At 64.4% G+C, this 54,554-nt stretch carries 60 protein-coding genes (2 of these 60 running past the window's edge); 21 read left to right on the forward strand and 39 right to left on the reverse strand.

Going from position 1 to position 54,554, the window contains the following annotated elements; genetic code table 11:
- The 7 genes from CSQ91_RS20340 to CSQ91_RS20370 form a co-directional block, all read right to left on the reverse strand.
- Positions 1-66 carry the start of an amidohydrolase family protein gene (locus tag CSQ91_RS20340; RefSeq protein ID WP_218963767.1) on the reverse strand. Its footprint begins 777 nt before the window's first position, so 66 of the gene's 843 nt are visible here — the first part of the coding sequence; it begins with the start codon at positions 64-66; the stop codon falls past the left edge of the window.
- Complete coding sequence (locus CSQ91_RS20345; RefSeq protein WP_257217423.1) at positions 63-1,082, reverse strand: aldo/keto reductase; 1,020 nt, start codon at positions 1,080-1,082, stop codon at positions 63-65. The genes CSQ91_RS20340 and CSQ91_RS20345 overlap by 4 nt, the downstream gene beginning before the upstream one ends.
- 20 nt (positions 1,083-1,102) lie before the next feature.
- Complete coding sequence (locus CSQ91_RS20350; protein ID WP_099389438.1) at positions 1,103-2,326, reverse strand: UxaA family hydrolase; 1,224 nt, start codon at positions 2,324-2,326, stop codon at positions 1,103-1,105.
- Positions 2,323-2,658, reverse strand: a complete 336-nt coding sequence (locus CSQ91_RS20355; RefSeq protein WP_034781958.1) for a UxaA family hydrolase — start codon at positions 2,656-2,658, stop codon at positions 2,323-2,325. Before CSQ91_RS20355 ends, CSQ91_RS20350 begins: the two co-directional genes overlap by 4 nt.
- Before the next feature lie 25 nt (positions 2,659-2,683).
- A complete protein-coding gene (locus tag CSQ91_RS20360) occupies positions 2,684-3,601 on the reverse strand; it encodes a GntR family transcriptional regulator (RefSeq protein ID WP_034781954.1) in 918 nt (305 codons plus the stop codon).
- 114 nt (positions 3,602-3,715) lie between these two features.
- On the reverse strand, positions 3,716-4,852 hold the full coding sequence (locus CSQ91_RS20365) for a D-mannonate oxidoreductase (RefSeq protein ID WP_099389439.1): 1,137 nt from the start codon (positions 4,850-4,852) through the stop codon (positions 3,716-3,718).
- A gap of 1 nt (position 4,853) precedes the next feature.
- Positions 4,854-5,864, reverse strand: coding sequence for a zinc-binding alcohol dehydrogenase family protein (locus CSQ91_RS20370; RefSeq protein ID WP_099389623.1), 1,011 nt, complete (start codon positions 5,862-5,864; stop codon positions 4,854-4,856).
- Between the two features lie 339 nt (positions 5,865-6,203).
- On the opposite strand from CSQ91_RS20370, the gene CSQ91_RS20375 reads away from it, so the two are divergent.
- Both CSQ91_RS20375 and CSQ91_RS20380 read left to right on the forward strand, forming a co-directional pair.
- Positions 6,204-7,238, forward strand: a complete 1,035-nt coding sequence (locus tag CSQ91_RS20375) for a MerR family transcriptional regulator (protein ID WP_099389440.1) — start codon at positions 6,204-6,206, stop codon at positions 7,236-7,238.
- A gap of 67 nt (positions 7,239-7,305) precedes the next feature.
- Positions 7,306-8,385 (forward strand): hypothetical protein, encoded by a 1,080-nt coding sequence (locus tag CSQ91_RS20380; RefSeq protein WP_099389441.1) that lies wholly within the window; start codon positions 7,306-7,308, stop codon positions 8,383-8,385.
- On the opposite strand, the gene CSQ91_RS20385 is transcribed toward CSQ91_RS20380, so the two are convergent.
- The 4 genes from CSQ91_RS20385 to CSQ91_RS20400 form a co-directional block, all read right to left on the reverse strand.
- Positions 8,382-9,071, reverse strand: a complete 690-nt coding sequence (locus CSQ91_RS20385; protein WP_034781944.1) for a M24 family metallopeptidase — start codon at positions 9,069-9,071, stop codon at positions 8,382-8,384. The two genes, CSQ91_RS20380 and CSQ91_RS20385, sit on opposite strands and share 4 nt — an antisense overlap.
- A gap of 169 nt (positions 9,072-9,240) precedes the next feature.
- Positions 9,241-10,182, reverse strand: a complete 942-nt coding sequence (locus CSQ91_RS20390) for a GlxA family transcriptional regulator (RefSeq protein WP_099389442.1) — start codon at positions 10,180-10,182, stop codon at positions 9,241-9,243.
- 3 nt (positions 10,183-10,185) lie between these two features.
- A complete protein-coding gene (locus CSQ91_RS20395) occupies positions 10,186-11,409 on the reverse strand; it encodes a D-amino acid dehydrogenase (protein WP_099389443.1) in 1,224 nt (407 codons plus the stop codon).
- The gene (locus CSQ91_RS20400) at positions 11,406-11,858 is read right to left on the reverse strand and encodes a winged helix-turn-helix transcriptional regulator (protein WP_099389624.1); all 453 of its coding nucleotides are present in this window, start codon (positions 11,856-11,858) and stop codon (positions 11,406-11,408) included. Before CSQ91_RS20400 ends, CSQ91_RS20395 begins: the two co-directional genes overlap by 4 nt.
- Positions 11,859-11,949: 91 nt before the next feature.
- Between CSQ91_RS20400 and CSQ91_RS20405 the strand changes: the two genes are divergently transcribed.
- Positions 11,950-13,140 (forward strand): MFS transporter, encoded by a 1,191-nt coding sequence (locus CSQ91_RS20405; RefSeq protein WP_099389444.1) that lies wholly within the window; start codon positions 11,950-11,952, stop codon positions 13,138-13,140.
- Positions 13,141-13,144: 4 nt separating this feature from the next.
- On the opposite strand, the gene CSQ91_RS20410 is transcribed toward CSQ91_RS20405, so the two are convergent.
- The 4 genes from CSQ91_RS20410 to CSQ91_RS20425 form a co-directional block, all read right to left on the reverse strand.
- Positions 13,145-13,840: a Crp/Fnr family transcriptional regulator gene (locus tag CSQ91_RS20410; protein ID WP_034781930.1), complete on the reverse strand. Its 696-nt coding sequence runs from the start codon at positions 13,838-13,840 to the stop codon at positions 13,145-13,147.
- A gap of 155 nt (positions 13,841-13,995) precedes the next feature.
- The gene (locus CSQ91_RS20415) at positions 13,996-14,673 is read right to left on the reverse strand and encodes a response regulator (protein ID WP_176382155.1); all 678 of its coding nucleotides are present in this window, start codon (positions 14,671-14,673) and stop codon (positions 13,996-13,998) included.
- A gap of 3 nt (positions 14,674-14,676) precedes the next feature.
- The gene (locus CSQ91_RS20420) at positions 14,677-15,909 is read right to left on the reverse strand and encodes a GAF domain-containing sensor histidine kinase (protein ID WP_099389445.1); all 1,233 of its coding nucleotides are present in this window, start codon (positions 15,907-15,909) and stop codon (positions 14,677-14,679) included.
- A gap of 64 nt (positions 15,910-15,973) precedes the next feature.
- Positions 15,974-16,555 carry a DJ-1/PfpI family protein gene (locus tag CSQ91_RS20425; protein WP_099389446.1) on the reverse strand — a complete coding sequence of 194 codons (582 nt, stop codon included), beginning with the start codon at positions 16,553-16,555 and terminating at the stop codon, positions 15,974-15,976.
- 195 nt (positions 16,556-16,750) lie between these two features.
- On the opposite strand from CSQ91_RS20425, the gene CSQ91_RS20430 reads away from it, so the two are divergent.
- Positions 16,751-17,089: a hypothetical protein gene (locus CSQ91_RS20430; protein ID WP_099389447.1), complete on the forward strand. Its 339-nt coding sequence runs from the start codon at positions 16,751-16,753 to the stop codon at positions 17,087-17,089.
- A gap of 67 nt (positions 17,090-17,156) precedes the next feature.
- Entirely contained in the window at positions 17,157-17,456 is a 300-nt protein-coding gene (locus CSQ91_RS20435) for an antibiotic biosynthesis monooxygenase family protein (RefSeq protein WP_034781921.1), read from the forward strand.
- Positions 17,457-17,464: 8 nt separating this feature from the next.
- Here the strand turns inward: CSQ91_RS20435 and pncB are convergent, their stop codons facing one another.
- From pncB to CSQ91_RS20450, 3 genes are all read right to left on the reverse strand, one after another.
- On the reverse strand, positions 17,465-18,655 hold the full coding sequence (gene pncB, locus CSQ91_RS20440) for a nicotinate phosphoribosyltransferase (RefSeq protein WP_034781917.1): 1,191 nt from the start codon (positions 18,653-18,655) through the stop codon (positions 17,465-17,467).
- A gap of 77 nt (positions 18,656-18,732) precedes the next feature.
- Positions 18,733-19,596, reverse strand: a complete 864-nt coding sequence (locus CSQ91_RS20445) for a cysteine hydrolase (protein WP_099389448.1) — start codon at positions 19,594-19,596, stop codon at positions 18,733-18,735.
- 123 nt (positions 19,597-19,719) lie between these two features.
- Complete coding sequence (locus CSQ91_RS20450; RefSeq protein WP_034781908.1) at positions 19,720-19,974, reverse strand: hypothetical protein; 255 nt, start codon at positions 19,972-19,974, stop codon at positions 19,720-19,722.
- Positions 19,975-20,110: 136 nt separating this feature from the next.
- On the opposite strand from CSQ91_RS20450, the gene CSQ91_RS20455 reads away from it, so the two are divergent.
- A complete protein-coding gene (locus CSQ91_RS20455) occupies positions 20,111-20,410 on the forward strand; it encodes a hypothetical protein (protein WP_070257532.1) in 300 nt (99 codons plus the stop codon).
- 17 nt (positions 20,411-20,427) lie between these two features.
- Here the strand turns inward: CSQ91_RS20455 and CSQ91_RS20460 are convergent, their stop codons facing one another.
- A complete protein-coding gene (locus CSQ91_RS20460; protein WP_167468637.1) occupies positions 20,428-20,934 on the reverse strand; it encodes a nuclear transport factor 2 family protein in 507 nt (168 codons plus the stop codon).
- 153 nt (positions 20,935-21,087) lie between these two features.
- On the reverse strand, positions 21,088-21,693 hold the full coding sequence (locus CSQ91_RS20465) for an FMN-dependent NADH-azoreductase (protein ID WP_099389449.1): 606 nt from the start codon (positions 21,691-21,693) through the stop codon (positions 21,088-21,090).
- 133 nt (positions 21,694-21,826) lie between these two features.
- Here CSQ91_RS20465 and CSQ91_RS20470 point away from each other — a divergent pair, with 133 nt between their 5' ends.
- Both CSQ91_RS20470 and CSQ91_RS20475 read left to right on the forward strand, forming a co-directional pair.
- The gene (locus CSQ91_RS20470) at positions 21,827-22,741 is read left to right on the forward strand and encodes a LysR family transcriptional regulator (protein WP_099389450.1); all 915 of its coding nucleotides are present in this window, start codon (positions 21,827-21,829) and stop codon (positions 22,739-22,741) included.
- 174 nt (positions 22,742-22,915) lie between these two features.
- Positions 22,916-23,143, forward strand: coding sequence for a hypothetical protein (locus CSQ91_RS20475; RefSeq protein ID WP_034781896.1), 228 nt, complete (start codon positions 22,916-22,918; stop codon positions 23,141-23,143).
- Between the two features lie 3 nt (positions 23,144-23,146).
- Here CSQ91_RS20475 and CSQ91_RS20480 read toward each other — a convergent pair whose 3' ends face one another.
- The 6 genes from CSQ91_RS20480 to CSQ91_RS20505 all read right to left on the reverse strand — a co-directional run bounded on the left by CSQ91_RS20480 (position 23,147) and on the right by CSQ91_RS20505 (position 28,183).
- Entirely contained in the window at positions 23,147-23,458 is a 312-nt protein-coding gene (locus CSQ91_RS20480) for a MerR family transcriptional regulator (protein ID WP_046685292.1), read from the reverse strand.
- A gap of 3 nt (positions 23,459-23,461) precedes the next feature.
- Positions 23,462-24,382, reverse strand: a complete 921-nt coding sequence (locus tag CSQ91_RS20485; protein WP_034781891.1) for a DnaJ C-terminal domain-containing protein — start codon at positions 24,380-24,382, stop codon at positions 23,462-23,464.
- Between the two features lie 132 nt (positions 24,383-24,514).
- Positions 24,515-25,204 carry a beta/gamma crystallin-related protein gene (locus CSQ91_RS20490; RefSeq protein ID WP_099389451.1) on the reverse strand — a complete coding sequence of 230 codons (690 nt, stop codon included), beginning with the start codon at positions 25,202-25,204 and terminating at the stop codon, positions 24,515-24,517.
- Between the two features lie 159 nt (positions 25,205-25,363).
- The gene (locus CSQ91_RS20495) at positions 25,364-26,332 is read right to left on the reverse strand and encodes a beta/gamma crystallin-related protein (protein WP_099389452.1); all 969 of its coding nucleotides are present in this window, start codon (positions 26,330-26,332) and stop codon (positions 25,364-25,366) included.
- A 50-nt stretch (positions 26,333-26,382) separates the two neighbouring features.
- Positions 26,383-27,333 carry a beta/gamma crystallin-related protein gene (locus tag CSQ91_RS20500; RefSeq protein ID WP_099389453.1) on the reverse strand — a complete coding sequence of 317 codons (951 nt, stop codon included), beginning with the start codon at positions 27,331-27,333 and terminating at the stop codon, positions 26,383-26,385.
- A 172-nt stretch (positions 27,334-27,505) separates the two neighbouring features.
- Positions 27,506-28,183, reverse strand: a complete 678-nt coding sequence (locus CSQ91_RS20505; RefSeq protein WP_099389454.1) for a beta/gamma crystallin family protein — start codon at positions 28,181-28,183, stop codon at positions 27,506-27,508.
- A 201-nt stretch (positions 28,184-28,384) separates the two neighbouring features.
- Between CSQ91_RS20505 and CSQ91_RS20510 the strand changes: the two genes are divergently transcribed.
- Both CSQ91_RS20510 and CSQ91_RS20515 read left to right on the forward strand, forming a co-directional pair.
- Positions 28,385-29,779, forward strand: coding sequence for an MATE family efflux transporter (locus tag CSQ91_RS20510; RefSeq protein ID WP_099389455.1), 1,395 nt, complete (start codon positions 28,385-28,387; stop codon positions 29,777-29,779).
- Positions 29,780-29,995: 216 nt separating this feature from the next.
- Positions 29,996-32,203 (forward strand): S9 family peptidase, encoded by a 2,208-nt coding sequence (locus CSQ91_RS20515; RefSeq protein ID WP_099389456.1) that lies wholly within the window; start codon positions 29,996-29,998, stop codon positions 32,201-32,203.
- 72 nt (positions 32,204-32,275) lie between these two features.
- Here the strand turns inward: CSQ91_RS20515 and CSQ91_RS20520 are convergent, their stop codons facing one another.
- The 3 genes from CSQ91_RS20520 to CSQ91_RS20530 all read right to left on the reverse strand — a co-directional run bounded on the left by CSQ91_RS20520 (position 32,276) and on the right by CSQ91_RS20530 (position 35,433).
- On the reverse strand, positions 32,276-32,461 hold the full coding sequence (locus CSQ91_RS20520) for a CsbD family protein (protein ID WP_034759763.1): 186 nt from the start codon (positions 32,459-32,461) through the stop codon (positions 32,276-32,278).
- 174 nt (positions 32,462-32,635) lie between these two features.
- Positions 32,636-33,280, reverse strand: coding sequence for a class I SAM-dependent methyltransferase (locus CSQ91_RS20525; RefSeq protein ID WP_099389457.1), 645 nt, complete (start codon positions 33,278-33,280; stop codon positions 32,636-32,638).
- Between the two features lie 68 nt (positions 33,281-33,348).
- On the reverse strand, positions 33,349-35,433 hold the full coding sequence (locus tag CSQ91_RS20530) for a M13 family metallopeptidase (protein WP_180278477.1): 2,085 nt from the start codon (positions 35,431-35,433) through the stop codon (positions 33,349-33,351).
- Positions 35,434-35,720: 287 nt separating this feature from the next.
- On the opposite strand from CSQ91_RS20530, the gene CSQ91_RS20535 reads away from it, so the two are divergent.
- Positions 35,721-35,972 (forward strand): flagellar protein FliT, encoded by a 252-nt coding sequence (locus tag CSQ91_RS20535; protein ID WP_306508864.1) that lies wholly within the window; start codon positions 35,721-35,723, stop codon positions 35,970-35,972.
- Positions 35,973-36,385: 413 nt separating this feature from the next.
- On the opposite strand, the gene CSQ91_RS20540 is transcribed toward CSQ91_RS20535, so the two are convergent.
- Positions 36,386-37,507, reverse strand: coding sequence for a type IV pilus assembly protein FimV (locus tag CSQ91_RS20540; RefSeq protein WP_099389459.1), 1,122 nt, complete (start codon positions 37,505-37,507; stop codon positions 36,386-36,388).
- A gap of 172 nt (positions 37,508-37,679) precedes the next feature.
- Between CSQ91_RS20540 and fumC the strand changes: the two genes are divergently transcribed.
- The 3 genes from fumC to CSQ91_RS20555 all read left to right on the forward strand — a co-directional run bounded on the left by fumC (position 37,680) and on the right by CSQ91_RS20555 (position 39,801).
- A complete protein-coding gene (gene fumC / locus CSQ91_RS20545; protein ID WP_070257518.1) occupies positions 37,680-39,074 on the forward strand; it encodes a class II fumarate hydratase in 1,395 nt (464 codons plus the stop codon).
- A 96-nt stretch (positions 39,075-39,170) separates the two neighbouring features.
- A complete protein-coding gene (locus CSQ91_RS20550; protein WP_034781865.1) occupies positions 39,171-39,392 on the forward strand; it encodes an RNA-binding S4 domain-containing protein in 222 nt (73 codons plus the stop codon).
- A gap of 124 nt (positions 39,393-39,516) precedes the next feature.
- Positions 39,517-39,801, forward strand: a complete 285-nt coding sequence (locus CSQ91_RS20555) for a hypothetical protein (protein WP_034781863.1) — start codon at positions 39,517-39,519, stop codon at positions 39,799-39,801.
- Between the two features lie 129 nt (positions 39,802-39,930).
- On the opposite strand, the gene bufB is transcribed toward CSQ91_RS20555, so the two are convergent.
- The 8 genes from bufB to CSQ91_RS20595 form a co-directional block, all read right to left on the reverse strand.
- Positions 39,931-41,553: an MNIO family bufferin maturase gene (gene bufB / locus CSQ91_RS20560; RefSeq protein ID WP_099389460.1), complete on the reverse strand. Its 1,623-nt coding sequence runs from the start codon at positions 41,551-41,553 to the stop codon at positions 39,931-39,933.
- A 17-nt stretch (positions 41,554-41,570) separates the two neighbouring features.
- Positions 41,571-41,873, reverse strand: a complete 303-nt coding sequence (locus CSQ91_RS20565) for a BufA1 family periplasmic bufferin-type metallophore (protein ID WP_099389461.1) — start codon at positions 41,871-41,873, stop codon at positions 41,571-41,573.
- 241 nt (positions 41,874-42,114) lie between these two features.
- The gene (locus CSQ91_RS20570) at positions 42,115-42,315 is read right to left on the reverse strand and encodes a YjfB family protein (RefSeq protein WP_034781856.1); all 201 of its coding nucleotides are present in this window, start codon (positions 42,313-42,315) and stop codon (positions 42,115-42,117) included.
- Positions 42,316-42,372: 57 nt separating this feature from the next.
- Complete coding sequence (gene mobB / locus CSQ91_RS20575) at positions 42,373-42,897, reverse strand: molybdopterin-guanine dinucleotide biosynthesis protein B (RefSeq protein ID WP_099389462.1); 525 nt, start codon at positions 42,895-42,897, stop codon at positions 42,373-42,375.
- A 95-nt stretch (positions 42,898-42,992) separates the two neighbouring features.
- Positions 42,993-44,453 (reverse strand): alkaline phosphatase family protein, encoded by a 1,461-nt coding sequence (locus tag CSQ91_RS20580; protein WP_099389463.1) that lies wholly within the window; start codon positions 44,451-44,453, stop codon positions 42,993-42,995.
- 101 nt (positions 44,454-44,554) lie between these two features.
- Positions 44,555-45,262: a general secretion pathway protein GspB gene (locus CSQ91_RS20585; protein ID WP_099389464.1), complete on the reverse strand. Its 708-nt coding sequence runs from the start codon at positions 45,260-45,262 to the stop codon at positions 44,555-44,557.
- A 1-nt stretch (position 45,263) separates the two neighbouring features.
- Positions 45,264-46,904, reverse strand: a complete 1,641-nt coding sequence (locus CSQ91_RS20590; RefSeq protein WP_099389465.1) for an ExeA family protein — start codon at positions 46,902-46,904, stop codon at positions 45,264-45,266.
- A 51-nt stretch (positions 46,905-46,955) separates the two neighbouring features.
- Positions 46,956-47,480: a hypothetical protein gene (locus CSQ91_RS20595; RefSeq protein ID WP_099389466.1), complete on the reverse strand. Its 525-nt coding sequence runs from the start codon at positions 47,478-47,480 to the stop codon at positions 46,956-46,958.
- A 413-nt stretch (positions 47,481-47,893) separates the two neighbouring features.
- Between CSQ91_RS20595 and CSQ91_RS20600 the strand changes: the two genes are divergently transcribed.
- A complete protein-coding gene (locus CSQ91_RS20600) occupies positions 47,894-48,166 on the forward strand; it encodes a hypothetical protein (protein WP_143451070.1) in 273 nt (90 codons plus the stop codon).
- Positions 48,167-48,217: 51 nt separating this feature from the next.
- Here CSQ91_RS20600 and CSQ91_RS20605 read toward each other — a convergent pair whose 3' ends face one another.
- Positions 48,218-48,505, reverse strand: a complete 288-nt coding sequence (locus CSQ91_RS20605) for a hypothetical protein (protein ID WP_034759823.1) — start codon at positions 48,503-48,505, stop codon at positions 48,218-48,220.
- A 336-nt stretch (positions 48,506-48,841) separates the two neighbouring features.
- Between CSQ91_RS20605 and CSQ91_RS20610 the strand changes: the two genes are divergently transcribed.
- The 6 genes from CSQ91_RS20610 to CSQ91_RS20635 form a co-directional block, all read left to right on the forward strand.
- Positions 48,842-49,714, forward strand: a complete 873-nt coding sequence (locus CSQ91_RS20610; RefSeq protein WP_070257510.1) for a BadF/BadG/BcrA/BcrD ATPase family protein — start codon at positions 48,842-48,844, stop codon at positions 49,712-49,714.
- A 2-nt stretch (positions 49,715-49,716) separates the two neighbouring features.
- The gene (locus CSQ91_RS20615; RefSeq protein WP_052140116.1) at positions 49,717-50,451 is read left to right on the forward strand and encodes a GntR family transcriptional regulator; all 735 of its coding nucleotides are present in this window, start codon (positions 49,717-49,719) and stop codon (positions 50,449-50,451) included.
- Positions 50,448-51,560, forward strand: a complete 1,113-nt coding sequence (gene nagA, locus CSQ91_RS20620) for an N-acetylglucosamine-6-phosphate deacetylase (RefSeq protein WP_034781839.1) — start codon at positions 50,448-50,450, stop codon at positions 51,558-51,560. Before CSQ91_RS20615 ends, nagA begins: the two co-directional genes overlap by 4 nt.
- Entirely contained in the window at positions 51,550-52,563 is a 1,014-nt protein-coding gene (locus tag CSQ91_RS20625) for an SIS domain-containing protein (protein WP_034781837.1), read from the forward strand. The genes nagA and CSQ91_RS20625 overlap by 11 nt, the downstream gene beginning before the upstream one ends.
- Before the next feature lie 131 nt (positions 52,564-52,694).
- Positions 52,695-53,954, forward strand: coding sequence for an ABC transporter substrate-binding protein (locus CSQ91_RS20630; protein WP_099389468.1), 1,260 nt, complete (start codon positions 52,695-52,697; stop codon positions 53,952-53,954).
- Between the two features lie 7 nt (positions 53,955-53,961).
- Positions 53,962-54,554, forward strand: partial view of a carbohydrate ABC transporter permease gene (locus CSQ91_RS20635; RefSeq protein ID WP_034781832.1) — the 5' portion only. It continues 277 nt past the right edge of the window; only the first 593 of its 870 coding nucleotides appear in the window; the start codon lies at positions 53,962-53,964; the stop codon falls past the right edge of the window.

Raw genomic sequence — 54,554 nt, forward strand, 5'->3', positions numbered from 1 at the left:
CGGCGGCCAGCTGCCGGCACGCGCGGCCAGCTGCCAGAAGTGCTGGTGGGCGTCGATGCGCATCATGCAGCCACTCCCGCAGGCAGCGGCGCGCGCGCATCGAGCAAGTCCGCGTCCCGCAGCGCCAGCCACAGGGCATCGGGCAGCGGCGTGGCGAACCAGTCCAGATTTTGCCGCAGCTGCGCCAGGTCCTGGCCGCCCGGGATGCAGGAAGCGACGGCGGGATGGGCGAGCGGAAACTGCAGGGCGGCAGCTTGCAAGGGCACGCCAAAGTCACGGCAGACGGCGTCCAGGCGCGCCACCCGCTTGAGTATCGCGGCCGGCGCATCGGCGTAATTGAATTTGCCGTTCCCGGCCAGTACGCCCGAGTTGAACGGGCCGCCGATCACGATGGCGTTGCCGCGCTCCACGCAGGCGTCCAGCAATGGCGACAGCGAGGCCTGTTCCAGCAAGGTGTAGCGGCCGGCCAGCAGGGTGCAATCGAGGTCGAATTCCACCATCGCGCGCAGCACGATCTCGCATTCGTTGACACCCAGGCCCACGGCTTTCACCTGGCCGCTGGCGCGCAGTTCATCGAGGGCACGAAAGCCGCCGCCGGACGTCAGCTGGCGCCAGTAGTGCTGATCGCGTTCGCCATGCGTGGCCTTGCCGATATCGTGCACGAACAGGATGTCGATGCGATCGAGCCCCAGCCGCTGCAAGCTGTCGTCGTGCGAACGCAGCACGCCGTCATACGTGTAGTCGTAATGGGGGCGGAACGGCAGCGGCGCGGCAAAACCGTCATCGCCTGGGCGCACGGTGGCGTCGGGCCGCATCAGCCGTCCCACCTTGGTGCTGACAACAAAATGATCGCGGGGCCGCCCGCGCAGCGCCGCGCCGAGACGGTGTTCGGACCGGGTGTAGCCGTAGAACGGCGCCGTGTCGAAGAAACGCACGCCGGCATCCCAGGCGCCATCGAGGGTGGCGCGCGCCTGCGCATCGCTGACCGGCTGGTACAGGCCGCCCAGCGGCGCGCAGCCCATGCCGATGCAGGGCAGCGAGAGGCCGCCGTGCGGCAAGGTACGGCGGCGCGTGGTATCCATGACATCCATCGCCGTGGCCCTCATGCTGCGCGCAGCGGGAAGCAGCCTGGCCCCACCGCCTCGAATTGTTTATAGGTCAGCACGAATTCCTGGTGGCCCAGGTCTTCCGAGCGGCTCAGTGCTCCATTGGCCACGCTCAGCACGGCGGCGACGATCTCCGCGCCCACTTCTTCCAACGTGGCCTCGCCCGTGAGGATCTTGCCGGCGTTGATATCCATGTCGTCGGCCAGGCGCTCGAAGGTCTGCGGATTGGCGCACACCTTGATGACGGGCGAAATCGCCGAGCCCACCACGGAGCCGCGGCCCGTCGTGAACAAGGTGATGTGGGCGCCGCAGGAAATGAGTTCGACGATTTCCGCGTTGTCCGACACGTTAGGGAAACCGAAGCGCGGCTCGCCGTCCGGCACCACGTCGAGCAGGTACAGGCCGCCGCCGGCCGGCTGATCGCCCGGTTTCAAAATGCCGACGATGGGCGAGGAACCGCTCTTGGCATAGGCGCCCAGCGACTTTTCTTCCTGCGTGGTGAGGCCGCCATCGGCATTCCCCGGCGAGAAGCTGCCATGGCCCATGATGGTGTAGTAGCGGGCCGCCTTGGCCACGGTTTCAACGATGGCGTTGCCCAGGTCCGGGCTGACGGCGCGCCGCTGCATGTGGTATTCGCAGCCGACCAGTTCACCCGTCTCCTCGAAGATGCAGGGGCTGCCGGCCGCGATCAGCGTGTCGAACGCCACGCCGACGGCCGGGTTGGCGCTGATGCCGCTGGTGCTGTCGGAGCCGCCGCAGATAGTGGCCACCACCAGTTCATCGATGCCCATTGGCACGCGCTCCTGCTGCGCCAGGTGCTCGAGGGCCCAGCTGATCCACTCGACGCCGCTGCTCACGCTGGGGCGCGTGCCGCTGTTTTCCTGGATGGTAATCGTATGCACGGGGCGGTCGCTGTCAGCCACGGCGCTGGAGAGGCCATATTTGTTGAAGCCTTCGCAGCCCAGGGACACCAGCAGCACGGCGCCCACGTTCGGATGCGTCAGCAGGCGGCGCATCACCTGGTCCGCGTATTCATTGGGGAAGCAGCCCGTAAAGCCGATCAGGTGCACGGGCTGGCCGGGAAAGGCGTTGACCATCAGGCGCGCCACGTGGTGCGCGCATTCGACCATATAGGCCACCACCACGATATTGCGGATGCCCTTGCGGCCATCGGCGCGCAGATAGCCCGACAGGGCCGGTGTCGTTGCGGGAGCGTTCATGCTTGGTCGTCCTTGTCCAGGAAATGGTGGCCGTCCTGGCCCAGGGTAAACGTGGGGATGTAATCGCTTGCCAGGTTGTGGGTGTGGATATGCTCACCGATGGCGACGGGAGCCGTGATGCTGCCGATCAGGGCGCCGTAGCGCAGCACCTTGTCGCCCACGGCCAGCGCGCGGCGCGCCACCTTGTGGCCGATGTGGATGTTTTGCGCCAGGGTGACGGGCAAGCCATCGATGGCGACGACGTCGCCGCAGGCCAATGCCGTCCTGGCGATCAGGCAGTTATCCTCGGGCGACATCAGCAGCAGGCTGGCAGGCTGGGAAGCGAGGCTCATGGCGCACCCTCCCCGGCAAGGATGGCTAGGCGCCCGGCTGGCTCAGTTTTTCGCGCGTGCCGATCGAGGACAGCATGGTGCGGCGCGAGGAATCCAGGTGCGAGCGCATGCCCTCGAGCGCCTTCGGTATGTCGTGCTCCGCCAACGCGCGCAGGATCGCCAGGTGCTCCTGCACCGCGTACTGGTTGCGGCCTTTTTCCTCGCCCTTGTCCCACTGGTAGTGGTAATGGAAGACAAACGAGACGATATCGTAGAAGCCCTGCGCGAAGCGGTTGTTCAGCAAGCCGATCAGAAAGGTGTGGAACTCGCGATCCAGCGCCGGAAACGCATTGTGACGCGTGTCGATCCTGGCCGCCAGCTTCTCGTGCTGCTTGATCAGCCGCGCCAGTTCCGCATACGCCGGATCGCCGTGCGGCAGGTGCGCAAACTGCTCCACGGCCGCCATCTCGAACATGCGCCGCATGTCCGCCAGTTCGGTGGCGAACGAGCGGTCGAACGCGCACAGGCGCCAGCCGCCGCGCGGTTTCTTTTCGATCAGACCGAAGCGCGAAAAGCCGATCAGGAATTCGCGCACGCTGACGGTACTGGCGCCCGCCTCGCGCGCCAGTTCCGCTTCCGAAAATTCCGCGCCGGGCGGCATGTCGCGTTGGTACACGCGTTCCATCAGCACTTGCTGGATGCGCTCCGCCCCCGACTGCAATTCGGAGATATCGAAGTAGTCGCCCGGTATGGGCTTCCTCAGCAAGCGCCGGTCCGCCGGGCTGGCGATCAGCCGCCGCGTCGACAGGTAGGCGATCGCGCTGCGGATCGCCGTGCGGCTGCCCTGGCAGATGGTGGTCAGGAACTGCTCCGTCGGCAGCATCTCGCCCACTGCGGCATTCTCGGCGAGAAATTGCAACAGCAGATTGGTACTGCGCTTGAAGACGGTGGCGGGTTTGGACATGGATGAATGAACGCGCTATGCCAGCGAAGGGGAAAGTGGATGAGTGGGCCATTTTAGTCGATATCGGATTGGATCGGCATGCCGAAAAAGAAACAACTGCGTTGACCGGGGCGTTCATGGCAGCGCTCCCGGCGCCAGCATGGCGCGCAGGCGCGGCTGCGCCAGGGAGGGACAGAGCTGCCGCGCCAGCGATGCCACGGGCGCCATGCGGCGCGCGATCTTGCCGGCGTGGTGCTGGGCGATGTCGGCCAGGCGGTGCGCGAGGAAAGGGTTGCCGAAGCGCTCCCTGACCTGCGCCACGTAGGCCAGCGCGGCGTCACCGTGCTGCGCCCCCATGGCGGCAAACACGGGCAGCACTTCCTCGTGCCATACCGCTTCCAGCGCGGCGCGCATGGCGCCGTCGTCCATCGCCTCGCGCACCGTCATGCCGGCCGGGCTGCCCCGCTCCATCCATAGCTGCGCCAGATAGGTATGGCCCAGGTTGAGCAAAAACAGCTTGCGCCGTTCATATTCGCGCAGGCTGCCCGTCACCACCACTTGCGGGTGGCGGCACGGCAGCAGCATGCCTTCCTGCGCCTCGATGGCCCACAGGGCATAGGGCTCGGCCACCGCGCCTATCGGTTCGATCGGTTCGGAAACGATGCGGTCGACCAGGGAATTGATCCACAGGCAGCCCGTTTCCAGGTAGCCGATGAACGCGGCAGCGCAACCCCACTGCCGCGCCAATGTCACGATCACCTGGCGCAGTACATGGCCGTTGTCGGCCACCAGTTCGCACGGAAAAATCGAGATGGGCGCGGCGCCGGCCAGGAAGCGCCCGTGCAGCAGCACCAGCAGCTTGGCGGGAAAGCTGGCGGGAACGGCCGCGCCGTCGAGCATGCCCGCGTGGTCGGCGCCATCGAGCTGGTAGCCCGTGTCGCCCGTATTCGAGATGATCACGCGCGCGGCCACGGCCGCATCGCGCACCTGCCGCCAGTCGCTGCCGGCTTGCCACGCCTGCGTGACGGCGTCGGCACGGCGCTCTTCATCGACTTGCGCGCCGTCCTGCCAGCCGCGGATGCGCACGGGGTAGCCGTCGCTGCGGCGAAACGCCGCCACCCTCGCCGCGCCCTGCGCGCTGTGCGTGGTCTGTACGATGGTGATATTGCCCAGCGCCTCGCCTGTCTTGGCCGCTTCGCTGACGAACAGGTCGGCGTGCGCCTGCAGGAAGCGGCTGGTGCCAAATTGAAGTATCGGGTTGATGTCGCTCATCTCAGACCTCGACGATGGCCTTGATGACGCCCGCTTCCGGCTGCATCCAGCGATCGAGCACGCCGGTAAATTCGTCGAGCGTGGTGCGGTGGGTATTGAGCAGCGCGGTGGGTACCTTCCCCGCCTTCATGGCCGCCACCACTTCCTCGAAATCGTCGACGGTGGCGTTGCGGCTGCCCAGCAAGGTCGTTTCGCGCTTGTGGAATTCAGGGTCGGAAAAGGACAGGCGGTCGCGCACGATGGACACCAGCACATAGGACCCGCCATGGGCGACAAAGTCCAGGCCCCGCTCCATGGCGGCGATATTGCCGGTGGCGTCAAACACCACGTCGAAGAATTCGCCGCCGGTGGCGTCCAGCAGCTGCTCCTTGTCGCCCTCGCCCAGCGCCACCGTGCGGGCGATGCCCAGCGCGTCGCGGCAGAACTGCAGACGGTCGGTGCGGCCATCGAGCACCGTCACGTCGGCGCCCTTCAACGATGCGAACAGCATCACGGCCATGCCGATCGGGCCGGCGCCCACTACCAGCACGCGCTTGCCGGCATCGATCGCGCCGCGCTTGACGGCGTGCGCGCCGATGGCGAGAAATTCGATCATGGCCGCGTCGTCGAGCGAGATGCCCTCCGTCTTGAAGACAAAGCGCTCTGGCAGCGCCAGGTATTCGGTCATGCCGCCGTCGCGGTGCACGCCCAGCACTTCGATGCGGGTGCAGCAGTTGGTCTTGCCCTGGCGGCAGGCCACGCAGCTGCCGCACGACAGATAGGGCATCACGTAGACCTGATCGCCCACGGCCAGGCGCGAGCCGGCTGGCGCGCTGTCGATATGGCCGGACAGTTCATGCCCCATCACGCGCGGGTAGCTGAGGAAAGGCTGGGTGCCGCGGAAGATATGCATGTCGGTGCCGCAGATGCCGACGCGGCGTATGCGCAGCAGCACTTCGCCCTCGCCGGGCACGGGCACGGGGCGCTGCTCCATGCGCAAACTGCCGGGCGTATCGCAAACGATACTTTTCATCATGGTCGTCCCTCTCGCCGCCCGGATCTTGCCGGTGGCATATTATATTTAACGTACAAACCAACTGTGAAAAAAATCCGTCTGTGCGGATTGTCTTTCCAGCCCTGCCAAGGGCGCTTCTTGCTGCGCCGCACAACGATCCATTCGTCATTCCATGTGGCTCGAACGCGCCGTTCATGCTGCAGTCGTCGTTCGGTTTTATAAATATACCGTACAAAAAAATGAAGGTCAACGGATTCTTTTATCAGCTTTTTCAGTTCCTCTGCTACATTTCTGCTTGACCCTGACGTTACGTCAGGCGCCATCGTGGTTGCACGCACTGGAGACAAGGAGAAGGCGATGCTGTTGAAAATCGGGGAACTGGCCAGGCTCACGGGCCTGACTATCCGCACCCTGCACCACTACGACAGCATCGGCCTGCTCTCGCCTTCGGCGCGCACGCAAGCTGGCTACCGCCTGTACCAGCACGGCGACATGGACCGGCTGCACCGGATCATGGCGCTGCGCAAGTTCGGGCTGTCGCTGGCCGATATCGCCAACGCCCTCGCCGGCCCGGATCTTCCTTTGCATACCATCGTGGCGCAGCAGATCGCCATGCTGGAACACCAGATCGCGCAGGCTTCCACCTTGCGCGAACGCCTGTGCAGCTTGCAGGCGCAACTGGCGCAGGGACAGGCGCCGGAACTGGCCGAGTGGCTCACCACTATGGAGTTGATGACCATGTACGACAAATACTTTAGTCACGAAGAACTGCAACAACTGCCGCTGCTGTCCGATGCGGCCGTGGAAGAGGAATGGAAAGCACTGGTGGCGCGGGTGCGCGCCGCCATGGAGGCAGGCGCCAGCCCCGGCGATGCGCCGGCGCAGGCGCTGGCCACGGAATGGATGGTCAAGCTGGTGCGCGACACGGGCGCCCATCCGGGCCTGTTCGCCCGCCTGAACGACATGCACGCGCAGGAGCCCATCATGCAGGCCACGACCAGCATCGATGCGCAACTGATGCAATTCATCCTCGCCGCCTTCAATGCCTCGCGCATGGCGCTGTACCGGCCTTTCCTCGATGAGCAGGAATACGCACACCTGGTGGCCAACTACGGCAAGCGTTCGGGCGAGTGGCCGGCCCTGATCGCCGCCGTGCGCGCCGCCATGGATGCGCGCACGCCGCCCACCGACCCGGCCGTGCTGCAACTGGCGCGGCAGTGGCTGGAGCTGTTCCGCTCGTATGCAGGCACGAACCCGGCCACGCAGCTGAAATTCCGCCAGGCGCACCAGCAGGAACCGCGTCTGATGGAAGGCAGCTTCGTCGACGGAGCCATGCTGCAATACCTGGGCGCGGCGATGGCCGTGGTGGCGCAGGAGCGCCCGGGCGCTTAAGTTGACGTGTGGCATCTCGTGGGCGGGGCCATGTAGAATCGGCCTTCGCCCACGAGAGGAAAAACCGATGCGCCGCTTTCTGTTTGCTTGCCTGACCCTGCCCGCCCTGCATGCCGCCATGGCTGCCGAGCCGCCCGTGCAAGGGGTGTGGCAGGGCACTGTGGGCAAGGCCAATATCGTGGCCTGCTTCAACCAGCCCAGTCCCACGCAAGGGTCTGATCGCAGCGGCAACTATTACTACACGCGCTACAAGACGCCGATCATGCTGTCCAAGCCGAATGGCAAGGCGTTGTGGCAGGAACTCAACGCCAAGGGCGACACGACGGGCACGTGGAGCCTGGAAGCCCCGCAAGACGGCAAGGTCACCGGCACGTGGACGGACCCGAAAAGCGGCAAGACCCTGCCCCTGGCCTTGACCCTGCTGGAAGCGGCGGGCGACCGCGAACATCCATCCTGCGCCAGCGATGCCTACAACCTGGCGCTGGAAGATTTTCCCAATACCAAGACGAGCAAACCGATCGCCTTCGAAGGCAAGCAATACCGCAACCTGCAAGTGGGCGACACCATCACCGTGGAACTGATGGCGCCCGGTGACGGCATCGCGAAAATCAATACGCAGCTGCGCGCCGTGCTGGCAAAAAACAAGAAAGACCTGGCAGACTTCTATGCCACTCGGCGCGAATACTTGGGCCGCAACGGCTTCACGACAGAAGACGAAGTGTATGCGGAACCCACCTACTGGTCGCCGCGCTGGGTAACGGTCAAGTTCTACCGCTGGCCGGCCGGCTATGGCGCCAGCGGCATCTCCATCAAATTCCGCACCTGGGACGTGAAGACGGGCCAGGAAACGGACGTGTGGAACTGGTTTGGCGCCAGCGCCAGCGATGGCGACGACAAGGCCGAATTGCCGGACCGCCTGCGCCAGGCCCTCTTCAAGAATGTGACAATCGATGCCGAGTGCAAGGGCACGGATTACGACGGCCGTGGCCGCTTCCACCTGTCATTGAAACCCGAAGGCGTGTCCTTCTGGGAAGACTCGAACGGCAGCGGCTGTGAAAACGATTTTTTACTTCCCTACAGCAAGGTCGGCCCTTTCCTCACCGTCAAGGGCCGCGCCGCGCTCAGCGATCTGCTGCCGAAGAACTAAGCATAGTAGCTGTCATCGAGCAGCATGTCCTCGAAGAAAGCGCCATACGGCAAGGTCGGATGGCGCAGATGGATTTCCAGGATCCAGCGCATCGGTGACGGCGAAAAATCCGCGTCGGCCAGCGCGCCCGCGTAGATCGTCGCGTGCGGGAAGTCGGACACGCGGTGGCCGCCCAGGTCAAAGTTCAATTCCCAGCCCAGCTTGCGCGCTTCCTCTTCTGCGTAGGCATACAGGGCTTGCCCCGTCAGCCTGTCGCGCTGCCACACGGCGCGCACCTGGTGGAACAGGCATTCCGCATCGCGCGCGCAGCGGGCATAGTCCGCCTGCTGTTCGCTGGCGCCCACCGTAAACGTGGCGCCGCCATCGCCTTCCCACGCCTGCACACGCGGTGCGATATCGAGGAAGAAAATGTCGCTCTCTTGCAGGATCACGCCCGGCTCGGAGGCGCGTTTCATCGGTTTCGTGGTATTGCGCCCGAAGCGCACGCGCGTGGGGTGCCAGCTCAGCGCAAGCCCCATGTCCAGCAGCACCTGCTTCGCCATGGCGACAGCGTCTTCTTCCAGCATGCCGGGGCGGATGCGCGCGGCGATGGCGGCAATCGCCTCGCGCGTCTTGCGGCGCGCCAGCAGCATGCCGTCCTCGGTATAGGCGGGGCCGACCCGCTCGGCGTCCAGTGTCGTGTGCATGTTTGACCTTCCTCAAGGGCGCGGCCGAAGTGGCGCGCCAGCAGGAAAAGTATAGATTTACGTCCGGCGCAGCGGGGGGGCTGGCTGCCGCGCTTTCCGGACAGCATGGCGGGGATTCCTGCCATGCGCAGTATCAGGCTTGCCGGTAACTGGAGAAATGTTGCCGGTATTACTTGGCCGATACGCCCAGGCGCCGCAGGAACACCGTGCGCAACTGGTCGGCCGTGCCGAAGCCGCAGCGCCAGGCGACGGTTTTCAGCGGCTCGCTACTCGCTTCGAGCAGGGCGCGCGCCGCATCGAGCCGGGCGCTTTCGATGAACTGGGCTGGCGTCACACCCAGCTCGCGCACGAAGACGCGGGCAAAGTTGCGGGGACTCATGGCCACCAGCCGCGCCAGGGTGTCCACGTCGAGCGCTTCGCCCAAGTGCGCCAGCACGTATTGCTGCGCCTGCGCCACGGGAGAAGCCGCATCCACCACGGGCGTCAGATACGGACTGAACTGCGACTGCCCGCCCTGGCGCTGCGTGTACACCACCAGGCGGCGCGCCACCTGCAGCGCAAGCTGCGCCCCGCCCACCCCGCCTGCTTCGGCCAGCAAGGAGAGCGACAGGTCGATGCCGGCCGTTACGCCCGCCGAGCTGACCAGATTGCCGTCATGCACATAGATGCTGTCCGCGTCGACCTGCGCCAGCGGAAAACGGGCGGCCAGCGCGGCCGCATCGTTCCAGTGCGTGGCCACTTTTTTACCATCGAGCAAGCCCGCATGGCCCAGCAAAAACGCGCCATTGCAGATGGAACCGTGGCGGCGCGCCTTGCCGGCCGCACTGGCCAGCCAGGCGTTCAGGTCCGCGTCAACCGGTTGCGCCGGCAAGCCGGGGCCGCCCGCCACCAGCAACAGGTCATAGGCGTCGTGCGCCTGCGCATAATGCCGGTGCGCGGCAAGGCATAAGCCGTTGGAGCAGCGCAGCAAGCCTTCCTGCGTGCCCAGCACCTCGATCCGGTATTGCCGTTCTGGCGGCAGAAAGCTGTTCGCCTCGGCAAACACGTCCATGGGCCCGCTGACGTCGAGCGCCTGCACGCCGGGAAAGATCAGGATGGCGATCGTTGGCATGGCTCAATTCCGCGCCACGGCAGCCACTTGCTGCGCCACCATCTCCGCCGTGGCCGCCGCCAGGGTCCAGCCCAGGTGGCCGTGGCCCGTGTTGTAGTACACGCCCGGCGCCTTGCCCGGCCCCACTTTCGGCAGCATGTCCGGCAGCATGGGGCGCAAGCCCGCCCAAGGGATCACCTTGCGCGTATTGATGCCCGGAAAGCACTGCTCGACCCACTGCAGCAGTGGCCGGATGCGGTCGGCGCGGATGTCATGGTTGATGCTGTTGAATTCGGCCGTGCCCGCCACTCTGAGCCGGTCTTCGCCCAGGCGGCTGCTGACCAGCTTGGTGGCATCGTCGAGCAGGCTGACGGACGGCGCCGCCGCGCGGCAGGCAAGGTCATCGAGCTGCACGGTGATGGAATAGCCTTTCACGGGATACACGTTGACATGGTCGCCCAGCGATGCCGCCAGGGCGCGGCTGGCCGTGCCCGCGCAAATCACGACGGCGTCGAACAGGGTGCTGTCCTCGCCCACGCCGTCTCCCACGCTAATGCGCACCTTGCCGTGTTCGCGCGCCAGCGCCGTGACCTCTGCGCCATAGCGGCACGCCACGCCCAGGCGCACGCAGGCATCGGCCAGGCCGCTGGTGAACTTGTGGATGTCGCCCGTGGAATCGCTGTCCGTGTAGTAGCCACCATAAAAGTCGCCCTGCAGCGCCGGCTCGATGGCGCGCATTTCCTGCCGCGTGACGGCGCGCCGCTCCAGTCCGCCCTGTGCCAGCAGGCGCGAGACGCCAGCCGCCCGCTCAAAGCCGGCACGCTCCCGATACACATGCAGGATGCCGGCGCGGCGGTGATCGAAAGCTATATTTTCCTCTTTCGCCCACGCAAACAAATGTTCGCGCGCGGCGATCGCCATGCGCGCCGTAGCGATGGTGTTGCGCTCGTAGGCGGGCATGGCGGCAAGAAACTCCGCAAACCAGCTCAGCTTGTGCCAGCTGGGCCATGGATGCAGCAGCAGTGGCGCATCGCGCCGCGCCATCCATTTCAAGGCGTTGAGTATCGTTGCCTTGTGGTTCCACACTTCCGCATGCGAGGCCGACAATTGCCCGCCGTTCGCGTATGACGTTTCCATGGCGGCATAGCGGTGGCGCTCGATCAGGGTCACGTCCACGCCCCGTTTCGCCAGCGCATACGCCGTCGTCACGCCCGTGATGCCCGCGCCCAGCACGGCCACGCGGCTCATTGCGGCAACACCTTGTGCACGACCGTGTCGCCCGCCTGCAACACGTGCCCATCCGCTGCCAGCACATCCATGCGGCGCACGGGCAAGCCTGAACCGCGTTGCAGCAAGGTGGAATGCGCCTCGCCCGCTTCGAACAATTGCGCCTCGCTCCACTGGCGCAAGCCGACGACGACGGGAAACAGGGCCAGCCCCTTTTGCGTCAGCACGTATTCCTGGTACGCCGTGCCGTCCGAGGCGGGGGCAACCGTAAAGATGCCCTCTTCCACCAGGGTGTGCAGGCGGTCGGCCAGGATGTTCTTCGCCACGCCCAGGCTTTTCTGGAATTCGCCAAAGCGGCGCATGCCGTCGAAGGCATCGCGCACGATCAGGAGCGACCAGCGCTCGCCGATCGCGTCAAGCGCGCGCGCCACGGGACAGGGGTCGGTTTTCAGGCTCTTGCGCTTGGCCACGGGCATTCTCCAGGATTGAGTGGTTGCATTTTAAAACTTCTCGGCGTAGACTCCAACTGGTTTTAATTTAAAACCACTTACATACAAGCCCATGCGCGATACCAACCCACCCATCACGACAGCACTTCCCTCTTCCCTCGTCTGGCTGTTTGCCACGGCGGCCGGCCTCAGCGTGGCCAATGTGTATTACGCCCAGCCTTTACTCGCCACCCTGGCGCACGAATTCGGCATGACGGACGCTGCCAGCGGCATGGTCGTCACTGCCACGCAGCTCGGCTGCGCGCTGGCCCTGCTCTTGCTCGTACCGCTGGGTGACATGCTGAACCGGCGCCGGCTGACCCTGTTCCAGCTGGGCTTGTTGGCCGTCACGCTGGCGGCGCTGGGCTGCGCCCGTTCCACGGCCGGTTTGCTGGGCGGCATGCTGCTGGTGGGTCTGCTGGGCACGGCCATGACGCAGGGCTTGATCGCCTATGCGGCCAGCGCGGCAGCCAGCCACGAGCGGGGCAGAGTCGTCGGCATGGCGCAGGGCGGTGTGGTGATCGGCTTGCTGCTGGCGCGCACCCTGTCCGGCGTAGTGGCCGATCTCGCCGACTGGCGCGCCGTGTATTTTGTTTCGGCGGCCATCGCTTGCGCCCTGCTGTTGCTGCTGTGGCGCAAGCTGCCGCCGGCCAGGCCGCAAGGCCGGAAGCTGGCGTATGGCGCCCTGCTCGCCTCGATGCTGGACATGCTGCTGCACCACAAGGTGCTGCGCGTAAGGGGCATGCTGGCCCTGCTGATGTTTGCCGTCTTCAATATTTTCTGGAGCGCCCTGGTGCTGCCGTTGACGGCGCAAGGCTATTCGCATGCGGCCATCGGCGCGTTTGGCCTGGTGGGCGTGATCGGCGCGCTGGGCGCGGCGCGCGCCGGGGCGCTGGCCGACGGCGGACGCGCGCAATGGACGACGGGGGCGGCCCTGTTGCTGCTGCTGGCCGCATGGCTGCCGCTGAGCTTTGCGGGCGCGGCCCTGTGGCCCTTGATCGTCGGCATCATCGCGCTGGACCTGGCGGGCCAGGCCATCCACGTGACGAACCAGAGCCTGATTTTCAAACAGGACAGCGATGCGCACAGCCGCCTGGTGGCGTGCTACATGCTGTTTTATGCGGTGGGAAGCGGAGTCGGTGCGATTGCCGCCACCAGCGTGTATGCGCTGGCGGGCTGGCATGGGGTGTGCGCGCTGGGCGCGGCGGTCAGCTTGCTCGCCCTGCTGTTCTGGCGGCTGACCTTGCCTGCTGAAAAAACTTAGAGGCTTAATTCAGCATGGCCGCGGTAGAACCATGGCGGTAGGTTTTCAAGGCGTCCGGCTGGATCTGGATCAGCGAACCGCTGACTTTAATCAGGTGCAAGTCCGTCAGCTGGTGCAGCACGCGCGACAGGGTAGCGGGCGCCAGGTTCAAAAACGATGCCAACAGACTTTTCTTCAGGTCCAGTTTGACCTCGTTCGAACGCTGCTGGTCCGATGCCTGCAGCAGGTACTCGACCACGCGCTGGGTGGCGTTCTGCACGGAGCAGCGCTCCACGTTGCGGATAAAACCCATCAGGTGATGCGACAGGCTGTTCATCATCTGGCGCGCGATGCGTGGCGACTGGTCCAGCAGGCGCAGCAGCGCGTGCGGCGGGATGCGCAGCAGCAGGCAATGCTCGAGCGCTTCGGCGCAGAACGGGTACGGTTCATCGAGGAAAATCATGGCTTCGCCGAAACTCTGGCCCGGACGGATCAATTCCAGTACCTTGTCCGTGCCTTCCATGGAAAACACGCTCAGCTTGACGAGGCCGAAGACCACCACATAGGCGCCTTCCGCCACCTCGCCCTTGCGGAACAGCACTTTGCCTTTTTCCACTTCGACGCGCACGACATCCTGGCGCAATTGCTCTAATTGCGAAGGGGAAATATGGCGGAACAGAGCCTGGCTCGATAGCAAGCCATCGACGTTGACCTTATGCATGACACTCTCTTATTAGATTAGCGAATGACTAAGAGTGTAATGCGCAGGCACGGTCAAGGCCATACGTCAAAGGAACTAGGGTTGTCTAGGCCGGAACGCCATGCAGATCAAACAATCGCGGATTCCTTGCGCACTATTTGCGCGTTGTTTGATCTTTATTTACTCAATTCGCGCTCGACGGCGTAGACGGCGATCTGCACGCGGCTGCTGAGCTTAAGCTTTTTGAGGATGTTTTGCACGTGGATTTTCACCGTGCTTTCGGCCACGTCCAGCTGGCGCGCGATTTCCTTGTTGCTCAGTCCTTGCGCCAGGCAGGCCATGGCTTCCCGTTCGCGCGGCGTCAGTTTGTCATAGTCGGCCTGGGGCGCATTCTGTCCCGCGCGGAACTGCGACACGAGCTTGGCCGTCATGGCGTCGGCAATCACGGATTCGCCGGCGGCGGCCCGGCAAATGGCCTGGCCCAGCTGCTCGGCTTCGATATTTTTCAGCAAGTAGCCGCGTGCGCCAGCGCGCAAGGCCGCGCCCAGGTCGGCCGCGTTTTCCGACACGGTCAGCATCAGCACGATCATCTGCGGCAAGTCCTGCAAGATCAGCTGCAGCGCCTCGACGCCGGACACGCCGGGCATGTTCAAGTCCATCAGCACCACGTCGGGCCGCAGTTCAGCAGTCAGGCGCACGCCGTCCAGCCCGTTCGAAGCCTCGCCCACCACCTGGAATTGAGGATTGCGCTGCAACAGCAGCTTGACGCCGCTGCGCAGCAAGGTGTGGTCATCGACCAGCAGGATTTTGATTGGTGCGTTCACTATGTTTGTTGCCTGATAGGGATAAGTCATCTGTTACGCGGCCTGGCGCCGGGCTGCCGGCAAGGCCAGCGAGATCGTCGTGCCGGCGCCGGGCCGGCTGTCGATGGCAAATTGCGCACCGAGCCGCTCGGCCCGTTCCTGCATGATACGCAAGCCGATCTGCAATTCCGTTTTCTTGTCGCGCAGGTTGGCGGCAAAGCCTTCGCCATCGTCGCGCACCTGCAGCGCAAAATCGCGCCCGTTTTCCACGCGCAGCGTCACGCTGCCCGCTTGCGCGTGCTTGCGGATATTCGACAGCGCCTCCTGCACGATGAACAGGATCTGCAACTGCTGTTCCGGCGCCAGCGGCGCGCCATTGCCGCTCATCTCCAGGGTTCCCGTGACGCCCGTCTGCAGCTCGAACTTGGCCAGCACTTCCGTGAGCTTGCTTTCGAGGTCGCTGCCATGCCAGCGCGTGCGGAAATTGACCAGCAATTCGCGCACGTCCTGGTAGCTTTGCTCGACGCCCATGCGCATCAGCGGCAACACTTCGGCCGCTTCATCGAGCTGCCCCCGGCGCACGGAATCGTCAAGCATCTGCACTTGCAGGCTGATGAAATTGAGGCTTTGCGCGATGCTGTCGTGCAAGCCTTCGGCCAGCAGGCTGCGTTCGCGCGCCACGGCAAATTCCTTTTCGCGCGCAATCAGGCGCTGGTTTTCAATGGCGATGCCCAGGCTCTGGCCCAGGGTTTCCAGCCAGCCCTGCTGCTGCGCCTGCACGGCTTGCGGGCGCGCAAAGTGCAGCGAAAAACTGCCCACCACCTGCTCGCGCGCAAGGATGGGAAAGACGGCGATGGCGATAAAGCCTTCGTCCTGGCAACGGTAGCGCTGCAGCGCATCGACCTGGCGGAAATCGCGGATCTGGATCACGCCCTGCGCCACGGCCGCGCCGCACAGGCAATCGTTGTTGCGGATGCAGTGTTCCTCTTCCACCATGGCATCGGAAATGCCCTCGTGCACGATGATATGCACGGTATCGTGCTGCGGGTCGAGGATGCGCACGGTGCCCCCTTCGGCCTGCGCGAACTGCATCACGTGGCGCAGGAAGCCACGGCACAGCGCATCGATGGCGTGCTGCCCCGCCAGCAAGGTGGAAATCTCGTGCAGGGTGGCCAGCTGGCGTTCCTGCGCGGCGCTCAGGCCCGATGCGGCTTGCGCCAGGCGGCGCTGGCGCCAGCGCGAGGCTGGAAGTTGTTTGCGGGAAGATTGACTGCGCAGCGCATGCATGAAGAACTCGAATCTGAAAAGTGGTGCGCCCGGCAAGCGCTGCGGCCTGCCGGGCTGGTAAAGGTTACAAACGGATCTCGGTACCGAGCAGCTTGACGAACTGCGCCAGCCAGGCCGGATGCGCAGGCCAGGCGGGGGCCGTGACGAACTGGCCATCCGTGACGGCGTCCGTGACGGCGATGTCGGCATACGTGCCGCCCGCCAGTTTCACTTCCGGCGCGCAGGCGGAATAGGCGGAAATGCGCTTGCCGCGGATGACGTCGGCGGCGGCCAGCAATTGCGCGCCGTGGCAGACGGCCGCGACAGGCTTGCCCGCTTCGGCGAAATGGCGCACGGCGGCGATGACCTTCTCGTTCAGGCGCAGATATTCGGGCGCGCGGCCGCCGGCGATCATCACGGCGTCATAGTGGGCCGGGTCGATCTCGTCGAAGCTGGCGTTCAGGGTGAACAAATGGCCCGGCTTTTCTGTATATGTCTGGTCGCCCTCGAAATCGTGGATGGCCGTCTTGATCGTCTCGCCGCTTTTCTTGCCGGGACAGACGGCATGCACGGTATGACCGAGCATCAGCAGGGCCTGGAAGGGCACCATCGTTTCATAATCTTCTGCAAAATCGCCGGTCAAAAACAGAATTTTCTTCGCTGCCATTTGGTTCTCCTATGAAAGATTGATCCCGCATCCCTGTCTGCAGGACGCACCGCAAGGCGTATCTTAGCGCGACTTGGCAGCCATACTGGATATTTATCAAACTTTTGCGCCTTGATCGAGGATTTTACAGGCTGAGGCAGAATTTTTTACAGGCTTGCCGGTCAAATTCAAACGACACCTTCCGGGAGCCAGACCATGAGCACCGCCACGCACTCCCTTGCCCCATCTGCCCTGATCCGTATCTTCGACCATTTTGCCGATGCGCAGCAGGCCCGCAGCGCCCTGCTCGACGATGGTTTCCCCGCGCACGCCGTGCAGCTCGACACGGTCGACGACGAGGCCGTCCCCACCGTCCCCATACAGGGCAAGGCCGCATGGCGCGGCATGTTCCGCCTCGTCGTGGCCATCAGCAACCCACAGGAACGGGAACGGGCGCACGCCATCGTGCAGGCATGCAATGGCTGCGACATCGAACAGCGCACGGCCAGCCACGCGGGCGGCCAGCGCGCAAGCGCACAGGCGCTTGCAGGCTGACCTCCGCCCCCTGCGCGGCGAAATTATGGCAAGATCAGCATTCCTTCATTCCACAGTGGAACTTGCCATGATTTTTGAAATTGCCCACATCCAGATCAAATCGGCCACGCATGCTGCCTTCGAAGCGGCCGTGACGAAAGCCATCCCCCTGTTCCAGCGCGCACGCGGCTGCGAATCGATGCGCCTGGAGCGCTCGATCGAAAACGGCGATGCCTACCGCCTGGTGGTGGGCTGGACGACCCTGGAAGACCATACCGTGCATTTCCGCGGCAGCGACGACTTCCAGGCATGGCGCGGCCTCGTCGGTGAGTTTTTCGCCGCCCCGCCCCAGGTCGAGCACATGAACACGGTAGTGACGGGCTTCTAGCCAGGTACCTACACTGCCGGGTGGTGAAACACCTGCCGTAAATATGCGAGGAAGGTTTCATCCTTGCACAGGGTCTTGCCCGGCGAATCAGACAGTTTCGCCACGGACTGGCCATTGCAGCGCACCAGTTTCATGACGATGTTGAGCGGCGTCAAACCGACATCGTTGGTGAGATTGGTGCCGATGCCAAAGCCCGTCATGATGCGGTCGGCGAAGTGCTGGTACAGGGCAAACGCCTTGTCCAGGTCCAGCCCGTCGGAAAACACGAGGCGCTTAGTATTGGCGTCGATGCGCAGGGCCGCGTAGTGGGCCAGTGCCTTCTCGCCCCACTCGACGGGGTCGCCCGAATCGTGGCGCAAGCCGTCGAACAGCTTGGCGAAATACAGGTCGAAGTCAGCCAGGAAGGCATCCATGCCGACCACGTCCGTCAGGGCGATGCCCAGGTCGCCCCGGTATTCCTGTACCCAGTCTTCCAGTGCCGCCTTTTGAAAGTCGCGCAGGCGCACGCCGAAGGACTGGAACGATTGCATGTATTCATGCGCCATGGTGCCGATCGGCACGATGCCCAGCTTTTTCGCCAGGTAGACATTCGACGTGCCCTTGAAATATTCGGGCACCTCGCGCGCCAGGCGTTGCACCACCTCGTCATGCCAGGCACCGGAAAAGCGGCGGCGCACGCCGAAGTCGGAAAACTCGAACGGATGCTTGCGCCGCGGCAGCTTGCCGAATTCCTTGACGGCCGCCACTTTCAAGCCCAGGCGGTGGCGCCCTTCGCGCATGGCCGCATCGAGGTCGAAGCGGCGGAAATACAGTTCGTTGATGATGTACAGCACGAAAATCTCGAAGCCCATCACGTGCACCTGCGGCCCGGCCGCATGCACGAGCAAGGTGTCGCCATCCGTGCTGACGTCGATGAATTTTCGCTGGAAGCGGAACACCGTCAAAAAGTCGACGAAATCGCTCTTCATGAAGCGCAGGGTGCGCAGATAGGCCAGCTCGTCGTCGGCAAACGACATCGAGCATAAATGGTCGAGCTGTTCTTCCAGTTCGCCCTTCAGTTCGGCCAGGGGAAAGGCGGTGGCGTTGCGGCAGACAAATTCGTATTCGGTATGGGTATTCGGATGACCGTGCAGCAACGCTTGCCACATTGTAAATTTATACAGATCGGTTTCCAGCAAACTGCGCACTATCGGGGTCATGTGTGTTTTCTCCAACTTCCTGAAGCCAGAATAGTACGCCACCGCAAGCATTTCAGCAGGGCACGATTAATAATGGCTCAGGCAACCCCGTTGGCCAACAATTCAGGCAAGACGTCGGCGGAGGTGGCCAGCCGCGCGCCGCGTGCATGCATGGCGGCAAGGAAGTCGCGCTGCTGCGATGCAAAGCCCGTGACGGGGCTCATGCAGTCCGTCAGCAATACCAGGCGCGACAGGGCCGGCTTGCCTTGCTGCGCTTCCAGGTAATCGGCGATGTGCTCGGTGCTGGCTTTCACGCAATGGCTGCCCGCCTCGCCGGTGACATAAATCTGCTGCGCCGGCAACAAGGTGGCAAGGAAATCCAGGTTCAGCTGGGTAGCCGCATCCTGAGGATCGGGCACTTCCGCCATGACGGCAGAGTAATGCTCGGTCCATGGATTGGAACCCTTGCTCAGCTTGGCCACCACTTGCAAGTGATCCACTTCCCAGGCGTTGTAGGCGGCGCGCACGGCCGCATGGATATTCTGGCCCCAGCTGCCGATCTCGCAATGCACGGGCCACACCATCAATTGATAGCGTCCCGCTTGCTGCAAGGCATCGAGGTAGGCCAGCGCGCGCGGCAAGGCGCCGCTGGCGGCGGGCAGGAACAGGCGGTCGCGCACCTGCTGCGCGCTGATCTGCGTAAATGGCGGCACGGCGCCGCCATCGCCCGTGCGCCAGAAGGCGGGGTGGGCAATGTCGTAGCGGTGGTGGGCGTCGAGGGTCACGCTGATCTGCGTCAGGCCGCTGCCCCCTTCGCGGATCAGTTGCGCCACGCGCAGCATGTCGGCGTGGGCGCCGGGCACGGCCAGCGCCGGTGCGGTATCTGGCGGCAGCCAGGCGGCGGGCAAGTCGCAAAAATCGTTTTGCGGATCGATGACAAGCAGGTGCAACTGGCGTTTCATGGCGGTCCTCTGGCGTGGCAATATCTCGCATGATACGGGCAACTTCGCCGGCGCGCCTGCACCGGCTACGCCAGGACTGTGCTCACTCGTAATAACTTGCGCCGAAACAAGCCACGCGACGGTTCAGGGATGGAAGACGTATCGGCGCTGGCGCCGCTCGACCAGCTTGACGGCCACCTCGCCCGCTTCGGCCATGGCGTCCGCTTCCGTTGTAAACTGGTGGTCGGCCGACACCCGGCGCTTGCGAACCAGATTCATCCGGTGCATGGGATTGGGCGAAGGGGCATAGATGGCGACGTAGGCGCCCCATAGCTTGCAGCCCGGCAAGCGCTCTGCCGTGTAATTCACCTCATAAAAATCAACATACTTTATCGGCACGATGTTCGCTCCAAAAATGACATGGCCGGACAGCTTGTCTCTACGGACTGACGCGGTGAGGGTAAAACCATGCGCTCGCGATTGCTCAGGATACTCAATTCAGCTCTCTTTTTATAACGCGGCACAGGAGAAAAAGATGAATGACTACATTATCTTCATGCACGACGACACGGAAACACCGGTGGACGTCGCCACCTCAGCCTGGGAAGACTACTTCGCCATGCTCAGGGCCAGTGGCCGCTTCTGCGGTGGCAGTTCCATCGGGCCCGGTATCTGCGTGCACCAGTCCGGCCAAGCCAGGCCGGTCACGTCACACTTGTCAGGCTATCTACGTGTGCAAGCTGAAAGTATAGACGATGCAAAAAAATTGTTAATCGGAAACCCCGTACTGAACGCAGGGGGGACGGTGGAAATTCGCGAACTGCCGCGCGACTGACGCGGCCTGTCTGGCGCCTATTTTCCCGCCTCGGCCGCGGGATGCATGGACCAGACGACGCTGAGGATTTTCCATTCGCCATCGCGCTTGACCATCTGCCACGCTTCCACGCCATAGTTGGACAATTTGTCGCCGACGAGGAATTCGTAGTCGAAGTTGACCCACGCCACATGGCGGTCCTGGGTGATCTTGACGTTGTAGAATTTTTCTTCCGTGCGCTGCGGTTCGCGCTTGATGAAGTTGGCGAATGCAACATAGCCGGCCGCCCCGACGCCGTCGAAGTGGACGTCCGTCGTGTCGCGCATTTTCTTGATGAAACCGTCGTCGGCCGGCGAGGCGAACAGGATGTTGGTATGCAGCAGCAGCGACGACAGCAGCTTGACATCCTTGGCGATCAGCGCCGCCTGGAAGTCGGCGACGACTTTTTCGATGGCGCGGATATCCTCGGGCGTGGAGGCGTGGCGCCCCACGTGAGGCGGCGCAGGTGGCGCGGTCTGCGCCAGCGCCATGCCTGCTGAAAACAAGGAACATCCGAACAATACCGCGCTTGCCAACTTGTGCATGAGGGACTTTCATGGCGAACGGCTCGCCAGGCTGGCACGGGGCGTGCCGCTGGCAAGCTTATGTCAACCATGGCAGATTGGCAATCCCTCTTTGGAACTAGAGGAGAGCCTGACTCAGGCAGCCAGCGCCTCGATCGAGGCACGGCCCTTGGCGATCGCGCTGCTGACTGCTTCCTCGCCCATGGCCACGCCTTCGGCTTGCACGAACTCGATATCCGTGATGCCGATGAAGCCCAGCGCCGTGCGCAGATAGGTGCTCAGGTAGTCATACGCGGCGCCCGGGCCTTCGCTGTAGACGCCGCCGCTGGCCGTGAAAATAACCGCTTTCTTGCCCGTGGCCAGGCCGACGGGGCCCGTCGTCGTGTACTGGAACGTGCGTCCCGCGCGCGCCACGTGGTCGATCCACGCCTTCAGGGTCGACGGCACGGAAAAGTTGTACATGGGCGCGGCCAGTACCAGCACGTCGGCGGCCAGCAATTCATCGACCAGGGTATCGGACAATTGCACGGCCGCTGCCGCCTGCGCGCTGCGCTGGTCGGCTGGCGTAAAGAAGGCGCCCATCACTTCTTCCGTCAGGTGCGGCACGGGCTGCGCCGCCAGGTCGCGCTCAACGACGCTGGCGCCTTGCGCGGCCAGTTTGGCGACGAATTCGCCGGACAATTGACGCGACAGGGAACCGCTGTTGCGCACGCTGCTATTGATGTACAAGACCTTGCTCATGAAATGCTCCTTCGAAAACGGTAGACTGGAATGCCGCATCGCGGCCCTTGCACACAGCATAGTTCGGGTCTACCATCGATGAAACCGTATAAATATAAATGATTAGCATCGAATTTTTAGATATGGAGTCACCATGAGAGAACCGGGCCAGCCTTCGCTCGACCAGTTGCGCGTGTTTGTCGCCGTCATCGACGCGGGCGGCTTCGCCCACGCGGCGCGCCAGCTGCACCGCACGCAATCGGTGATCAGCTACACCGTCGCCAACCTGGAAGAACAGCTGAATGTGGTGCTGCTCGACCGCGGCAAGCGCAAACCCACCCTGACTGACGCGGGCAAGGCCCTGCTGGCCGACGCGCGCGCCGTGGCCCTGAAGGTCGACGGCATGCGCGCGCGCGCCAAGGCGCTGGCGGGCGGGCTGGAAGCGGAAGTATCGGTCGTGGTGGACGTGATGTTTCCCACCTGCGTGCTGGTGCGCGTCCTGGAAGCGTTCCAGGCGCAGTTCCCCACCGTCGCCCTGCGCCTGCGCATCGAAGCCATGGGCGCCGTGGCGCAGCTGGTGATGGATGGCAGCTGCCACATCGGCCTCGGTGGCTGGATGACGGCCACGGCCAGCGTCTTCGAGCGCCTCGCCGTCGGCCATGTGCGCCTGATTCCCGTGGCAGCCCCCAGCCACGCGCTGGCGCAGCAGGCAGGGCCGATTGCCTCCAGCGTGGCGCGCGAACACGTGCAACTGGTGCTCAGCGACCGCAGCGTGCTGACGGAGGGCCAGGATTTTGGCGTGCTGGGTTTGCGCAACTGGCGCCTGGGCGACCTCGGTTCCAAGCACGCGCTGCTGCGCGCTGGCCTGGGCTGGGGCAACATGCCCGAAGCGATGGTGCGGGAAGACCTGGCCGAAGGCCGCCTGGTGCACCTGCCGCTGGCCGTCGACAATGGCGAGAATTACCCGATCTACCTGATCCAGCGCGCCGACACGCCGCCGGGCCAGGCGGGCAAGTGGCTGACGGAGCGGTTTGCGGAGCAGTTGCCGTTGCTGGCCCAAGGGTTTTAAACGCCAAACAAAACCTACTGCGCGTCGCGCTTTGCGGCCTGCGATGCTCACCGTACTAAAGTACGGTTGCGCTTCTTAGCCACAAATCGCTGCCGCTCGCTACGGTTTTGTTAGGCGTTGTGAGTTCACAATTGACACAGGTATGATGCGGGTAACACTTTAATAAGGAACCACATGGCCGGCATCGACGACTTCGTCAACAAGCAAAAACCTGGCGCGCGCTTCGTCATCACGGCGCAGATGCTGCGCATGACGCCGCAGCAGTTCGACTCGCTGGCGCAGGAATGGATGGAAGACGGCGGCCCCGGCTTCGACGTGGCCGGCATCCCGCACCGGGTCGTCGTCAATGGGCAATTCTATATCGGCAGACTCACCGTGCAGCGGCACGGCGAGCCTGCATAGGGACTACTCCACACCCAGCACGTGCAGGCGGCGGCGCAAACGCGCCACTTCTTCCGACAAGTCGACCACCAGCGCGGCCAGTTCGGCGTTCGCGTCGAACACGGATTCGATTTCGTGCAGGCGGCGCGCGCGCACCAGGTCCAGGCTGGTAAAGCGCCAGGCCGTCAGCTGCCCCGCCGGCGGGCCATTTTGCAGCAGCACACCCGTCTGCACGTGCTGCACCACCCAATCCGGCTCCACGGCGCAGGCGCGCGCCAGTTCTTCCAGGCTCAGGGCACGGTCTTCGAGCAATTCGCCAATTACCTTGTTTGTCATGATTTACCCTCCCAGCTTCTGGCGCGGATTGAAAGCCATCTCGCGCGCCATGGTTGCATACAGTTCCCGCGCCTTGTCGTCGTTCGCCGGCGGCAGCACCACTTCCAGCAGCAGATACAGGTCGCCCGGCTGGGCGGCGGGAATGCCGCGCCCTTTCAGGCGCAGCTTGCGCCCCGTCTGCGAATTGGGCGGCACGCTGACGGACACCGTGCCAGATGGCGTGGGCACGTCGATCTCGCCGCCCAGCGCCGCTTCCCATGGCGTGACGGGCACCGTCTCGAACACGTCGCGCCCTTCCACCTTGTAGCGCGCATCGGGCCGGAAGCGGATCTCCAGGTACAAATCACCGGCGGGAGCGCCGCCACTGCCGGGATTGCCCTGCCCTTTCATGCGCAGCTGCTGTCCTTCCGTGACACCTTTCGGTATCGTCACTTCCAGGGTACGCTCGCGCGTTACCACGTGGCCTTGCGCATCCGCTTCGGGCACGCGCATGACGATGTGGCGCTTGGCGCCCTGGTAGCTGTCCTGCAGGTCGATGGTGATGGCCGCGTGGCTGTCCTCGCCCTGCATCTGGAAGGTGCTGTTGGCGCGGCGCCGGCCGCCCACGTGGGCGAACAGGTCGGCAAAGAAATCGCTGTCGTCGGCGCCCGACGATTCGTAGCCCGAACCCCAGTCCGGCGGCGGACGGAAGGGCTGGCCCTGCGCGCCCTGGTTACGGCCCAGTTCATCGTAGGCGGCGCGCTTTTCCGCGTCGCCCAGCACGCCGTAGGCCTCGTTCAGGGCCTTGGTGCGCTTGTCGGCGTCCGGCTCCTTGCTCACGTCGGGATGGTATTTGCGCACCAGCTTGCGGTACGCCTTCTTGATCTCGGCCTCGGTCGCCGTCTTCTCGACGCCCAGTTCCTTGTAGTAGTCCTTGTATTCCACCGTGCTTGCTCCCCATGGTTGAACTGCCTATGGGAAGAGTACACGAATTGGCGCCGACAGCGCGTGCGCACAATACAACACCGCCCGCGGGGCACGGGGCGCGCGGGCGGTGAAAATGGCAGCGGAAAATGCCTAGCGCACGCGGCGCACCGAGGAAATGCGACGGTCCAGGCCTCCATGCAGGCGGCCATAGCTGCCTGGCCCCATCACCACGCAGCGGCCGCGGAAATTGGCATCGACGCAGAACTCCCAGCGGCCGTAATTGACGACGATCGATTCGGCGCGGTCGTTGAAGCCATAGCGGTTCAAGTCATGCACTTCGCGGTCCAGGCGCACGGGCCGTCCGCGCATGCCGGCGTCAGGGAACATCAGCACGGCGCCATTCATGTCGGGATGGTGGCCGCCGCCGTGGCCGGGATAACCTGGATGGCCGGGGTAAGGACGCTCCGGCTCCGGACGCGGAGGGCGCGGCGGGTAGGGACGGTGGTCGCCGCCGCCATGACCCGGGCGGCCCGCTTCGCGCACCGAAGAGATGGCGTCGTTCATGCCCGGCATGCTGCTGTAGCGGCCCGGTCCCAGGGTACGGCAGTTGCCCCGGTAATTGGCGTCCTTGCACACTTCCCAGGTGCCCGAGCGCACGATGATGCTGGAGGTTTTGTCGTTAAAGCCCATGCGCGACAAATCTCCCGCATCGGAACGCAGGGTGACGGGACGGCCGCGGAAACCGGCGTCCTCGAACAGGGTGATTTCGCCCGCGGATGCGGCAAGGGGGGCGAGGAAGGTGGCGGCGCACAGCAGCGCGGGGCGGAAAGATCGAACCATGACAACTCCAATACTGAGACATTTTCGCCAGTGTAGTCCAGGCGGCAGGCGGCGAGTGTAACAAAGGGCAAGCAAATGTCAGCACACGGCTGGGAATGTAAAAGCCGCCTGGCGGGGCATTCCCGGCAGGCGGCCTGTCAGCACGGCGTCAGGACGCGGTCAGCGCACGCGGCGCAGCGAGGAAATCTGGTTTTCCATGCCATTCAGGCGGCCATATTCGCCCGGCCCGATCACTTCGCAGCGGCCGCGGAAGTTCGAATCGCTGCACACTTCCCACTGGCCCTCATTGACGACGATGGACGAGGCGCGGTCATTGAAATTGAGACGCACCAGGTCTTCCGTGCTGCGATCCAGCGCCAGCGGTTCGCCGCGCATGCCCGCCTCGGGGAACAGCAGGACGGCGCCGCGCTGCTGGTACTGCGGCTGCTGGTATTGCGGATACTGCTGCTCGTACTGCGGCCGCTCATACTGCTGCTGGCGGCGCGCTTCGCGCTCGTCGACCATGCGCGCCGAGGAGACGCGCCCGTCAAGGCCGCGCCCCAGGTCGTCGTGACGGCCGGGGCCGAAAATGCGGCAAGTGCCCTGGTAGTTCGAGTCACTGCACAACTGCCAGTAGCCGTTATAGATGACGATGCTGCTGGTGCGGTCGTTGAAACCGATGCTGACGAAATCGTCCGTATCGCGGTTCAGGCGCGCCGAGCCGCCATTCTGGCCGGCGCCCGAATACACTTCCAGGGTGCCGCCACGGCCATAGCCGCCATGGCCACGGTCTGGATCGCGCCCGGGGCGTCCCGGATTGTAGCCATCGCCGCGCCCCGTTTCGCGCACCGAGGTGATGGCGTCGTTCATGCCAGGCATCGAGCGGTATTCGCCTGGCCCCAGGCTGCGGCAATTGCCGCGAAAACCGGAATCCGTGCACACATCCCAGGTACCCGAACGCACCATGATGCTGGACGTCTTGTCGTTGAAGCCCTGGGGCGACAGGTTATCCGTCGTTTCGCGCAGCGTCACGGCGCGGCCGCGGAAATTATCATCCTCGAACAGGGTGATCTCGCCCGCATGGGCGCCCAGGTGGGTGAACAGGACGGCGCTGGAAAACAGCGCCAGTTTCAGGCTAGGGGATATCATTCTCAACTCCAGTTAATTAATCGTTATTCTTCATGCATTGCGGTGCCGTGTCAACGCAGGCGGCGCAGCGAGGAAATGCGGCCGTCGAGTGCATCAAGCGTATTGTAGATACCGGGCTCGAGGATCTCGCAGCGGCCACCGTAATGCGCATCGGCGCACACTTCCCAGTCGCCGGCATTGATCACGATGGAATTGGTCTGGTCGTTGAAGTTCATGCGTACCAGATCGCTCACATCGCGATTCACCGGCAGGCCGCGTCCCCCCATATGAGAGCGCGGGTACAGCAGCAGCATCGGGTCTTCGCTGGCCGGCTGGTTTTCCTCGCGCGGGTCAACCAGGCGTGCCGATGACGTCTTGCCTTGCAGATTGCGTGGCAACTCGTAGCTGCCCGGGGCATACACTCGGCAGCTGCCATGGAAATTGGAGTCACTGCACAGTTGCCAGTAACCGTGGCGCACCCGGATGCTGGCGGAGCGGTCATTGAAGCCGATATCGACAAAGTCGTCGCGGTCGCTATTGATGTCGACCGAGGCACCGCGCTGCGCCGAGGTATCAAACACTTGCAGCGCCGCACCGCGTTCGCGTTCTCGCTCTGGCGGTGGCCGCGACGTTTCTGGCGACGGCGACACTTCTGGCGAGGATGGCGACGGCGCGGATGGCGTTTCGGGCCGGCTGCCGCCGCCCCTGCCGTCCGCCAGGCGCACCGAGGAAATCTTGTCGTTCATGCCGGGCATGGAAGGGTAATCGCCGCGCTCGAACGTCTTGCATGCGCCCTTGAAGTTGGCATGCGCGCACACCTCCCAGCGGCCCGAAGCAACCTTGATGCTCGACACCTTGTCATTGAAATTCATGCGCGACAAATCGTCCGTCGTGTCGCGCAAGACCACCATGCGGCCCTTGAAATTATCATCGGTGTACAAGCTGATTTCAGCGGCGTGCGCCGACACATGGGCTAACAGCGCACTGGCACACAGCAGCGCAAGACTCAGCGGACGATTCATCGGGTGGTCTCCAGTACCGGTAAAGGTCAATTAGTGATCGACATGACAACTGATGCCAGTGTAACCATCCGCAGAAAAAACGGTGTAACAAAGTATGGGAAAAGCACAATAAATTGTTACCAAAAGCAATAACCGGCCCCGGCAGGGACCGGTCGTTCCTGCCCGCTTGGCGTCAGCGCACTTCGCGCACGGACGAGATGCGGTTGCTCATGCGCTCCAGGCTCGCGTATTCACCGGGGACCAGTGTCCGGCAACGGCCACGGAAATCCACGTCCTCGCACACTTCCCAATAGCCGGAGCGCACGCGCACGCTTTGCACCGTATCGTTGAAATCGCGCTCGCGCAAATCGGCCGAGGCGTTGCGCACGGTCAAACTGCGGCCGGCGAAATCGTCGCGCGTATAAAAGGTCAGTTCGCCGCCCAGCGAGCGCCCTGGCAAATGGCCGTGCTCACGGTCGCGGTCCCGGCGGCCGTCCCAGTCGCGCCCACGGTCACGATCACCGTCGCGATCGCGGCCCGGATGACCACCCCAGCCGCCGCGCACTTCGCGCAGCGAGGTGATTTTGTTGGCGCGGCCATCGAGCGAGGGATACTCGCCCGCCTCCAGCAGGAAGCAGGCGCCGCGGAAATCGGCTTCCTCGCATGCCTCCCAACGGCCCGAGCGCACGCGGATGCTTTGCGTCGTGTCGTTGAAACGCACATCTTCCAGGTCGGCGACGGCGTCGCGCACGGTCTGCGAGCGGCCGTGATAATCGTCGCGCGAATACAGGGTCAGTTCGCCGGCGCCGGCCAGTTCGGCCGTCATGGCGGCGCCCAGCAACAGGGCGCAATTCAAGGCTTTCTTCAACATGGTCTTACTCCATAGTCAGGGTACTGCGGTTGACTATTTGGTCATTTTGCCAAATAGAGCACGCAGTCTATCCGCGACCGGTCCACTTAGCTGTAACAAATGATTACCGCGCCCGGCCCCCTCCGGGCATCTCCCGGGAGCGGCGGCGGACAAGCACGGCGAATGCCGGTAGAATCTTGTGTTTAGTCAAGCTTGCCGCCCATGCCACACACTACCTCGTTCACCCTGCCCGCCATCCGCACTGAAGTCTCGTCTCTGTGGAAGCTGGCCTGGCCCATCCTGATCGGTCAGCTGGCCACCGTCGGCATGGGCGCGGCCGACGTGGCGATGACGGGCCATACGAATCCCGAGGAACTGGCCGCCGTGTCGCTGGGCGCGGCCATCTGGTCCATCGTGCTCGTCACCGTGAGCGGCATCATGATGGCGATCAATACCCTGGTGGCGCATGAAATCGGCGCCGCGCGGCACGACCGGGTGCCGCACATCGTGCGCCAGTCGCTGTGGAAGGCGCTGCTCGTGGGCCTCGTGGCTTGTTTGCTGACGAACATGGCGGCGCTGGTATTCGACCACCTGATGCTGGAACCCGCCGTCGCGGCCAAGGCCAAGCTGTTCGTGCACATTATCAGCTGCGCGCTGCCGCCGTTCGCCGCCTACCGCGCGCTGTACGGCTACAGCACCAGCATTAACCAGACCAAGCCCGTGATGGTGATCGCGCTGGCCGCGCTGGGCCTCAATATCCTCGTCAACTACCTGCTGATCTATGGCCACTGGGGCATGCCGAAGATGGGCGGCGTGGGCTGCGCCGTGGCCACCACCTGCTGCGTATGGATGATGCTGCTGGCCATGCTGGCCTGGATCAGGATCGCCCCCGCCTACCGCTCCACGTATCCGTTCACGCACTGGGAATGGCCGCAGCTGTCGTCCATCGGCCCCATGCTGCGCCTGGGCCTGCCCATCGGCGTGACCTACTTTGCCGAGGTCAGCGCCTTTGGCGTCATCAGCCTGCTGGTGGCGCGCTTCGGCGTGATCCAGGTGTCGGCGCACCAAATCGCCCTGAATTTCTCGTCCGTCGTCTTCATGGTGCCGCTCACGTTCGGCATCGCGCTGGTCACGCGCGTGGGCCACGCCGTGGGCGAAGCCAATCTGCGCCGCGCGCGCTTCATTTCGTGGGTGGGCGTGGCCATGTCGCTGACGGCGGCCATCGTCTCGGCTGCCGTCATCACCATCTTCCGCCACCAGATCGCGCAAGCCTACACGTCCGACCCGCAGGTGCAGGCCCTGTGCGCGCAGCTGCTGCTGTTCGCCGCCCTGTTCCAGCTGTCCGACGCGACGCAAGTGGCGACGTCCTGCGCCATCCGCGGCTACAAGGTAACGCGCCAGCCGATGCTGATACAGCTGCTGGCGTTCTGGGGCTTCTCGCTGCCGATCGGCTACGTGCTGGGCCTCGCGCCGTCCGGCTTCCCCTGGTCGCCGGCCGAGCCGATGGGCGCCGCCGGTTTCTGGATCGGCCTCGTCACGGGCCTGACGGTGGCGGCCGTGCTGCTGACCTGGTACCTGAACCGCCTGTCGCTGCAGCGCCTGCGCGCGGCGCATTGAAACAATGCATTGAACACAGGGCGGCGCGCAATTTATGCGTGCCGCCCTCCCTGCTTCGCCATACAAAGCACCACTTCCTCACTCTTTCCGCCAAAGTAAAGAAGGCAATTGCCGGATTATTCCGTGGCTGGCCCTATCGCATTAAACCCCGTGCTCTGGTATCGTTTGCTGTCAAGCATCTTTCTTGACCATCCCTTTACAATCACCGAGACATCCATGCGTTTTATTCTTTGTTTTCTGGCCGCGATGGCCAGCGTTCCCGCATCGGCTGAAAAGCTGACCCTGGAACGCATCCACGCCGATCCGGCGCTGGCCGGCCCCGGCGTGCGCAACCTGAAGGTTTCGCCCGATGGCGAGCGCGTCACGTTCCTGCGCGGCCGCGCCGACAACCAGTTCCAGCTCGACCTGTGGGAATTCAAGCTGAAGGACAAGAGCACGCACCGCCTGGTCGACTCCAAGGCGCTGGTGCCGAATGAAACGATTTCGCCCGAAGAGCAGGCCCGCCGCGAACGCGAGCGCACGGCCAGCCTGAACGGCATTCTCAGCTACAGCTGGTCGCCCGATGGCAAGCAGCTGCTGGTGCCGCTGGCCGGCAATCTGTACCTGGTCGATGCGGCCCATCCGGACAAGGCGCGCCTGGTCGCCAAGGGCAATGTGCTCGATCCGAAAATCTCGCCGAAAGGCCGCTATGTGTCGTTCGTGCGCGACCAGAACATCTATGTGATCGACCTGAAGTCGGGCCAGGAACGCCAGCTGACGACGGACGGCAAGGGCACCATCCGCAACGGCGAGGCCGAATTCGTGGCGCAGGAAGAAATGGGCCAGCGCACCGGCTACTACTGGGCTCCCGACGATTCCGCCATCGCGTATAAGCGCTATGACGAAGCGCCCGTGCCCGTCGTGCGCCGCTTCGAAATCTTCGCCGACCGCACCGACGTCGTCGAGCAGCGCTACCCGGCTGCCGGCGACCCGAACGTGCTGGTGCAACTGCTGATAGTCTCGCCGGAAACGGGCGCGCAGCGCCAGGTGGACCTGGGCACGAACCCGGACATCTACCTGGTGCGCGCCGACTGGAGCGCGGACAGCAAGTCGCTCGTGTACCAGCGCCAGTCGCGCGACCAGAAGACCCTCGATTTGGTGGCAGTTGATGCAGCCACGTTGGCGCAGCGCACCCTGCTGACGGAAACGTCGAAGACCTGGGTCAGCATCCATGACGACCTGCGCTTCCTGTCGAACGGCACCTTCCTCTGGTCGTCCGAACGCACGGGCCGCAACCACCTGTACCTGTACGACATGGGCGGCAAGCTGCTGCACCCGGTCACTTCCGGCGCATGGGGCATCGACAGCGTGCTGGCCGTGAACCAGAAGACAGGCAAGGTGTTCGTCTCGTCGAACCGCGACGCGGTGATCGACAAGCAGACCTACGCGCTGGCCCTCGATGGCAGCACGGCCGACAAGCCGCAGCGCGTGACGAAAGCCGATGGCTGGCATGACACGACGTTCTCGCGCAATGGCGAAGTGTTTGTCGACACGTATTCCGACCCGGCCACACCGCCGCAAGTGAGCATCCGCCGCCCGGACGGCGCCATGGTGGGCTGGCTGGAAGAAAACGCGCTGAACGCCAGCCACCCATACGCCAAGTACAAGGCGGACCACCTGCCGACGGAGTACGGCACCCTGAAAGCCAACGATGGCCAGACGCTGTATTACTCCATCGTCAAGCCGTCGAACTTCGACGCTGCCAAACGCTACCCGGTCTACCTGTCGACGTATGGCGGCCCGCACTCGCAGCACGTGGCTCGCCGCTGGGGCAACAACTTCGACCAATATATGGCGCAGCAGGGCTTTGTCGTCTTCCGCCTCGATAACCGCGGTTCGTCGCGCCGCGAGCGCGCATTCACGGACGCCATCTACCACAACCTGGGCGCGGCCGAAGTGGCCGACCAGCTGGTCGGCATCGACTGGCTGGGCAAGCAAAGCTTCGTGGACGCAAAACGCATCGGCGTGTTCGGCTGGAGCTATGGCGGCTTCATGACTCTGCGTTTGCTGTCGGCGGCATCGGACAAGATCGCCATGGGCGTCTCGGTGGCGCCCGTCACCGACTGGTCGCTGTACGACACCCACTACACGGAGCAATTCCTCGGCATGCCGAAGGAAAACGTCGATGGCTACAAGGCCAGTACCGTGTTCGCCCACCTCGACGGCCTGAAGTCGCCGCTGCTGCTGGTGCACGGCATGGCCGACGACAACGTCCTGTTCAGCAACAGCACGCGATTGATCGACGCGCTGGTGAACCGCGGCGTGCAGTTCGACCTGATGACGTATCCGGGCGCCAAGCACGGCATCTCGTCGCGCGCGGGCCAGCGCCACGTGTACAAGAAAATCGAGATGTTCTTCAAGCAGAACCTGGGCGTAGCGAAGTAAAACGTGCCCACAAATAAAAACCGCCGCCTGTCTCGCGACAGGCGGCGGTTTTTTTATTGAGCGTGCGTCAGCTTAAGGTTTGCGCGTGACGGTCTCGACCGCATCCTTGACGTCGCCAACCTTCTTCTGCACTTTGCCTTCGACCTGGTTTGCCAGGCCCTTGGCTTGCTGTTCTTCGCTGCCGACGACTTTGCCAGCGGCTTCCTGGATTTTACCGCCGACTTCCTTCAGTTTACCTTCGACTTGATCTTTGTTCATGATGGATCCTCACTGTAGTTGGTACATCTGTTGTCCGGCCCCGAAGGGCCGGTACTGCGGCTCACACGCTGTTGCAAACTGCTTGCTGCGTGTCGATGTGTCCATACTACGGGGTGGGGGATCAATGCTCTGTACGGTTCCTAACACATGCTCAATTTGCGCCAATATCGGCGATCACACGGGCTTGCGCCACACGGTGGCCAGCCACGGCTGCTGGTCGCGCGGCAAGCCGGGCGGGCGGTAGTACTGCTCGACCAAGGTAAAACCGGCCGCCTGCACGTAGGCGTCCCACGTCGCTTCGTCGTGATAGCTGCCATAGCGCGCGCCATTCCAGCCTTCCTGGTTCTGCCCGCGCGGGTTCGAGCTGAACAGCACGCCACCGGGCTTCAGGCACGCGTACAAAGCGCGCAGCACGCCGGGCAAGGCGGCGCTGGGCACGTGGAACAGCACGGCATTGGCGAACACGCCGTCGAAGTGCGCGGCGGGCAGATCGAGGTCGATGAAATCCTGCTGCCATACGGTGCAGCCGCTGTAGGCGCGCGCCATCTCGACGAAGCGGGGACAGCCATCGACGCCGGCGGCATGGTGGCCCATGGCCGTGAACGCTTTCAGATCGCGGCCAGGGCCGCAGCCCAGGTCGAGAATATCCAGGGGCGCCGGCTTGCCGATGGCCCCCAGCAGCGCGGCGATGTTCTGGCTGACGTCGTGGTCGCGCGTGCCTTCGAAAAACTGCTCGGCGCTGGCGTCGTAATGAGCCAGGGTGCGCCCGGTGATGGCGTGGATGGGGTCTTGCGGGTCTTGCGGCGGGGTTGGCTTCATGGCGGTCCTGTCTATATGTGCCACCATTTTACGGTGCCAGCGCACTGCGCGCTGGCACCGCTTTATAACTACCAGACGCGCACGCGCTGTTCCGGCGCCAGGTACAGCTGCTGCCCCGGCTGGACGTCGAAGGCCGGGTACCAGGCGTCGAGGTTGCGCACGGTGGCGGCCCGGTATTGCGCCGGCGCATGGCCATCCGTGAGGATCTGCTGGCGCGCCGCCGCTTCGCGCGCCTTGCTGCGCCAGCTGACGCCATAACCCGTGAAGAAATCGCGGTCCGCATCCGCCTGCGCCGGCTTGCCCTGCTGCGACAAGCTGAACGCGTCATGCGCGGCCGCCACGCCGGCCAGGTCGGCCAGGTTTTCGCTCAGGGTCAGCTGGCCATTCACGGCCAGGTCGGGAAACGGCTTGTAGGCCGCGAACTGCGCCACCAATTGCTTGGATGCCGACTGGAAGTGCGCCAGGTCGGCCGGCGTCCACCAGTCGCGCAGCTTGCCCTGGGCGTCGAACTGGGCGCCCTGGTCATCGAAGCTGTGGCTGATCTCGTGGCCGATGGTGGCGCCGATGCCGCCATAGTTGGCCGCATCGGATGCCTGCGGGTCGAAAAATGGCGGCTGCAGGATGGCGGCCGGAAAGTTCAGCGCATTTTGCAGCGGCAGGTTGACGGCATTGACCAGCTGTGCCGGCATGGCCCAGGCCTTGCGGTCAGGCGACTGGCCCAGCTTGGCCAGCTCCTGCCGGTAGTGGAACTGTTCCGCCCGCTGCACATTGCCCAGCGCATCGCCGCGCACCACGCGCAAGCCCGCATAGTTGTCCCAGCGTTCCGGATAGCCGACGCCCACGTACAGGGTCTTGAGTTTTTCCTGCGCCTGCTCCTTGGTGGCCGGCGCCATCCAGTCCAGCTTGTCGATGCGACGCGAGAAGGCGGCGACGATATTCGTCACCATGTCCTGTACGCGGGCTTTCGATTCCGGCGGGAAATAACGTTCCACGTACAGCTTGCCGACGGCGTCGCTCAGGGCCGCGTTGGTTGCCGCCAGCGCGCGCTTGCTGCGCGGCGACTGCTGCGGCGTGCCGCTCAGGGCACTGCCGTAGAAGGCGAAGCGCTGGTCGGCGGCGGCCTTCGGCAAGGTCGTGCTGAAATGGTTGATCGCGTGGAAGGCGAGGAAATCCTTCCACGTGGCCAGCGGCACGCTCGCCACCAGCGCCGCGCTGCCCGTCATGGCCGTCGGATGCCAGACGATGAAGTCCGTCTGCCTGCCCAGGCCCGCCGCCTGGAAGAAGGCCTTCCAGTCCAGGCCAGGCGCCTTGCTGGCGAAGTCGGCTGCACGCCACGCATTATTGCCCTTGGCGACATCGGCCGAATCTTCGCGGCTGGCGTGGCTGGCGGCAATTTGCTGTTCCAGCGCAAACACGCGCGCGGCGCGGGCCGGCGCATCGCGGTAGCCGGCCTGCTTGAGCATGGCGGCGATATGCGCCTGGTAGCCCGCGCGCAAGCCCTGCATGCGGGCGCTTTCCCCCTGGTAGAACGCGCGGTCGGGCAAGCCCAGCCCGCCCTGCAGCAGATAGGCCACGTTGCGCGTGGTGTCGTTCAAGTCTTGCGCCACCCACAGGCCGAACAGGTTTTCCGTATAAAAATTGGTGGCATTGAGCGGATCGACATCGGCGCGCAAGCTCTCGCCCAGCGCGCGGGCCAGCCCTGCCTGGTCGCGTATGCCATCGATCTTCTTCAGCAGCGGCTTGATCGGCGCCCAGCCTTGCGCTTCGATAGCTGACTCATCCATCCAGGAACGGTAGAAATCGCTGACCTGGCGCGCCGATGCATCCGCCTGCGGCGCCGCCGCCAGGCCTTCGACGAGGGCGATGATGCGCTCGTTGGTCGCATTGGCGAGGATGGCGAACGAACCCCAGCTGCTGCGGTCGGCGGGAATCTCCGTGCCGCGCAGCCAGTCGCCATTCACGTAATCGTAGAAATCGTCGCCGGGCAAGACAGCCGTGGGTGCCGCCATCGCGGCGGCAGGACTGGCGGCCGCTTCCTGGCCATGCGCGTGGACGACACCCCCGGCCAGGGCGATGCCGGACAGGGCCAGCGCCATGACGCGCTTGCGCCAGGAAGCAGGGAAAGAGGAAGCGGCAGCAGTGACAACGCGCATGGTGATCCTTTCAGGCAAAGTAACGACAGTAGTATGCAAAATCATAACGCGTTTTGAAGCGCCGCAACACATTCCCCTGTCACCACGACGCCAGCAGGCATGCGGCTTGGGAGGCGATTCCGGCGGCAGGTAAGCAATCATCTAAATTATTTTCATTTTTTTCAAAAACACCCTCAAGTTCCCGTTGCAGCTGCCGTTAATCTAGACAAGCGGTAATCCATTCACTAGTTACGGGTGTGCTCATGACCTCCAACGACGTTCTCTCGATGTATGAAAATATTGCAGGAATGACCAATAAAATGGTCGTGGCCGCACGTTCGAGCGACTGGGATGGCTTGGATACCCTGGAAAACCAGTGCGCCAGCGCCGCCAGCGCGACCATGACAGGCAAGGTACCCGCCCTGGCCGGCGCCTCGCGCCTGCGCAAGATCGACTTGCTCAAGCAAATCCTGGCAAATGACCGCGAAATCCGCAGCATCACGGAACCGTGGATGACGCAGCTGCCGAGCGCCATGCCAGGTTCGCGCGCCCGCATGTAAGAAACTTGCCGCACCAGAAACGACAAAAGCACCTGCGGGTGCTTTTTTTGCGTCTGCCTCCGTACCAGGGAGCGCGCCATCTGCGGCACCGGGCAAGGAGGGGGAATTTGGAAGGCGAGCCCCAGGTATCTCCTGGCGTCGCCTCGCTGCCGGTTGCATCCGGCGTTCGCGAGCACATCGTCGGCATCGCAAACCGCTTCCAGACCCAGGCGTTTATGCAACGCTACACCTGTTTGCCGCGCCACACTATCGTTGGTGACTGCGCCAGGCTGGGGCTGTTTTATCGTAGAGCAAGTCCACTGAATTAATCATATCACCATCTTTAAGAAATAAGCAACGCGATTGGCAAGCGTTTCCATGTATTTTTTCAATATCTTTTTTTATATCAAATTGTCGTGCCGCCTTGCATCGCGTTAACGCGAGAACGGCTCCGGTTCCGGCTCGGCCCCTACCCCGCCTTCCACCGCTTCCGTCAGCACGGGCACATCCTTCTTTTTGCGGCTGAAGGGCTTGCGCAGCAAGACCCAGTATTTCGACGGCGCGCCCGGCCCGGCCGCCTGCTTGCGCTTGCGCGCGACATACACGATGACCGCCGTCAGCAACAGGAAGGCCAGAGTGCCGATGCCGAGCCACAGCAAGCCATTGCCACCCGCCGCCTTCTCGCCCGCTGGCGGCACCAGGGGCTTGGGCTTGGCATGCGGCACCCGCGCCTCGGCCGGCGCGGCAGCAGGCGCAGCGACGGCGGCAGCGGTGGCAGGCTGAGCCAGCGCCTTTTGCAAGGCGCCGAGCTTGCCTTCCAATTCGCCGAGCTTCTCATTCAAAGCCGCGTTTTTCTCATCCAGCGCCACGCACGCTTGCGCCTGCTCCACATTGGCCTGCGGCGCGCAGGCGGCGACGGGCGCCGTCGCGCGGCGCAACGGCGCCGGACGCAGCGCGGGTACAGCCGGCGCGGGCGCGGCGGGCGGCGGCACGAACACGCGCGCCGGGCGCACGAGGCCCTCGGCGCGCGCGCGGGCCGCCAGCGCGGCGGCATCGGGTGACGGCGCGCCGGCCGCAGCCCGTGGCAACGGTGCGGATACGGGCGCAGGCAACGGAATCGCGGGCCGGACTGGCGCACTGACGGCAGCCGCAGGCGGGGCCGCCGTCAGCCACACGGTACCCAGGCGCACGACGGCGCCATTGCCACTGCCCAACAACAAATACAGATGCACATGACCCGCCTGGATCGCTTGCCGGGTACTCACGCGCACATAGTGGCGCCCGCCGCGTTCCAGCGGACTGATCGTCAATGTTTGCAGGGCCGGATCCATGCCGATGCCCCCGCCGCGGTACACATCGGGCGAAGCCAGGCGCACGGCCACGCCATTGGCTTCCTCGGGCGCCAGGGCTGTCAGTTCGATTTCAGCCAGCAGCGGCTGGCCCACATGCGACAGCACCGCCATCTCGCCCAGTTCGGCCGCCATGACGGGTGGCAAGGCCAGGCTGGCGGCGGCGCACGCGATCAGGGACCAACGGGGAAGGCTGCTGCTCTGCATGGACTGATCACTTTGATAACAGGATAAATAAGGGGAACTCGCCTGTCTTTAACGGCAGGAAAACGCAAAAATATAGATAGGCCAGGGTAAAAATGATGCATTACAGCATCATCCTGTGCCTTTTTTGCGCCTGGAGTACACTCGATCCACCTCTATCGATGAAAGGGATGTCATGAGTAGCAGAATCGAACGCGACAGTTTCGGCCCGATCGACGTACCCGCCGACCGGCTGTGGGGAGCGCAAACGCAGCGCTCGCTCGAGCACTTCCACATTTCCACGGAAAAGATGCCGCCCGAACTGATCGCCGCCTTGGCCACCGTCAAGCGCGCGGCCGCCCACGTCAACCTGGACTTGGGATTACTAGATGGCAAGAAAGCCGTGGCCATCACGCAGGCGGCCGACGAAGTACTGGCCGGCAAGCACGACGCGGAATTCCCTCTGGCCGTCTGGCAGACGGGCTCTGGCACGCAAAGCAATATGAACATGAACGAAGTGCTGGCCAACCGCGGTTCCGAGCTGATCGGCGGCTTGCGGGGCGCCGAGCGCCTGCTGCACCCGAACGACGACGTCAACCTGGGCCAGTCCTCGAACGATATCTTTCCGACCGCCATCCACGTGGCCGCCGCCCTGGCCGTTGCCAACACGGTCTTGCCGCCGCTGCGCCAGCTGCGCGCCACCCTGGATGCGAAAGCCACGGAATTTGCCGACATCGTCAAGATCGGCCGCACCCATTTGCAGGATGCGACGCCGCTGACCCTGGGCCAGGAATTTTCCGGCTACGTGGCGCAACTGGACTTTGCCGAGCACATCATCACGGCAGCGTTGCCGCCGCTGCTGCAACTGGCCGCCGGCGGCACGGCCGTGGGCACGGGCTTGAATGCCCACGTGGAATTTGCCGGCCGCATCGCGGCCGAGCTGGCGCGCCTGACGGGCCAGCCGTTCGAGACGGCCAGCAACAAGTTCGCCGCCCTGGCCGCCCACGACGCCCTGGTCGCCGCCCATGGCGCGCTGAAAACCCTGGCCACGGCCCTGATGAAAATCGCCAACGACGTGCGCTGGATGGCCTCCGGTCCCCGTTCCGGCCTGGGCGAAATCACCATCCCTGAAAATGAGCCGGGCAGCTCCATCATGCCGGGCAAGGTCAACCCTACCCAGTGCGAAGCGCTGACCATGCTGTGCTGCCAGGTCTTCGGCAACGACGTCGCCATCACGGTGGGCGGCGCCTCGGGCAATTTCGAGCTGAATGTCTTCAAACCCTTGATTGCGCACAACTTTCTGCAAAGCGCGCGCCTGCTGGGCGACGGCATGCGCAGCTTCGACGAGCATTGCGCCCACGGCATCGCGCCGAACCGCGAACGCATCGCCGAACTGATGGAGCGTTCCTTGATGCTGGTCACGGCGCTGGCGCCGCACATCGGCTACGACAAGGCGGCGCAAATCGCCAAGCAGGCCCAGCATGAAGGCACGACCCTGAAGGAAGCGGCGCTGGCCCTGGGCTTTGTGACGGAAGAGCAATTCAGTGCCTGGATCGTGCCCCTGGAGATGACGCGCCCCAACAAAAGCTGAGGCTGCACCCTGCATTGCTGGCGGCTTCAGGTAAACTAGGGATTAGTTGAGGTCGTCATCAAGTGTTTAAAACACATCATTGCAATAAGGGATACAATGCAAAAAGTAAGCTTTGATTTAACATCCGAGTTCGTCGAGCTGAACCAGCTGTTGAAACTGGTCGGCCTGTGCGACAGCGGTGGCGCAGGCAAGGTCATGGTCGATAGCGGCGTGGTGAAGGTCGATGGCAAGAAGGAATTGCGCAAGACCGCCAAGATCCGCGCCGGCCAGGTCGTCAGCGTGGGCGATATCCGTATCACGGTCGTCGGCCCCGCTTGATGCCGGCATGGGGCGCGAAAGCAGCCCCATGCGTCCAGCCATCACCGCTGCCAGCCGGCTGCCTGGATCAAGCTGCAACATGTCGTTATTGCCAGATAAATATCGATTGCAGAAGGGAAGCGCCATGGACCATCCCGAACAAGGTACGCGCAGCCAGGAACGCCTGATCGGCGACTTGCGCCAGGTAATAGAAAACGCGGAAGAATTGCTGCGTAACACAGACAAATACACCAGCAGCCTGTACCAGGGGGCGCGCGCCAGGCTGGAACTGGCCCTCGTCGCGGCCACAGCCGAGCTGGCCCGCTTTGAAGAAGAGCAAGTGACGCGCATGATGGACGCCACCCTGGCCGCGAATACCCTGTACCGCGATCAGACGGGCGAAGCGCGCGTGCTGCGGGCCTTCGAATAACAACGCCTGACAAAACCGTAGCGAGCGGAAGGAAGTTGTGGTTGAGAAGCGCAACTGTACGAAGGTACAGTGAGCATCGCAGACCGCAAATTACGACGCGTAGCAGGTTTTGATAGGCGTACTAAACCGTCAGGTCGTCAATACCGCATGCGCCAGCCACTGGCGCAAGTATGCGGCCAGGTCAAATGCCGGATCCAGCTCGAACGCCGCATCGAGCGCGGCGCCAAAGGTCTGCCCCTGCTGCAAGGCCAGCAATGCCGCATGCGCGGCCGCATCCAGTACCAGCACCTGCGCCTTCCAGCGCGTCCGGCATACCAGCGCGTAGCTGGCCACCTGCATCTCTTGCGGAAACATCCCCTGCCCTTCACCATCCTGATGCGCCTGCCATAGGGCCGCCACCTGCCAGCCGGACGCCAGCAAAACGCAAGCGGGATGCAAGGTAAAACAGTGCGCTTCCAGTTGATCGGGATGCAGGGCGGCCAGCGCCTCTGGCGCCAGGCCCTGCGCATCGGCTGCGTAATGTGCCAGGTGCAAGGCCCATTCCAGGCGCGCCATGTCCGGCAGATAGGGCAACTCCGCCACGGGCGGGAACACAGCGAGAAAATCGGCGAAACGGGCGCCAAACTGATTCAAATCAGCGCTATCGGATGGCATCTGCCGGCCATACGCGTGCGCCAGGCCGCCAAAGAATTCCTCCCCCACCAGCGCCAGCACGACGGGGTAGACCTGGCTCAGCGTGCGGCGCCAGTTGGCGCCCAGGCTGCCGCGGTACAGTGAAAAACGCTGCGGCACCGCGTCTCCCGCGAACGGCGGCAAGGCTGCCGCCGTATCCAGCAAGGCTGCGGCAAACGCTTGCTGGCCAGCCGCCAGCGCGTCAAGCGGCACTGGCGCTGGCGAGGACGGCAGCGCCGCTCCCTGCCATGGCGTCTGCGGCACATGCCGCGCCAGCATGGCCTGCGCCTTGTCCGCCTCGCCCAGCAGGATATCCAGCGGCGGTAGATCCGTATCCCATTCGACCAGGGTGGGCACGGCGCCAAAGCGCAGCAAGGCGGCCGCATACAAGTCCCAGACGGGATCGGCCACGGCGGCGCCATGGTGATCGACCACGGCGTGCGGCGTCAGCAGGTGGCCGCCCAGGTGCAGCTCACCCACGCTGCCCGGCGCAATGGACTGCATGGCCGTCAAGGCGTCTTCGCCGTGGTTGCACTGGTTCACATACAAGTTATTAATATCGAGCAGCAGGCCGCAGCCGCTGCGACGCGCCAGTTCCGCCAGGAATTGCGCCTCGCTCATGGCATCGTCGGCAAAACGCAGGTAAGTGGAGACATTCTCCAGCAAGATCGGCCTTTTCAGCACATCCTGCACCCGCCCCACTCTTGCGCACAGTAAATCGAGGGCGGCGCCGTTCAAGGCCAGCGGCAACAGATCGTTGAGTTGCCGCTGCGCCACGGCGCCCCAGCACAGGTGTTCCGACACGAGGGCGGGCTCGATGCGCTCGGCCACGGCGCGCACGCGCTGCAGGTGCGCCTCGGAAAAACCGCGCACGGAACCCAGGCCCAGGCCCACGCCATGCAGGCTGATCGGGTAATCCTGGCGCAGGGTCTGCAGCACATGATGATCCCAGCCCGACGGCTGCAGATAATTTTCAGTGTGTACTTCCAGCCAGCCCACCTTGGGCCGGCGCGCCAGGAAGTCGCGGTAGTGCACGGCGCGCAGGCCGACGCCGGCAAGGGCCTGGATGGTCGGCGGCATGGGCAGGCGGCGGACGCTTACGGTTGCGTGGCCGGCTTGGCAGCCTTGCCGGCCTTGATGGGCTTGACGGAACCGCCCGTCTGTTCGCACGTGCCCTTGGCAACATACGTCCATTCCGTGGGCAGGTTGTCCGCTTCCGCCTGGCCGGCGCAGGAATGCGCGCCATCGGACGAGGCGCAATCGTTCTGCCCCGCCTTGGCCACGCCATAGCATTTTTCCTTGTCGCCAGGGGCGGGGCCATCGTGTGCGGCCGCGTTGATGGTGGTGCCGGCGCAGATGCCCGCGAGGGCGGCAGCGATGAGAGCTTGACGTTTGTTCATGGTGATTCCTCTTGCATGGGTCAAAGTGATGGCGCGCCCCGGGCTGCGCCATGGGCAACGCGAGGTGGTGGACATCATTTTACTGAATCGGCCGCGCCATGGCGAACCATGGTCAATTAGTCAATTTCACAGGAAGGAAGGGAAGGCAGGAAGACAGACAAAAACGCCCACTCGCCACCGTCGAAGACGGTGGTGTGGGCATAGCGATGGCGAGCGCCAGACCGGCGCCGCGGGACTGCGCTCAGGCTGTCGTGTTGATGCGGTTACCGAGGTGGGCCGGCAGGCTCGGCGCCGACTGTACCGGTGGCAGCGCTGCCAGCAAGGCTGTGGCAGTCGAGCTTTGGATATCCTGGGCTTTTTTGAGGACAGTCAAGCCGACGGCTTGCCGCGTGCCTGTCTCCGCCATCGTGGTTGACAGTTGAGCAATGCTTCCGACGTCCATACGTTTCTCCAATGAGGTTCTACCCTTGTTAACGGATGCCGCCGGCAAACCTTTAGCTTATTTTTCCAGTCTTTGCAGCAGCCAGGCCAGCACGTGCTCGCGCGCATTCAAGTCCAGCCATGCTACGCCCTCGCGCAAATCGGCCGGCGCCGGGCTGTCGGACGCGACGGCGACCACATGCGGGTCGTGCGGATACAGGGGCGCCTGCCCCACTTCCGGGCGGAACACTTCCAGCTTGGGGATGGGGTCCGTCTTGAAACCTTCGACCAGGGTCAGGTCTGCCGGCCCCATGCGGGACAATTGCTGCGCCAGGCTCGGTTCCGGCGCGCCGCGCAGCTCATGCACGATGGCAAAGCGGTACGGCGACGCCACCAGCACTTCGGCCGCACCGGCCAGGCGCAGGCGGGCGCTGTCCTTTTGCGGCGGTTCCAGCGCCAGGTCATGGTGGCTGTGCTTGACCAGGTTGACGCGCAAGCCGCGCGCCGCCAATTCCTTCACCACAAATTCCAGCAGGGTCGTCTTGCCGCTACCGGAACGGCCGATCACACCAAGTACCGGGTGTGCGGGCATCGCATCGTGCATGGTCACTCCTTGATTGAGAAGGAATGATTATACGCAGCCCCACGGGCGCCACCGCCTGGCGCAGGCGCCGTGCATTGCCCACCTCATCGCCCAGGTCAAGCGCCTGTGGATTTCCCGCCATTCCCGGCGCCGGCGGACGCCGGCTTGCCGCCCTGCCGCCGGCGCCTGTCCGCTGTCCTGCCCGCCGTTTTATTCGCCGTTTGATTTTTCACCGCCTGCGCATTCCTGGCCATGCGCGCCAATTGCCGGTGGGCGGCGATCGCGCCCGCCTCGGCATCGGATTGGGACGGGGCGGCAGCAGCGGCGGCCCCCTCGCCATCAGACGGGCAGGCGGGCGCCAGCGGCATGAAATCCTGCGCCCGCACATCCGCCTCCCATGCGGCGCGCTGCGCCAGCACGACGGCGGGCACGGCAGGCGCCGCGCGCGGCTGCGCCAGCGTCAGCACGTTCCCCAGGCCGCTGGCGGCCGCCACGCGCGCGCCCATCTGGGGCAAGGCGCCATCGGCGGCACGGCAAAAGCGCTGCAGGATGGTCTTGATGATCGACGTGTGGTCAACCACCTCGTGGCTGACGCTGCCCGGCGCGATCAGCGGCGACACCAGCAGCATGGGCACGCGCACGCCGTAGCGGCGAAACGCGGGGTCGTCGTCGATGGCGGGGCCAGGCGGCACATGGTCGAAAAAGCCGCCGTGTTCGTCATAGCTGAGGATCAGCAAGGTGCGCGTCCAGTCGGGACCGCGCGACAGGGCCTGGTAGACCTGCGCCACGAGCGCCTGGCCGGCGCGGATATCGGCTGGCGGATGGTCGTCATTCTCAAAGAAATGCGGATCGATCCAGCTGACCGAGGGCAAGGCACCCGCCAGGGCATCGCCGATGAAGCCATAGCGGCGCGCGCTGGAGCCGAACGGTTCGTACCATTCGGACGAGCGGTAATGGTCGTCCGTCAGCGCCAGGCTCCAGGGCTTCCAGGCGGAATAAAATTTCCAGCTGACCTGGGCACGCTCGAGGTGGCGCACGAAGGACTTGTTCGCATACAGGGGCACGCGCTTGCTGTCCTTGCTGCCGGCCGCCTTGCCGCTGAGCGCATACAGGCGGTTGGGCCAGGTAGCCCCCGGCACGGAACTGTAGCAGCGGTCGCAGACGCAGAACTGCTGCGCCAGGAAATCGTACATCGGCAAGTCGGCGCCATTGTAATAACCCATCACCAGGTCGATGTCGGGGTCGCCCGGATGCGTTTGCGCATAGTCGTCGACAAAGCCGCCGTTATTGTTTTGCAATTGCTGCGCCACCGACAGGCCCGTATGCGACGGGTCTTGCTGCGGGCCAAAGGCCGTGCGCCGCAAATGGTGCACGGGGTAGGTCACGCCCGCATGCACGTTGGCATGGCTTGCCTGCAAGCCGTCGATATCGGTGCGCCCGCCTTCCAGGCTCAGGTAGCCGAGCATGTGGTCAAACGAGCGGTTTTCCATCATCAGCACGACGATATGGTCGATGCGCGCCAGGTTTTCAGGCACATCCACATCAAGGACACCCTCACCAGCTGCGGCAGCAATCATCGGAACTCCCCCGGCCGCGCACACGGTCGCAGCGACCCTGGTTCGACCAGGCCTGGCCAGTATGGTTCAGCGTTAGCGGTCCGGTCTTGATGCGCAACAGCTCAATACGGCACGCGGTAGCGGTAGCCCTTGAAACTGAAGATGGCTGCCTTCGGCTGCAACTTTTCCAGCACCAGGCCGGGCGCCAGCTCCTCGCCTTCGTGGCGCAGTACCTTGTCGATCAACAACAGGCGGTCGGCCGGATTCTTCGAGTAGATATAGCCCCCGATGGCGACCGGGGGAATTTGCCGCTGTATCGGCTCGGGCAAGTCGCGCATGGCGGGCACCGTCTCTTCGGCTGACGGCGCGGGCGCGGGCATAGTCGGCGCCGCAGCGGGAGCGGGGACTGGCGCAGCCGCCTGCCCTGGCGACTCTTGTTTCGGCTCCGGCACAGGTCTGGCATGGTGCACGGGGGCGGCGGCGACCGCCGCCGGCACGGGGGGGACTTGCGCGACAGGAACTGTCGCAGGCGCGGGAGCCGCTGGTGGCGGCGCTGCCGGCATCGGCGCGGGCACGGCCTGGGCCAGCACGGCTGGAACGATAGGAATCGCCGCAGGCGCGTTGGCCGCGGCCTGCCAAGGCTGCCACAGCAGCAGCGTGGCAGCCACGGCCACCGTCACGCCGCCCAGCGCCAGCCAGACGGGCGCGCGCCGCGCCACGCCGGACGCGGCGGTGTCGTGCAGCTGCACTTGCAGTGCGTGGATCGACGGCAACTCGCCCAGCTGGCGCTCGGCTTGTGATTTTTTCAGTGCTTCAAGTATGTAGGACATCTTATTTCCCCGCCACCAGCGCCGTCGCAGCGGGCGCCGCCACGGCAGGAGCTGCGCTGCTCAGGCGCGGCTCCGAATTGTCACCCAGCTGCATCAGGCGTATGAATGTTTTCGGGCCTGCCAGGCCATCGGCCCGCAGGTTCTGGCGCTGCTGGAAGGCGCGCAACAGGCCTTGCATCTCGGCATCAAGCGGCAGATTGGCGGCCGGCGCCGGCAAGCCCTGCTGTTGCGCCAGGCGCTGCGCCAGCCAGTCCACGTCGGCGCCGCGGGCGCCCAGCGGCACTTCGTCGCGCCAGTTGCGCGGGGCGCGCCAGAAGGTCGTGAAACTGCCATCGCTGCGCTGTGCCAACTGGGCCAGCGGCAGGCTTTGCTGTTTGCCATCGAGCATCAGTGTGGCCGTCTCGTCCTGCAAGCGCGTCAGCAGCGCCAGCTGTTCCACACCCTCCGCACCGCGCAAGGCCAGCATGGCGGGACGGTCCAGCACGCGCAGTTCGGCGATGCCGCCCCGGCTGTGCAGGCAGCGCAGGCCGGCGCGGGCGCCCGCCTGGCAAGCGTCGCCGGCCGGCAACTGCTCGCCCCACAGGCTGGCCAGCTGGCGCAGCACGGCGTTGCGGTCCGGCACGCTGACGGGCGCGGGCGCGGATGCGGATGCTGCGGCAACCACCACGCTGGATGCGGCCGGCGCAGAGGCTGCCACGGCAGGTACAGCGGGCACAGCGGACGGGCGCGGCATGAAATGCCAGGCCAGCGCGGCCGTGACCACGGCGCCGGCCAGCACGCCGCCCGTCACGTGGACCCAGCGCAGGCCCCGTCCGGCAGCCGGCTTGCCCTCTTCCGCAAACACTTCCTCGGCGGCACGGCGCAGGATCTGGCGCGTCACCTGCGGCTGGTTTTCCACGTAGGCGCCCAGCAACGCGCGGTCGCACAGCAGGTTGATGCGGCGCGGCACGCCGTGGCTCATGGCATGGATGGGCGCCATCAGGCGCGGCGCGAACGGCGTCTGCGCCGTGCTGCCCGCCACGGCCAGGCGGTGGCGGATATAACTGGCCGTCTCGTCCGCCGTCAGCGACCCCAAATGATAGCGGGCGATCACGCGCTGCGCCAGCTGCTCCAGTTCCGGCCGGGCCAGCATGGCGCGCAATTCCGGCTGGCCGATGAGGATGATCTGCAGCAGCTTGCGCTCGCTCGTCTCCAGATTGGTCAGCAAGCGCAACTGCTCCAGCACGGCGGCGGACAGGTTTTGCGCTTCGTCGATGATCAGCACATTGTTCTTGCCCTGCGCATGGCTGGCCAGCAGGTGCGCATTGATGGCGTCGACATAGCCTTTCACGCTGGCCACGCCGGGCGCCACGGCGATGCGGAATTCCTCGCAGATCGACAGCAGCAATTCCTCGACGGACAGTTTCGGATTGAAGATATACGCGAGCTGGCAGTTTTCCGGAATCTGCTCCATGAAGCAGCGGCACACGGTGGTCTTGCCGGCGCCGATTTCTCCCGTCAGCAGCACGAAGCCGCCGCCGCTGCCCACGCCATACAGCAGGTGCGCCAGCGCTTCGCGGTGGCGTTCGCTCATGAACAGGTAGCGCGGATCGGGGGCGATCGAGAACGGCGATTGCTTGAGCTGGAAATAATGCGTGTACATGGAGACCCTGCGGATGAAACGATCAAAATGCGCGGCGCCAAGCCGAACCCCTCATCGGGTGCGGGCGGGCGGCAACGGCTTGTATTTGGCGCAATACACTTTCGCCTTGCTACGGAAGTAGACGATTTTACTGCCAGGCACGGAACCACGGACAGGAAAGGCGGAATTGTCGAGTTTATTGAAACGCAGGCCCAAGGCGCCGCGGATGGCGGGTTCCAGCTTTTCCGGCGTCGAGTCCGCCACCACGCCCATGAAGACGAGGGGGCTGGTGTCGTCGCTGACGATCACGTCGGTAATCGGCGCGCCCCACAAGGTGGCGTCCGTGCGGAACCAGTAGGCGCCCCCTTCATGCTTGTAGGCCGGGCCGAAGGCCGTCAGCAAATAGGCATAGAAGGCCTTGTTGTCGATCTGGTCGATGCACAGCACGGCATTGCCCACCACTTGCCCGAACGTGGACGGCGGCGGCTTTTGCTGCGCCAGCACGCCGGACACGGGCACGCCAATGGCCAGCAAGGCGAACGCCGCCAGCAGGGCCGGCGCACGCCACGGGCGCATCAATGCACGGCGCACGCGCATGATCAGTGCTTGCGCTCTTCTTTCTTGACCTTCTTGGCTTCCTTCTTTTCCTTCATGGTCTTGGCCGGTTCCTTCTTGGCTTCCTTCTTGCTGTCCTGTGCCTTGCTCATCATCTACTCCATGCCTGGGCGGAAATGCCTGGGCCATTATGACACTCCCCCATGAAAATGCCACGTCATTTCCCCCATGCAATGAATCCCGCCCGGCAAGCACAGGCAGCGCATGCACTTATTTGCAAAAAGACGTTTGCATTTTGATTTTATTATGTTTTAATACACGAAATTTATAAATAGATATCATTTCGGTGCGGCATGAGCAGCGCCGGAAAGCATACCAACTGGGGACAGGACATGGGCCGGCATACGGCGGGACCATGTGTCATCGACTTACAGCCCTCGGCGGAAACAGACAATATGATGAGAAAGATGATCTTGCTGGGCGCGGCCCTGTCACTCTGGGCCGCTGGCAACATGCATGCGGCAGACACGCCGCCGATTCAAGTGGCCGCCTACCAGGCGGCGCCCGCCACCCTGGCCATGCAGCTGGCCAGCTTCCAGTCACCGAACGCCAGCCGGCACGCCTCCGGCCCGCATGAACCGGCCACCCATTCGCTGCTGCTGGTCGCCATCTTGCTGCTGAGCCTGCGCATGCGCGCGCGCCCCAGCAGCGAAAAATTCAGTACCTGACGTGAAAACGGCCGCGCAAGGCGGCCGTTCCATCCACACGTCAGCGCACTATCAGTGCAGGCACAGGCGGCGGCGCGTCTTTTCGATCAGCGCCGCATCGTAGGGATACAGGTTCTCGATAAAGAACAATTCCGTTTCCGCCTCGTCTTCCAGGCACATTTCGATCATGACCGGGCCATCGCTTTCGCGGCCCAGGAAATCCTTCGGCCAGCGGTTCTTGCGGTGCGTGCGCATCATTTCCATGCCCAGCGCGGCCAGCGGCGCCGACACGCCGGCGGCCAGCGCCTCTTGCTGCCAGTCGTCCCAGTACTCGCTCTTTGCTGCCTTGTCGTTCATCATGCTCTTCCAACTCAGGTGTAAAAGGCGGACTTTACTCTTCATGGCGTCCCTTGCCAAGCAATACTGCAGCGCGCGGCACAGACCAGTCTGAAAAAATTGGCATTAAACAAGGCCAATTTCAATACCATTCACGACGCACAAAAACTCCTTTATTAACAAACACTTGCAATCACACCCTCGGGCACGGCGCGCCATCGCGCAACGCATTTATTAATACCACTTAAATACCTGTTGACAAGCCATCGGGGCGACAATATAGTGCCTTCAGCTTTTTCGCCGCCCGACAAATAAAAGAACCGAGACAGGCGCATTCAACCAAACGCGGGACTGCACAACATGATCGAATACATAATCGGCGTCGACGGCGGGGGCAGCGGAACCCGCGTACGCCTGGCGCGCCTCGACGGCCAGGAACTGGCGCAGGGACAAAGCGGCCCTTCCGGCCTGGGACTGGGCATCGAACGGGCCTGGACTTCCGTGGCGCATGCCGTCACCCTGGCCTTCCGCGCCGCCGGCCTGGAACAGCCGCCGCTGCAGCGCATGGCCATCGGCCTGGGCCTGGCCGGCGTGCACAACAAGCAGTGGGCCGCCAGCTTCGTCGAACACAATCCCGGCTATGCCTTTGTGGCACTCGAATCCGATGCCCTGACCACCCTGCTGGGTGCGCATGCGGGCCAGCCGGGCGCCATCGTTGCCATCGGCACGGGCAGCGTGGGCGAAGTGCTGCACGCGGACGGCAGCCGCCATGAAGTGGGCGGCTGGGGCTTCCCCTCGGGCGACGAGGCGGGCGGCGCCTGGATCGGCATGCGCGCCATCAACCACGCGCAGCAGGTGGTCGACGGGCGCGTGCCCGGCAGCGCCTTCGCCACGGCCATCATCGATGCCTGCGGCGGCCAGCGCGACGCCATGCAGGTGTGGCTGGCCGCCGCCAGCCAGACCAATTTCGCGCAATTGGCGCGGCTGGTGCTCGAACACGCGGCCAGCAATGCGGTGGCGCGCACCATCCTGATGGATGCGGGGCAGCAGATCGCCCTCATCGCCAGGGCCCTCGATCCGGCTGGCACCTTGCCCGTGGCCCTGTGCGGCGGCCTGGCGGCGCCCTTGTCGAGCTACCTGCCGGCGGACTTATTGCAACTGGTCGTGCCGGCACAGGGCGACTCGGCCGCAGGCGGCCTGCGCCTGATACGCAAGTACTTGCAGGAGCAATGACCATGCTGGCCAAACTGTCCGCCTTCAAACCCAATCCGGCCAGCGACACGCCGCTCTACATGCAGCTGGCGAACATGCTGTCGGACGGCATCGCCAGCGGCGACTGGCGCGCCAACCAGGCCTTGCCTTCCGAGCGCGTACTGTCGGACATCCTGGAAATTTCGCGCGTCACGGCGCGCAAGGCCATCGACATGCTGTGCGACCGGGGCATGCTGACGCGCAAGCGCGGCTCGGGCACCTACATCACGCCCAAGCTGGAACAGCCGCTGTCGCGCCTGACGAGCTTTTCGGAAGAGTTGCGCCAACGGGGGTTTACCGCCGGCTCGCGCTGGCTGCAGCGCGATATCGGCTCGGCCGCGCCGCTGGAGCTGCTGTCGCTGGGATTGTCGCCGCACATGCCGGTGGCGCGCTTGCGCCGCCTGCGCACGGCCGACGAAGTGGTGATGGCGATCGAAACGACCACCATCCCCGCGCTCTACATGCCGGACCCGCAGCAGGTGACCGATTCGCTGTACGGCTATCTGGAGTCGCGCGGCACCATCCCGATGCGCGCGCTGCAGCATATCCGCGCCGTCAACGCCACGGCGGAACAGGCCAAGCTGGCCAATATCAAGACGGGTGAAGCCATGCTGCACATCACCCGTGTCAGTTATCTCGACAACGGCGCAGCGGTGGAACTGACCCACTCGTATTGCCGCAGTGATTATTATGAATTCGTAGCGGAGTCGCGCAGATGAGCAGCACTATCAAAGGCAATATCCTTACCCCCGGCGGCTGGATCCACGGCGCCATCGCCTTCGGCGAGCGCGTCGACAGCATCACGGGCGAATCCCTTCACCCGTCGGGCAACAGCGACGACTATATTTTGCCGGGCTTTATCGACCTGCACGTGCACGGCGGCGCCGGCAAGGACATCATGGAAGGCGGCGAAGCCGTCTACACCATCGCGGCCATCCATGCGCGCCACGGCACCACCAGCCTGCTGGCCACCACCATGACGGCGCCGCCGGAAGATATCGACATGGCCCTGACGGCCATCGGCATCGCCGCCAACCACCGCCGCCCGAACACGGCGCGCGTGCTGGGCGCCCACCTGGAAGGTCCGTACATCAATTCCGGCAAGCTGGGGGCGCAGCCGAACTATGCGCGCGCCGCCAACCTGGCCGAAATCGAACGCCTGCAAACCCTGGCCAAGCTGCGCGTCATCACCGTCGCGCCGGAAATCGCCGGCCACCTGGACCTGGTGCGCGCCCTGGCCGATGCCGGCGTGCGCGTGCAGATCGGCCACACGCTCGGTTCCTATGAAGACGGCGTGGCCGCGCTGGAACACGGCGCCATGGGTTTCACGCATCTGTTCAACGCCATGAGCGGCCTGCACCACCGCGAGCCTGGCATGGTCGGCGCCGCCCTGGCGCACGCCGAATACGCCGAACTGATCCCCGACCTGCTTCATGTGCATCCGGGCGCCATCAAGGTGGCCCTGCGCGCCATCCCGCGCCTGTACTGCGTCACCGATTCGACCGCCGCCACCGGCATGCCGGACGGCGAATACATGCTGGGCCGCCACGCCGTGCAGAAATGCATGGGCGGCGTGCGTCTGCCCGACGGCACGCTGGCGGGCAGCACCCTGACCCTGGACCAGGCGCTGCGCAACCTGGTGGGACTGGGACTGGACCTGGCCGACGCGTCCAAGCGCGTGTCGACCAATGCCGCCGATTACCTGGGCCTGGAAGAACGCGGCCGGCTGGCCCCCGGTACTTACGCCGATCTGGTGGTACTCGATCGCGATCTCAAACTCAAAGCTGTGTATATAGAAGGAGAAATCTGTGACCTCAATGATGCTTAAAGAAGCCATTTCCGCCGCCGAATGCGTCGCCCTGCAACTGGCCAGCGACACGGAACGCTACGCGGAACTGGGCCGCAAATTGAGGAGCACCTCTTTCTCGACCGCGCTGACCATCGCGCGCGGCAGCTCGGACCACGCCTGCAACTACGTCGCCTACCTGATCATGGCGCGCCTGGGCCGTGTCGTCGCATCCCTGCCGATGTCGCTGGTGACCCTGAACAAGTCGCCGCTGGTGACGCGCGACACCCTGGCCATCTCGATCTCGCAATCGGGCCAGAGCCCTGACGTGGTCGAGCCGATCCGCTACTTCCGCGACGGCGGCGCCACCACCGTGGCCCTGGTCAACGATATCGAGTCGCCGCTGGCGCACGCCGCCGAATGGGCCATGCCCCTGCGCGCCGGCAAGGAACAAAGCGTTGCCGCCACCAAGAGCTTCATCACCAGCCTGGTCGCCGGCGCACGCATGGTGGCCCAGTGGCAGAACGACCCTGAACTGCAGGCGGGCCTGGAAGCGCTGCCTGAAGCGCTGCTCGAAGCGACCCGCGTCGACTGGTCGCCCGCCATCGACGTGCTGGCTCCGGCCCGCAACATCATGGTCGTGGGACGCGGCATCAGCTTCCCCGTGGCGCTGGAAGCGGCGCTGAAATTCAAGGAAACCTCGGCCCTGCAGGCGGAAGCCTTCAGCGGCGCCGAAATCAAGCACGGCCCGATGGCCCTGATCGAAGACGGTTACCCGCTGCTGATTTTCGCCACGCGCGGCCCGACGCAAGCCGGCCTGCTGCAGCTGGCAACGGAGATGCGCGGCCGTGGCGCCAAGGTCTTGCTGGCGGCGCCAAGCGATGTGGCCGAGCGCGACCTGACCCTGCCCGTGGCGGCCACGCCGGATCTCGATCCGATCGTCGCCATCCAGTCCTTCTACGTGATGGCGGCGAAACTGTCGGCCGCGCGCGGCATGGACCCGGATGCGCCGCGTCACCTGAGCAAGGTCACGAAAACCAATTAAGCAGTACCCGGCAACCCGCCCCCGGCACGGGGCGGGGCTGCCGGCAGAAGCACCCGAATATAAGCGACGGCAAGGGCATGTACCCGCGCCGCGGACTCATGGACATTGGAGCGCCACGCTCCAGGATAAAAATGACGATCAAGAGACTGTTGGCGGTTGTTGCCTGCGCGGGCCTGCTCGCGCCGCAGGCATGGGCTGCCGAGAAAATCGAATTCTGGACCTTCAGCATGAAGCCCAAGTTCACGCCGTATTTCAATGCGGTGGTGGCGCGCTATGAGGCGCAGAATCCCGACGTCAAGATCGAATGGATCGACTTCCCGTGGGACGTCATCCAGACCAAGCTGGTCACGCGCATCGTGGCCGGCACGCCGCCCGCGCTGGTCAGCCTGAACGTACCCTGGGCCGACGAATTTGCGCGCGACGGCTTGCTCACGCCCGTCGATGGCCTGATCAAGGAAGCGCGCGCCAGCTACATTCCCAGCGCCCTGGACGACTTGCGCTTCAAGGGCCGCACCTACGGCTTCCCCATGTACAGCAATGTCGCGGTGATCGCCTTCAATACCGCCATTTTCAAGCAGGCGGGACTCACGCGCGGCCCCGCCAGCCTCGATGAACAACTGGCGTACGCGCGGCAGATCGCGCAACGCACGGGCAAGGCCGGCATCGCGCCCGCCCTGTCGAAGATCGATGGCCTGTTCATGCAGCAGGGCCTGGCCGTCATCACCGGCAACCGCGCCGTCTTCAATTCGCCGCAGCACGTGGCGCTGGTGCAGAAACTGGCCGACACCTATAAAGTGGGCGGCCTGCTGAAGGAAAGCCTGTTCGCCGAAGACAATTTCCCCGCCGTGATCGACGCCTACAAGGGCGGCCGCCTGGGCATGCTGCTGGCGCCGCCCACGGCCATGCAGCGCATCCGCGGCGATGCGAAAGACATCTACGCCATCACCGACGTGGCGCCCGCGCCGCTGGGTCCGACCGGCATCGCCGACGGCGGCTGGCTGGTGCACTTCGCCATTCCGAAAGGCGTGCCGGCGCGCCAGCTGCCATCGGTCGGCAAGTTCGCGCGCTTCCTGACGAACGACGAGAACCAGCTGGCCTTCGCCAAGCAGGCCAGCGTCTTCCCCACCACGGTGAAAGCGGCGGCCGACCCGTTCTTCCTCGCCACGCCGCAGAACGCGGGTGCGGCCGAAAAGGCGGTGGCCGCCGGCGCCCTGTCGATGGGCCACTCGCGCACCCTGTACGTGGCCGGCATCGACGACTACGACGAGTTGCGCCGTTCGCTGGTGAAAGCCGTCGAGGCGGGCGTGACGGGCAAGCAGGATGTGAAGCAGGCGCTGGACCAGGCCGTCGCCATCTGGAACCGCAAGCTGGCCACCATGCCGCGCCACTGAGGACGCCATGAAACTTACCCACCGCCATACCGTGCAAGCCTGGCTTTTCCTCACCCCCGCCCTGCTGCTGCTGGCCGCCTTTTCCTTCTGGCCCGTCGGCTACGGCTCCGTGCTGGCCTTCACCGATTACAGCCTGATACGCGAGACGCGCTTCGTCGGCCTCGATAACTTCCGCTACATCTTCAACAACGAGATGTTCGTCTCGGGCCTGAAAAACTCGCTGATGTTTTTGCTGATGGTACCCTTCGTGCAGGTGGGCGCCATCGTGCTGGCCGTGCTGGTCAACAACCGCCTGCCCGGCATTCGCCTGTTCCGCGCCGCCTTCTACGTGCCCGTGGTGACCACCGTTTCCGTGGTCGGCATCATGTGGGGCTTCATGTTCCACGAACAGGGCGCGCTGAACTACGTGATGATGACCTTGAAGCTGGTGAACGCGCCCGTGGGCTGGCTGTCGAACGACAGCCTGGCCCTGTTTGCCGTGATGTTCGTCACCCTGTGGCGTGGCCTGGGCTGGTACATGGTGATGTATCTGGCGGCCCTGCAATCGATCCCGTCGGACATGCAGGAAGCGGCCATGCTCGATGGCGCCAACCGCTGGCA

The organism is Janthinobacterium sp. BJB301 (genome assembly GCF_002735685.1).
Lineage (GTDB): Bacteria > Pseudomonadota > Gammaproteobacteria > Burkholderiales > Burkholderiaceae_D > Janthinobacterium > Janthinobacterium lividum.

Excerpts from the sequence above, each read along its gene's own strand:
- CSQ91_RS20585 (WP_099389464.1), bottom strand. The coding sequence starts at position 45,262 with ATGTCCTACATACTTGAAGCACTGAAAAAATCACAAGCCGAGCGCCAG.
- CSQ91_RS20630 (WP_099389468.1), top strand. The coding sequence starts at position 52,695 with ATGACGATCAAGAGACTGTTGGCGGTTGTTGCCTGCGCGGGCCTGCTC.
- CSQ91_RS20535 (WP_306508864.1), top strand. The coding sequence starts at position 35,721 with ATGACCAATAAAATGGTCGTGGCCGCACGTTCGAGCGACTGGGATGGC.
- CSQ91_RS20555 (WP_034781863.1), top strand. The coding sequence starts at position 39,517 with ATGGACCATCCCGAACAAGGTACGCGCAGCCAGGAACGCCTGATCGGC.
- CSQ91_RS20380 (WP_099389441.1), top strand. The coding sequence starts at position 7,306 with ATGCGCCGCTTTCTGTTTGCTTGCCTGACCCTGCCCGCCCTGCATGCC.
- CSQ91_RS20370 (WP_099389623.1), bottom strand. The coding sequence starts at position 5,864 with ATGAAAAGTATCGTTTGCGATACGCCCGGCAGTTTGCGCATGGAGCAG.
- CSQ91_RS20595 (WP_099389466.1), bottom strand. The coding sequence starts at position 47,480 with ATGCGCGTGCGCCGTGCATTGATGCGCCCGTGGCGTGCGCCGGCCCTG.
- CSQ91_RS20500 (WP_099389453.1), bottom strand. The coding sequence starts at position 27,333 with ATGAATCGTCCGCTGAGTCTTGCGCTGCTGTGTGCCAGTGCGCTGTTA.
- CSQ91_RS20350 (WP_099389438.1), bottom strand. The coding sequence starts at position 2,326 with ATGAACGCTCCCGCAACGACACCGGCCCTGTCGGGCTATCTGCGCGCC.
- CSQ91_RS20390 (WP_099389442.1), bottom strand. The coding sequence starts at position 10,182 with ATGCCAACGATCGCCATCCTGATCTTTCCCGGCGTGCAGGCGCTCGAC.
- CSQ91_RS20520 (WP_034759763.1), bottom strand. The coding sequence starts at position 32,461 with ATGAACAAAGATCAAGTCGAAGGTAAACTGAAGGAAGTCGGCGGTAAA.
- CSQ91_RS20505 (WP_099389454.1), bottom strand. The coding sequence starts at position 28,183 with ATGTTGAAGAAAGCCTTGAATTGCGCCCTGTTGCTGGGCGCCGCCATG.
- CSQ91_RS20445 (WP_099389448.1), bottom strand. The coding sequence starts at position 19,596 with ATGAAACGCCAGTTGCACCTGCTTGTCATCGATCCGCAAAACGATTTT.
- CSQ91_RS20580 (WP_099389463.1), bottom strand. The coding sequence starts at position 44,453 with ATGATTGCTGCCGCAGCTGGTGAGGGTGTCCTTGATGTGGATGTGCCT.
- CSQ91_RS20345 (WP_257217423.1), bottom strand. The coding sequence starts at position 1,082 with ATGGATACCACGCGCCGCCGTACCTTGCCGCACGGCGGCCTCTCGCTG.
- CSQ91_RS20425 (WP_099389446.1), bottom strand. The coding sequence starts at position 16,555 with ATGGCAGCGAAGAAAATTCTGTTTTTGACCGGCGATTTTGCAGAAGAT.
- CSQ91_RS20355 (WP_034781958.1), bottom strand. The coding sequence starts at position 2,658 with ATGAGCCTCGCTTCCCAGCCTGCCAGCCTGCTGCTGATGTCGCCCGAG.
- CSQ91_RS20570 (WP_034781856.1), bottom strand. The coding sequence starts at position 42,315 with ATGGACGTCGGAAGCATTGCTCAACTGTCAACCACGATGGCGGAGACA.
- CSQ91_RS20420 (WP_099389445.1), bottom strand. The coding sequence starts at position 15,909 with ATGCATGCGCTGCGCAGTCAATCTTCCCGCAAACAACTTCCAGCCTCG.
- pncB (WP_034781917.1), bottom strand. The coding sequence starts at position 18,655 with ATGACCCCGATAGTGCGCAGTTTGCTGGAAACCGATCTGTATAAATTT.
- CSQ91_RS20395 (WP_099389443.1), bottom strand. The coding sequence starts at position 11,409 with ATGAGCCGCGTGGCCGTGCTGGGCGCGGGCATCACGGGCGTGACGACG.
- CSQ91_RS20435 (WP_034781921.1), top strand. The coding sequence starts at position 17,157 with ATGATTTTTGAAATTGCCCACATCCAGATCAAATCGGCCACGCATGCT.
- CSQ91_RS20365 (WP_099389439.1), bottom strand. The coding sequence starts at position 4,852 with ATGAGCGACATCAACCCGATACTTCAATTTGGCACCAGCCGCTTCCTG.
- CSQ91_RS20490 (WP_099389451.1), bottom strand. The coding sequence starts at position 25,204 with ATGGTTCGATCTTTCCGCCCCGCGCTGCTGTGCGCCGCCACCTTCCTC.
- CSQ91_RS20475 (WP_034781896.1), top strand. The coding sequence starts at position 22,916 with ATGGCCGGCATCGACGACTTCGTCAACAAGCAAAAACCTGGCGCGCGC.
- fumC (WP_070257518.1), top strand. The coding sequence starts at position 37,680 with ATGAGTAGCAGAATCGAACGCGACAGTTTCGGCCCGATCGACGTACCC.
- CSQ91_RS20605 (WP_034759823.1), bottom strand. The coding sequence starts at position 48,505 with ATGATGAACGACAAGGCAGCAAAGAGCGAGTACTGGGACGACTGGCAG.
- CSQ91_RS20470 (WP_099389450.1), top strand. The coding sequence starts at position 21,827 with ATGAGAGAACCGGGCCAGCCTTCGCTCGACCAGTTGCGCGTGTTTGTC.
- CSQ91_RS20385 (WP_034781944.1), bottom strand. The coding sequence starts at position 9,071 with ATGCACACGACACTGGACGCCGAGCGGGTCGGCCCCGCCTATACCGAG.
- CSQ91_RS20510 (WP_099389455.1), top strand. The coding sequence starts at position 28,385 with ATGCCACACACTACCTCGTTCACCCTGCCCGCCATCCGCACTGAAGTC.
- CSQ91_RS20610 (WP_070257510.1), top strand. The coding sequence starts at position 48,842 with ATGATCGAATACATAATCGGCGTCGACGGCGGGGGCAGCGGAACCCGC.
- mobB (WP_099389462.1), bottom strand. The coding sequence starts at position 42,897 with ATGCACGATGCGATGCCCGCACACCCGGTACTTGGTGTGATCGGCCGT.
- nagA (WP_034781839.1), top strand. The coding sequence starts at position 50,448 with ATGAGCAGCACTATCAAAGGCAATATCCTTACCCCCGGCGGCTGGATC.
- CSQ91_RS20600 (WP_143451070.1), top strand. The coding sequence starts at position 47,894 with ATGATGAGAAAGATGATCTTGCTGGGCGCGGCCCTGTCACTCTGGGCC.
- CSQ91_RS20515 (WP_099389456.1), top strand. The coding sequence starts at position 29,996 with ATGCGTTTTATTCTTTGTTTTCTGGCCGCGATGGCCAGCGTTCCCGCA.
- bufB (WP_099389460.1), bottom strand. The coding sequence starts at position 41,553 with ATGCCGCCGACCATCCAGGCCCTTGCCGGCGTCGGCCTGCGCGCCGTG.
- CSQ91_RS20430 (WP_099389447.1), top strand. The coding sequence starts at position 16,751 with ATGAGCACCGCCACGCACTCCCTTGCCCCATCTGCCCTGATCCGTATC.
- CSQ91_RS20615 (WP_052140116.1), top strand. The coding sequence starts at position 49,717 with ATGCTGGCCAAACTGTCCGCCTTCAAACCCAATCCGGCCAGCGACACG.
- CSQ91_RS20565 (WP_099389461.1), bottom strand. The coding sequence starts at position 41,873 with ATGAACAAACGTCAAGCTCTCATCGCTGCCGCCCTCGCGGGCATCTGC.
- CSQ91_RS20530 (WP_180278477.1), bottom strand. The coding sequence starts at position 35,433 with ATGCGCGTTGTCACTGCTGCCGCTTCCTCTTTCCCTGCTTCCTGGCGC.
- CSQ91_RS20590 (WP_099389465.1), bottom strand. The coding sequence starts at position 46,904 with ATGTACACGCATTATTTCCAGCTCAAGCAATCGCCGTTCTCGATCGCC.
- CSQ91_RS20540 (WP_099389459.1), bottom strand. The coding sequence starts at position 37,507 with ATGCAGAGCAGCAGCCTTCCCCGTTGGTCCCTGATCGCGTGCGCCGCC.
- CSQ91_RS20455 (WP_070257532.1), top strand. The coding sequence starts at position 20,111 with ATGAATGACTACATTATCTTCATGCACGACGACACGGAAACACCGGTG.
- CSQ91_RS20625 (WP_034781837.1), top strand. The coding sequence starts at position 51,550 with ATGATGCTTAAAGAAGCCATTTCCGCCGCCGAATGCGTCGCCCTGCAA.
- CSQ91_RS20415 (WP_176382155.1), bottom strand. The coding sequence starts at position 14,673 with ATGACTTATCCCTATCAGGCAACAAACATAGTGAACGCACCAATCAAA.
- CSQ91_RS20405 (WP_099389444.1), top strand. The coding sequence starts at position 11,950 with ATGCGCGATACCAACCCACCCATCACGACAGCACTTCCCTCTTCCCTC.
- CSQ91_RS20375 (WP_099389440.1), top strand. The coding sequence starts at position 6,204 with ATGCTGTTGAAAATCGGGGAACTGGCCAGGCTCACGGGCCTGACTATC.
- CSQ91_RS20410 (WP_034781930.1), bottom strand. The coding sequence starts at position 13,840 with ATGCATAAGGTCAACGTCGATGGCTTGCTATCGAGCCAGGCTCTGTTC.
- CSQ91_RS20525 (WP_099389457.1), bottom strand. The coding sequence starts at position 33,280 with ATGAAGCCAACCCCGCCGCAAGACCCGCAAGACCCCATCCACGCCATC.
- CSQ91_RS20465 (WP_099389449.1), bottom strand. The coding sequence starts at position 21,693 with ATGAGCAAGGTCTTGTACATCAATAGCAGCGTGCGCAACAGCGGTTCC.
- CSQ91_RS20360 (WP_034781954.1), bottom strand. The coding sequence starts at position 3,601 with ATGTCCAAACCCGCCACCGTCTTCAAGCGCAGTACCAATCTGCTGTTG.
- CSQ91_RS20550 (WP_034781865.1), top strand. The coding sequence starts at position 39,171 with ATGCAAAAAGTAAGCTTTGATTTAACATCCGAGTTCGTCGAGCTGAAC.
- CSQ91_RS20480 (WP_046685292.1), bottom strand. The coding sequence starts at position 23,458 with ATGACAAACAAGGTAATTGGCGAATTGCTCGAAGACCGTGCCCTGAGC.
- CSQ91_RS20495 (WP_099389452.1), bottom strand. The coding sequence starts at position 26,332 with ATGATATCCCCTAGCCTGAAACTGGCGCTGTTTTCCAGCGCCGTCCTG.